At 39.0% G+C, this 57,349-nt stretch carries 58 protein-coding genes and 2 tRNA genes (2 of these 60 only partly in view); 28 read left to right on the top strand and 32 right to left on the bottom strand.

Features of this window, described 5'->3' with window-relative positions; genetic code table 11:
* Positions 1–671, bottom strand: the 5' portion of a protein-coding gene (locus tag CLW00_RS05165; protein WP_170073174.1) for a methyltransferase domain-containing protein. It extends 31 nt beyond the left edge of the window; 671 of the gene's 702 nt are visible here — the first part of the coding sequence; the start codon lies at positions 669–671; its stop codon lies beyond the left edge, outside the window.
* A complete protein-coding gene (locus CLW00_RS05170) occupies positions 671–1,747 on the bottom strand; it encodes a type III polyketide synthase (protein ID WP_106132580.1) in 1,077 nt (358 codons plus the stop codon). Before CLW00_RS05170 ends, CLW00_RS05165 begins: the two co-directional genes overlap by 1 nt.
* A gap of 90 nt (positions 1,748–1,837) precedes the next feature.
* Here CLW00_RS05170 and CLW00_RS05175 point away from each other — a divergent pair, with 90 nt between their 5' ends.
* Positions 1,838–2,728 (top strand): UbiA family prenyltransferase, encoded by an 891-nt coding sequence (locus CLW00_RS05175; RefSeq protein WP_106132581.1) that lies wholly within the window; start codon positions 1,838–1,840, stop codon positions 2,726–2,728.
* 226 nt (positions 2,729–2,954) lie between these two features.
* Here the strand turns inward: CLW00_RS05175 and CLW00_RS05180 are convergent, their stop codons facing one another.
* Positions 2,955–4,073, bottom strand: a complete 1,119-nt coding sequence (locus CLW00_RS05180) for an NAD(P)/FAD-dependent oxidoreductase (RefSeq protein WP_106132582.1) — start codon at positions 4,071–4,073, stop codon at positions 2,955–2,957.
* 120 nt (positions 4,074–4,193) lie between these two features.
* On the opposite strand from CLW00_RS05180, the gene CLW00_RS05185 reads away from it, so the two are divergent.
* Complete coding sequence (locus tag CLW00_RS05185; RefSeq protein WP_106132583.1) at positions 4,194–6,728, top strand: zinc-dependent metalloprotease; 2,535 nt, start codon at positions 4,194–4,196, stop codon at positions 6,726–6,728.
* Between the two features lie 179 nt (positions 6,729–6,907).
* Positions 6,908–7,327, top strand: coding sequence for a Fur family transcriptional regulator (locus CLW00_RS05190; protein WP_106132584.1), 420 nt, complete (start codon positions 6,908–6,910; stop codon positions 7,325–7,327).
* Here the strand turns inward: CLW00_RS05190 and CLW00_RS05195 are convergent.
* Entirely contained in the window at positions 7,324–7,554 is a 231-nt protein-coding gene (locus CLW00_RS05195) for a hypothetical protein (protein WP_106132585.1), read from the bottom strand. The two genes, CLW00_RS05190 and CLW00_RS05195, sit on opposite strands and share 4 nt — an antisense overlap.
* 167 nt (positions 7,555–7,721) lie before the next feature.
* Here CLW00_RS05195 and CLW00_RS05200 point away from each other — a divergent pair, with 167 nt between their 5' ends.
* Positions 7,722–8,195, top strand: coding sequence for a YcxB family protein (locus CLW00_RS05200; protein WP_106132586.1), 474 nt, complete (start codon positions 7,722–7,724; stop codon positions 8,193–8,195).
* A gap of 141 nt (positions 8,196–8,336) precedes the next feature.
* On the opposite strand, the gene CLW00_RS05205 is transcribed toward CLW00_RS05200, so the two are convergent.
* The 5 genes from CLW00_RS05205 to dapF form a co-directional block, all read right to left on the bottom strand.
* Complete coding sequence (locus tag CLW00_RS05205; RefSeq protein ID WP_106132587.1) at positions 8,337–9,113, bottom strand: S1/P1 nuclease; 777 nt, start codon at positions 9,111–9,113, stop codon at positions 8,337–8,339.
* A 233-nt stretch (positions 9,114–9,346) separates the two neighbouring features.
* Positions 9,347–10,546, bottom strand: coding sequence for a M20 metallopeptidase family protein (locus CLW00_RS05210; RefSeq protein ID WP_106132588.1), 1,200 nt, complete (start codon positions 10,544–10,546; stop codon positions 9,347–9,349).
* The gene (locus CLW00_RS05215; RefSeq protein ID WP_106132589.1) at positions 10,527–11,072 is read right to left on the bottom strand and encodes a hypothetical protein; all 546 of its coding nucleotides are present in this window, start codon (positions 11,070–11,072) and stop codon (positions 10,527–10,529) included. The genes CLW00_RS05210 and CLW00_RS05215 overlap by 20 nt, the downstream gene beginning before the upstream one ends.
* A gap of 18 nt (positions 11,073–11,090) precedes the next feature.
* Positions 11,091–14,468: a preprotein translocase subunit SecA gene (gene secA / locus CLW00_RS05220; protein WP_106132590.1), complete on the bottom strand. Its 3,378-nt coding sequence runs from the start codon at positions 14,466–14,468 to the stop codon at positions 11,091–11,093.
* Positions 14,469–14,568: 100 nt separating this feature from the next.
* Positions 14,569–15,363, bottom strand: coding sequence for a diaminopimelate epimerase (gene dapF, locus CLW00_RS05225; protein ID WP_106132591.1), 795 nt, complete (start codon positions 15,361–15,363; stop codon positions 14,569–14,571).
* A gap of 193 nt (positions 15,364–15,556) precedes the next feature.
* Between dapF and CLW00_RS05230 the strand changes: the two genes are divergently transcribed.
* The 3 genes from CLW00_RS05230 to CLW00_RS05240 all read left to right on the top strand — a co-directional run bounded on the left by CLW00_RS05230 (position 15,557) and on the right by CLW00_RS05240 (position 18,054).
* Complete coding sequence (locus CLW00_RS05230; protein ID WP_106132592.1) at positions 15,557–16,333, top strand: superoxide dismutase; 777 nt, start codon at positions 15,557–15,559, stop codon at positions 16,331–16,333.
* A 393-nt stretch (positions 16,334–16,726) separates the two neighbouring features.
* Positions 16,727–17,503, top strand: coding sequence for a hypothetical protein (locus tag CLW00_RS05235; protein WP_106132593.1), 777 nt, complete (start codon positions 16,727–16,729; stop codon positions 17,501–17,503).
* An 86-nt stretch (positions 17,504–17,589) separates the two neighbouring features.
* On the top strand, positions 17,590–18,054 hold the full coding sequence (locus tag CLW00_RS05240; protein WP_106132594.1) for a pyrophosphohydrolase domain-containing protein: 465 nt from the start codon (positions 17,590–17,592) through the stop codon (positions 18,052–18,054).
* A gap of 297 nt (positions 18,055–18,351) precedes the next feature.
* Here CLW00_RS05240 and CLW00_RS05245 read toward each other — a convergent pair.
* The 4 genes from CLW00_RS05245 to mutS all read right to left on the bottom strand — a co-directional run bounded on the left by CLW00_RS05245 (position 18,352) and on the right by mutS (position 22,307).
* Positions 18,352–18,435, bottom strand: a tRNA-Leu gene (locus CLW00_RS05245).
* A gap of 181 nt (positions 18,436–18,616) precedes the next feature.
* Positions 18,617–18,689: transfer RNA gene (locus CLW00_RS05250), tRNA-Gly, on the bottom strand.
* Between the two features lie 147 nt (positions 18,690–18,836).
* Positions 18,837–19,637 (bottom strand): helix-turn-helix transcriptional regulator, encoded by an 801-nt coding sequence (locus tag CLW00_RS05255; protein WP_106132595.1) that lies wholly within the window; start codon positions 19,635–19,637, stop codon positions 18,837–18,839.
* Positions 19,638–19,694: 57 nt separating this feature from the next.
* A complete protein-coding gene (gene mutS / locus CLW00_RS05260) occupies positions 19,695–22,307 on the bottom strand; it encodes a DNA mismatch repair protein MutS (protein WP_106132596.1) in 2,613 nt (870 codons plus the stop codon).
* Positions 22,308–22,393: 86 nt separating this feature from the next.
* Here mutS and CLW00_RS05265 point away from each other — a divergent pair, with 86 nt between their 5' ends.
* On the top strand, positions 22,394–22,933 hold the full coding sequence (locus CLW00_RS05265; protein ID WP_106132597.1) for an RNA methyltransferase: 540 nt from the start codon (positions 22,394–22,396) through the stop codon (positions 22,931–22,933).
* A 53-nt stretch (positions 22,934–22,986) separates the two neighbouring features.
* Here CLW00_RS05265 and CLW00_RS05270 read toward each other — a convergent pair whose 3' ends face one another.
* Positions 22,987–23,355, bottom strand: a complete 369-nt coding sequence (locus tag CLW00_RS05270) for a hypothetical protein (protein ID WP_106132598.1) — start codon at positions 23,353–23,355, stop codon at positions 22,987–22,989.
* A gap of 77 nt (positions 23,356–23,432) precedes the next feature.
* On the opposite strand from CLW00_RS05270, the gene CLW00_RS05275 reads away from it, so the two are divergent.
* Positions 23,433–23,768, top strand: coding sequence for a tRNA-binding protein (locus tag CLW00_RS05275; protein ID WP_106132599.1), 336 nt, complete (start codon positions 23,433–23,435; stop codon positions 23,766–23,768).
* Here CLW00_RS05275 and CLW00_RS05280 read toward each other — a convergent pair.
* The gene (locus CLW00_RS05280) at positions 23,765–24,085 is read right to left on the bottom strand and encodes a Rieske (2Fe-2S) protein (RefSeq protein ID WP_106132687.1); all 321 of its coding nucleotides are present in this window, start codon (positions 24,083–24,085) and stop codon (positions 23,765–23,767) included. The two genes, CLW00_RS05275 and CLW00_RS05280, sit on opposite strands and share 4 nt — an antisense overlap.
* 54 nt (positions 24,086–24,139) lie before the next feature.
* On the opposite strand from CLW00_RS05280, the gene CLW00_RS05285 reads away from it, so the two are divergent.
* The gene (locus tag CLW00_RS05285; RefSeq protein WP_106132600.1) at positions 24,140–24,883 is read left to right on the top strand and encodes a hypothetical protein; all 744 of its coding nucleotides are present in this window, start codon (positions 24,140–24,142) and stop codon (positions 24,881–24,883) included.
* A gap of 48 nt (positions 24,884–24,931) precedes the next feature.
* Here CLW00_RS05285 and CLW00_RS05290 read toward each other — a convergent pair whose 3' ends face one another.
* The gene (locus CLW00_RS05290; RefSeq protein WP_106132601.1) at positions 24,932–25,525 is read right to left on the bottom strand and encodes a DNA-3-methyladenine glycosylase I; all 594 of its coding nucleotides are present in this window, start codon (positions 25,523–25,525) and stop codon (positions 24,932–24,934) included.
* A 16-nt stretch (positions 25,526–25,541) separates the two neighbouring features.
* Positions 25,542–25,847 (bottom strand): DUF4286 family protein, encoded by a 306-nt coding sequence (locus tag CLW00_RS05295; RefSeq protein ID WP_106132602.1) that lies wholly within the window; start codon positions 25,845–25,847, stop codon positions 25,542–25,544.
* A 109-nt stretch (positions 25,848–25,956) separates the two neighbouring features.
* Between CLW00_RS05295 and CLW00_RS05300 the strand changes: the two genes are divergently transcribed.
* From CLW00_RS05300 to CLW00_RS05350, 11 genes are all read left to right on the top strand, one after another.
* A complete protein-coding gene (locus tag CLW00_RS05300; RefSeq protein WP_106132603.1) occupies positions 25,957–26,634 on the top strand; it encodes a carotenoid biosynthesis protein in 678 nt (225 codons plus the stop codon).
* Between the two features lie 47 nt (positions 26,635–26,681).
* Positions 26,682–27,128 (top strand): sterol desaturase family protein, encoded by a 447-nt coding sequence (locus tag CLW00_RS05305; protein WP_106132604.1) that lies wholly within the window; start codon positions 26,682–26,684, stop codon positions 27,126–27,128.
* Positions 27,125–28,021, top strand: coding sequence for a MerR family transcriptional regulator (locus tag CLW00_RS05310; RefSeq protein WP_106132605.1), 897 nt, complete (start codon positions 27,125–27,127; stop codon positions 28,019–28,021). The genes CLW00_RS05305 and CLW00_RS05310 overlap by 4 nt, the downstream gene beginning before the upstream one ends.
* 214 nt (positions 28,022–28,235) lie before the next feature.
* Positions 28,236–28,748: an RNA polymerase sigma factor gene (locus CLW00_RS05315; RefSeq protein WP_106132606.1), complete on the top strand. Its 513-nt coding sequence runs from the start codon at positions 28,236–28,238 to the stop codon at positions 28,746–28,748.
* Between the two features lie 3 nt (positions 28,749–28,751).
* A complete protein-coding gene (locus CLW00_RS05320; protein WP_106132607.1) occupies positions 28,752–30,233 on the top strand; it encodes a phytoene desaturase family protein in 1,482 nt (493 codons plus the stop codon).
* A gap of 21 nt (positions 30,234–30,254) precedes the next feature.
* The gene (locus CLW00_RS05325) at positions 30,255–31,097 is read left to right on the top strand and encodes a phytoene/squalene synthase family protein (RefSeq protein ID WP_106132608.1); all 843 of its coding nucleotides are present in this window, start codon (positions 30,255–30,257) and stop codon (positions 31,095–31,097) included.
* Positions 31,098–31,099: 2 nt separating this feature from the next.
* Entirely contained in the window at positions 31,100–31,810 is a 711-nt protein-coding gene (locus tag CLW00_RS05330) for a lycopene cyclase domain-containing protein (protein WP_106132609.1), read from the top strand.
* 3 nt (positions 31,811–31,813) lie between these two features.
* Positions 31,814–32,659 (top strand): 4-hydroxy-3-methylbut-2-enyl diphosphate reductase, encoded by an 846-nt coding sequence (locus CLW00_RS05335; RefSeq protein ID WP_211300151.1) that lies wholly within the window; start codon positions 31,814–31,816, stop codon positions 32,657–32,659.
* 27 nt (positions 32,660–32,686) lie between these two features.
* Positions 32,687–33,394, top strand: coding sequence for a fatty acid desaturase (locus CLW00_RS05340; RefSeq protein ID WP_211300152.1), 708 nt, complete (start codon positions 32,687–32,689; stop codon positions 33,392–33,394).
* 85 nt (positions 33,395–33,479) lie between these two features.
* Positions 33,480–35,885, top strand: a complete 2,406-nt coding sequence (locus CLW00_RS05345) for a TonB-dependent receptor (protein WP_106132611.1) — start codon at positions 33,480–33,482, stop codon at positions 35,883–35,885.
* 33 nt (positions 35,886–35,918) lie between these two features.
* Positions 35,919–37,058: a BamA/TamA family outer membrane protein gene (locus CLW00_RS05350; protein WP_106132612.1), complete on the top strand. Its 1,140-nt coding sequence runs from the start codon at positions 35,919–35,921 to the stop codon at positions 37,056–37,058.
* 35 nt (positions 37,059–37,093) lie between these two features.
* Here the strand turns inward: CLW00_RS05350 and CLW00_RS05355 are convergent, their stop codons facing one another.
* The 3 genes from CLW00_RS05355 to CLW00_RS05365 all read right to left on the bottom strand — a co-directional run bounded on the left by CLW00_RS05355 (position 37,094) and on the right by CLW00_RS05365 (position 38,395).
* Complete coding sequence (locus tag CLW00_RS05355; protein ID WP_211300153.1) at positions 37,094–37,381, bottom strand: Fic family protein; 288 nt, start codon at positions 37,379–37,381, stop codon at positions 37,094–37,096.
* A 73-nt stretch (positions 37,382–37,454) separates the two neighbouring features.
* A complete protein-coding gene (locus tag CLW00_RS05360) occupies positions 37,455–37,916 on the bottom strand; it encodes a GyrI-like domain-containing protein (RefSeq protein WP_106132613.1) in 462 nt (153 codons plus the stop codon).
* 14 nt (positions 37,917–37,930) lie between these two features.
* Positions 37,931–38,395 (bottom strand): MaoC family dehydratase, encoded by a 465-nt coding sequence (locus CLW00_RS05365; RefSeq protein ID WP_106132614.1) that lies wholly within the window; start codon positions 38,393–38,395, stop codon positions 37,931–37,933.
* Positions 38,396–38,508: 113 nt separating this feature from the next.
* Here CLW00_RS05365 and CLW00_RS05370 point away from each other — a divergent pair, with 113 nt between their 5' ends.
* Entirely contained in the window at positions 38,509–39,330 is an 822-nt protein-coding gene (locus tag CLW00_RS05370) for a class I SAM-dependent methyltransferase (protein WP_245917173.1), read from the top strand.
* A gap of 3 nt (positions 39,331–39,333) precedes the next feature.
* On the top strand, positions 39,334–40,029 hold the full coding sequence (mtgA, locus tag CLW00_RS05375) for a monofunctional biosynthetic peptidoglycan transglycosylase (protein WP_106132616.1): 696 nt from the start codon (positions 39,334–39,336) through the stop codon (positions 40,027–40,029).
* Here the strand turns inward: mtgA and CLW00_RS05380 are convergent.
* The 3 genes from CLW00_RS05380 to recJ are packed head-to-tail and all read right to left on the bottom strand — an operon-like array spanning position 40,026 to position 44,013.
* Positions 40,026–41,549 carry a GH3 auxin-responsive promoter family protein gene (locus tag CLW00_RS05380; RefSeq protein ID WP_106132617.1) on the bottom strand — a complete coding sequence of 508 codons (1,524 nt, stop codon included), beginning with the start codon at positions 41,547–41,549 and terminating at the stop codon, positions 40,026–40,028. The two genes, mtgA and CLW00_RS05380, sit on opposite strands and share 4 nt — an antisense overlap.
* Positions 41,549–42,286 carry an LPS export ABC transporter ATP-binding protein gene (lptB, locus tag CLW00_RS05385; protein ID WP_106132618.1) on the bottom strand — a complete coding sequence of 246 codons (738 nt, stop codon included), beginning with the start codon at positions 42,284–42,286 and terminating at the stop codon, positions 41,549–41,551. Before lptB ends, CLW00_RS05380 begins: the two co-directional genes overlap by 1 nt.
* 2 nt (positions 42,287–42,288) lie before the next feature.
* A complete protein-coding gene (gene recJ / locus CLW00_RS05390; protein ID WP_211300154.1) occupies positions 42,289–44,013 on the bottom strand; it encodes a single-stranded-DNA-specific exonuclease RecJ in 1,725 nt (574 codons plus the stop codon).
* Positions 44,014–44,347: 334 nt separating this feature from the next.
* Here recJ and CLW00_RS05400 point away from each other — a divergent pair, with 334 nt between their 5' ends.
* Positions 44,348–44,830 carry a cupin domain-containing protein gene (locus CLW00_RS05400; protein WP_106132690.1) on the top strand — a complete coding sequence of 161 codons (483 nt, stop codon included), beginning with the start codon at positions 44,348–44,350 and terminating at the stop codon, positions 44,828–44,830.
* Positions 44,831–44,843: 13 nt separating this feature from the next.
* Here the strand turns inward: CLW00_RS05400 and mazG are convergent, their stop codons facing one another.
* The gene (gene mazG / locus CLW00_RS05405) at positions 44,844–45,662 is read right to left on the bottom strand and encodes a nucleoside triphosphate pyrophosphohydrolase (RefSeq protein WP_106132619.1); all 819 of its coding nucleotides are present in this window, start codon (positions 45,660–45,662) and stop codon (positions 44,844–44,846) included.
* A 72-nt stretch (positions 45,663–45,734) separates the two neighbouring features.
* On the opposite strand from mazG, the gene CLW00_RS05410 reads away from it, so the two are divergent.
* The 4 genes from CLW00_RS05410 to CLW00_RS05425 all read left to right on the top strand — a co-directional run bounded on the left by CLW00_RS05410 (position 45,735) and on the right by CLW00_RS05425 (position 49,922).
* A complete protein-coding gene (locus CLW00_RS05410; protein ID WP_009034911.1) occupies positions 45,735–45,965 on the top strand; it encodes a hypothetical protein in 231 nt (76 codons plus the stop codon).
* 55 nt (positions 45,966–46,020) lie between these two features.
* Positions 46,021–47,409: a phosphoglucosamine mutase gene (gene glmM / locus CLW00_RS05415; RefSeq protein WP_106132620.1), complete on the top strand. Its 1,389-nt coding sequence runs from the start codon at positions 46,021–46,023 to the stop codon at positions 47,407–47,409.
* A 56-nt stretch (positions 47,410–47,465) separates the two neighbouring features.
* Positions 47,466–48,608, top strand: a complete 1,143-nt coding sequence (locus CLW00_RS05420; RefSeq protein ID WP_106132621.1) for a cysteine desulfurase family protein — start codon at positions 47,466–47,468, stop codon at positions 48,606–48,608.
* A 171-nt stretch (positions 48,609–48,779) separates the two neighbouring features.
* Positions 48,780–49,922, top strand: coding sequence for a DUF4221 family protein (locus tag CLW00_RS05425; protein ID WP_106132622.1), 1,143 nt, complete (start codon positions 48,780–48,782; stop codon positions 49,920–49,922).
* On the opposite strand, the gene CLW00_RS05430 is transcribed toward CLW00_RS05425, so the two are convergent.
* From CLW00_RS05430 to secDF, 8 genes are all read right to left on the bottom strand, one after another.
* On the bottom strand, positions 49,919–50,545 hold the full coding sequence (locus CLW00_RS05430) for a response regulator (RefSeq protein ID WP_106132623.1): 627 nt from the start codon (positions 50,543–50,545) through the stop codon (positions 49,919–49,921). The genes CLW00_RS05425 and CLW00_RS05430 overlap by 4 nt on opposite strands.
* A 43-nt stretch (positions 50,546–50,588) precedes the next feature.
* A complete protein-coding gene (locus tag CLW00_RS05435) occupies positions 50,589–51,344 on the bottom strand; it encodes a sensor histidine kinase (RefSeq protein ID WP_106132624.1) in 756 nt (251 codons plus the stop codon).
* 178 nt (positions 51,345–51,522) lie between these two features.
* Entirely contained in the window at positions 51,523–52,194 is a 672-nt protein-coding gene (locus tag CLW00_RS05440) for a hypothetical protein (RefSeq protein WP_106132625.1), read from the bottom strand.
* Entirely contained in the window at positions 52,191–52,580 is a 390-nt protein-coding gene (locus tag CLW00_RS05445) for a hypothetical protein (protein ID WP_106132626.1), read from the bottom strand. The genes CLW00_RS05440 and CLW00_RS05445 overlap by 4 nt, the downstream gene beginning before the upstream one ends.
* Before the next feature lie 71 nt (positions 52,581–52,651).
* Positions 52,652–53,332, bottom strand: a complete 681-nt coding sequence (locus CLW00_RS05450; RefSeq protein WP_106132627.1) for a hypothetical protein — start codon at positions 53,330–53,332, stop codon at positions 52,652–52,654.
* An 8-nt stretch (positions 53,333–53,340) separates the two neighbouring features.
* Positions 53,341–53,766, bottom strand: coding sequence for a hypothetical protein (locus CLW00_RS05455; RefSeq protein WP_106132628.1), 426 nt, complete (start codon positions 53,764–53,766; stop codon positions 53,341–53,343).
* Between the two features lie 48 nt (positions 53,767–53,814).
* The gene (locus CLW00_RS05460; RefSeq protein ID WP_106132629.1) at positions 53,815–54,501 is read right to left on the bottom strand and encodes a hypothetical protein; all 687 of its coding nucleotides are present in this window, start codon (positions 54,499–54,501) and stop codon (positions 53,815–53,817) included.
* A 142-nt stretch (positions 54,502–54,643) separates the two neighbouring features.
* Positions 54,644–57,349: the 3' portion of a protein translocase subunit SecDF gene (secDF, locus tag CLW00_RS05465; protein WP_106132630.1), read on the bottom strand. Its footprint extends 276 nt past the window's final position; 2,706 of the gene's 2,982 nt are visible here — the last part of the coding sequence; the start codon falls outside the window, past its right edge — the gene reads right to left on this strand; it ends in the stop codon at positions 54,644–54,646.

Raw genomic sequence — 57,349 nt, forward strand, 5'->3', positions numbered from 1 at the left:
CAGTTCCATGAAATTTCAACATGATCAAACCCAGCTTTGCTTAGGATTTCATGCCATTCATTTTTTTTGAAACTCCTCAATACGGAGAGAGGACCGTCGTTTTTCACCATGGCGGATTGTGAAAAAAACCTGGTCAAAAGCTTGATGCTATGATAGGCCAATGGATGTCGGTGAAGATCATTGATGACTACACCCAAATTTGACTTATTCTTAAAAGTGGAAATAAGCTGTATTAGTTCCTGATCTGTAAAATGATGTGTAAAAAGTGTACATGTAATGATGTCTACAGGCTGCAAAAGAAAACTTTCCGAAAAAACATTTGCCTGATCAAATTCGATATTTTTATAGGCTGATAGATTATTTTGGGCAAGAGTGATGATATTGGGATTGGCATCTACGCCTAAGAATTTGCAGGGGATCTTTTTTTTATTTGCCCAGTCTGCCATCACCTTGAGCATATCACCACCACCGCAGCCAATATCAGCTATGCTATATTCTTCTTTTGGGAATTTTTTGCAAAACGCCTGAATGCCGGATGTGGTAACGTGGTTGCCTCCTAAGAGTTTGTTGATAGTTCGTAGTTCTTTCAGTGTTTGGTTCAGTTCCTCACCACCCACCTCAAGGTCGTCCATGATTTCTTTTTGGGTGCTTCTATGAGTAAACCTTCCCATTATTTTTCCAACAATAGTGTTTCTAATGTAAGTCCAGGGCCAAATCCAAGGGCGAGTATCCCTCCATCAAGAACTTCTTCCTCGAGCCAATGTTGTAGCACAAACAGAATAGTCGCTGAAGACATATTCCCAAATTGATTGAGTACTTTGTGGGAAGGCTGGTTCTGTGATTCATTGATGCCAAATGCTGATTCTACTTTTTGAAGTATTTGTTTTCCCCCTGGGTGAACTGCAAAGTTTTTAATCTTTGAAATACCGTACAAGCTTTCTAAGTGATCAGTAATTTTTTCTAACCCCTTTTGTAGTAGGTCAGGCACGTATTTACTCAGTTTCATCTCAAAACCAAAATCACCAATGGTCCATGCCATATCGTTTTCACCTTCTTTGAAAACCTGCGAATCATATTTTTTGATTTTAAGCCCTTTCGCATCTTTACAGACCAAGGCTGCTGCAGCTCCGTCCCCAAAAATGGCATTGGCCAGTAGATTATCTTCGTTGTAATCTTTCTGGAAATGAAGGGTGCACAATTCCACTGAGACGATCAAGACTTTTGCCTTAGGCGATGAATCACATATCCTGTCAGCCAATTTGAGTGCGTTGAATGATGCATAACAACCCATAAAATGAATGCTGTAGCGCTCTACATTTGAGTTGAAGCCCATTTTATCCATGATCTCTAATTCCAATCCTGGAGCAAACATACCTGTACAAGAGACCAAGACTAAATGGGTGATTTCAACGGGGTAAGTCATTGCGTTTTGAAGGCATTGGGATATGGCCTTTTTGGCCAAAGGAAAAGCCTGTTTCCTAAATTCCTGCATCCTTTGCTTGGTACTTGGAAAAGGGGCGAGGTCTTTATTTTTGGGGAAAAAATCAAAACTCTTGGGATCGGCGTGATTGAAGTCCTGTAAGACGCTATGTCGGCTAGAAATACCTGAGTGTTTGTAGACAAAATTGAGCTTTCTGGAATCTATTTTATCCAATCCATGTGCAATTTTCATAAATTCGCTTATCTGCAACTGCGGGATCGCCTCCCCTGGGCTCGCAGTACCGATACTAACAATATGGTTGTTCATCAACTTAAGTTAAACTATTTTTTTTTATCAAAAATGGATATTGTTGTTTAAACATCTGCAATCTGTAAAAGTTAACAACTAAATTGAAATATGTTTAAGATATCAAGCTGGAAACACCTCAGAATTCCTTTTTCTTTCTATTTAATGCCAGTTTATTTCTTTGCATTGGCATTGACTCCAAATCACAATCCAGAGCGGATTCTCTTGGTTTTCGTGGCTCTTCACCTCTTTTTGTACCCTTCAAGTAATGGATATAATAGCTACTTTGATAAAGATGAAAAAAGTATTGGTGGGCTCCGCAATCCACCAAAAGTAAGTAAGGGATTGTATTACTTGTCAATGATCTTTCTTGGGATAGCATTAGGTCTTGGGCTACAGATTAATGTGGCGTTTGCATCAATGCTCTTGGTCTATGGGCTTGTCTCTATGGCATATAGCCATCCATTGGTAAGGCTAAAGAAATATGCATATGTAAGTTGGCTGATTGCAGGATTTTTTCAAGGTGCATTTACATTTTGTATGGCATATGCAGGATTGAGTGATTTTGGCTGGGAGGTCTTTGGGATGACACATGTGCTTGTACCGGGGCTATTGACTTCTGTGATGCTATGGGGTTCCTATCCGTTGACTCAAGTCTATCAGCACGAAGAAGACAGCAAACGTGGAGATTTTACCCTCAGCATAAAGCTGGGCGTTCAGGGAACATTCCTGTTTTCCTCAGTTTGGTTTTTGTTGACAGGAGTACTTTTTGCCTGGTATTTTCTAAGCCGAAATCAAGAAAATGCATTTTTGGGGTTTTTAATGGCAATGTTACCTGTAGTCCTGTATTTCTTGGTGTGGTTTTATTTTGTCAAAAAAGATCCTCAAAAGCATGTTACATATGATTGGGTCATGTGGATGAACAGGGTCTCGGGATTGGCTTTGAATATCTTTTTCATTTGGTATTTTCTTGAAAATACACAGATCCTACAGGTGATGTAAACTTGGTAAAAACTATCAATGACAGATTTGTAGGGTTCGTCACACTGAGTGAAGCGAAAGCCTGCCCCGTCCCGTCCCGATAAATATCGGGATATCGGGATTCGGGGGGTCTCTATCCTTTGAAAGTAGGAGATCCCCCGCAATACTGCGGGACAGGCTTTCACTACGTTCAGGATGACGTACACCAGCTGTCATTTCCTTTCTGTAAATGCTAAATTTTAAATACTCAGGGTGAAATTTTTTCACCATGTGTCCTTTTCATTATTTGGTTAGCTAGGAATTTGCTGTTTTTGATTAATGAGACGGTCATTTCAGAAAAAGCATTGGAACCAAAAAGCCACTGGACTTTTCTGCCTACCCAAAGTCTGCTTTTGAAATTTCTATTCCACTCAGAAAGGTACTGTGACTCGATTTCTTTTCTTTCAGAAAATGTCAAAATACATTCTGACAGGATTTTCCCAGAGTGAATAGCCATGGCCATACCATTACCACAGAGAGGTGTAATGAGACCTGCTGCATCACCAATCATCATAATGTGATTTTCAATCAGGGGTTTTGGTTCAAAACTGATTTCATTGATCACTTCAGGTTTTTCAAACAAAAAATCCGAGTTTTTGAAAAGTGAATTGAGTTGAGGGTTTTTACAAAGAATGTTTTCTTCCAAAGAAGATATACTTCCGTACTTTTTAAGCTGTTTGGAATTTCCCAGATAGCAAAGGTTGAATTTACCCTCTTCAATCTGATTGATCCCACAATACCCGCCTTCAAAGTTGTAGAGGGCAACCTTATCTGCATCAAATTCTGTCTTGATATGGTACTTGACTCCTATGAATGGACTTCTTTGTTGCATAAAATCCCTTTCAAGATGTTTGTCAATTTTAGACCTTTTGCCGAATGCTCCGATCAAGAATTTACAGCTTAGTTTTTTTCCATCACTTAACAACACTTCAAAGCGGTCTGCTTCTTTGTGGTACTGAACCTCTTCTACTTGAACTTGCAACATAAATTCAGCTCCTACTTTTTGACATTTGGTGTAGATGAACTCATCTAAAGTATAACGGCTGATTCCAAAACCACCCAGGTCTAAAGGCATTTTAGCCAAGTTTCCCTTGATAGAGCCCAGTTCGAATTGGGTAATTGCGGTTGGATTTAGGTGATCTGGAAACAAACCTTCTAATTTCAAAAAATCCTGAACCTCATTGGATATATATTCACCACAAACCCGATGAAAGGGATAAGCCTTTTTTTCTATCACAAGTACTTCTCTGCCCGCCTTTGCCAGTTGATGGGCTGCTGTCAAGCCTCCTAATCCACCACCAATCACGATAATTTCATAATTTTTCATAAAAATCACCCCTTTTGCTCTAATAAATCACCGTTTATAAAAATTCATCCTATTTGGAGAATTTATACCCTGAAATATGGTTTAGATTTGAAATCTAACAAAAATTCAACTGAATTAAGTATGAAGAAGTTTACCCAAATAAATTTACGGCAGGGATTAATGGTTCTGCTCATGTTTGGGGCAATATGTATCGGAGAAGATGCTTTTGCCCAAAAAAAGAAGAAAAATGATTCTAAAAACACCCCCACCCAATCGACAACTGCAGCTGAATCAAAAGCTGCCAGCCCCAAATCTGGTCCAAAGGCCTACAGTGAAGTAATTACAGACAAGGCTAAAACAACAGAAGGCCTTTTTCATGTTCACGAAATTGGAGGGAAATATTTTTATGAGATTCCCGACACCTTGATCGGAAGAGAAATGCTTATTGTCACCACAATCGCCAAAACTGCGGATGGTTTGGGATATGGCGGCGAAAGGACAAATACGCTCTTGGTCAAATGGGATAGAAACGGAGATAATATCTTACTAAAAGTAGTATCGTATAGCAATACAGCTGCAGATTCTTTGCCTATTTTTCAGGCAGTTAGAAATTCAAATCTGGAACCTATTCTCCAGAAATTTGATGTAAAAGCCAAATCAAAGGACGAAAAAGGAGTAGTCATTGAAGTCACTGATCTATTTGCAAAGGATGTACAGGCCATTGGATTGCCAAAAAACAGGCGAACTCAATTTAAGGTGACCCGACTGGATACAGATCGTTCGTATATAGAAAGGATAAGTCCATATCCCATCAATATAGAAGCAAGGTATGTGATGACTTATGCAGCTACAGAGCCTCCATCAAATAGCAGTACGGGATTGATTACAGTGGAAATGAACTCTTCCATGGTCTTACTTCCAGAGGAACCTATGATGCAAAGGCTTTCAGACCGCCGTGTAGGTTGGTTTAGCAGGTCAGTGGTAGATTATGGTCTTGATGAACAAAGGGCTACCAGAAGGACGTTTTTGGACAGGTGGAGACTGGAAGTTAAAGAAGAAGATTACGAGAAATTCAACAGAGGAGAATTGGTTGAGCCAGTGAAGCCAATTGTGTTTTATATAGACCCTGCGACACCCGAAAGGTGGAGGCCTTATCTCAAGCAAGGAGTTCTCGACTGGCAAGTAGCCTTCGAAGAGGCTGGTTTTAAAAATGCCATTTTGGTTAAAGACGCACCTACACCTGAAGAAGACCCGACTTGGAGTGCAGAAGATGCTAGGTATTCTGTCATCAGGTATTTCGCTTCTGATATACAAAACGCCTATGGTCCACACGTATCTGATCCAAGATCAGGAGAAATAATAGAATCAGATATTGGCTGGTACCACAATGTGATGAACTTGTTGAGAAACTGGTTTTTTATACAAACTGCTGCTGTCAATCCAGAAGCCAGAGGCGTCAATTTTAGGGAAGAAGTAATGGGAAGACTGATCAGGTTTGTTTCTTCTCATGAAGTAGGTCATACCTTAGGTCTGCCTCACAACTTTGCCTCTTCGCATGCATATCCTGTGGATTCACTAAGGTCAGCTACCTTCACTAAAGAATTTGGAACGGCTCCATCCATCATGGATTATGCGAGATTTAATTATATCGCGCAGCCAGAAGATAAAGGCGTAAGCCTAATGCCGGATGTAGGGCCTTATGATAAATATTCAATCATGTGGGGTTATCGCCCGATTTTGGAGGCAAAAACCCCAGAAGAGGAACAGCCAATTTTGGATGAATGGATATTGGCAAGGCAGGGTGATCCTGTTTATAGGTTTGGACGTCAAGGCAACAGCTACGATCCCAGCACTCAAAGTGAGGACTTGGGAGATGATGCCATGAAAGCTTCAGATTATGGAATCCAAAACCTGAAAAGAATATTGCCCAATCTAGGTGAATGGACAGCTCAAGAAGATAAACCTTTCAAAGATTACAGTGATTTGGCAGAAATGTATGGTCAGGTAATTGGGCAATACAATCGCTACATGGGTCATGTAAGGACCAATATCGGTGGCGTCTATGAGGTGTACAAATCCGCCGGACAAGATGAGGCAGTATACTCTCATACTGCAAAATCTACTCAAAAAAGCGCTGTCCAATTCTTGAATAATGAATTGTTTGCCACTCCTAAGTGGATAATGGACGAAGAAATAATTGCCCGAATTGGAGATTTTGGAGCTTTGGAAAGAATCCGTACAGTGCAGGTTACTTCCTTAAACGGAATATTGGAGTGGGGAAGACTGGGCAGAGTCATTGAAAATGAAGCCCTGAATGGAAGTAATGCTTATACCATGATTGAACTATTTGATGACTTGAGATCAGGTATTTGGACAGAGCTGCCTGCTGGAAAAACAATAGACGTGCACAGAAGAAGTCTGCAAAGAGCCCATATCGAGAGGTTAGCGTTATTGATGACAGGTGATGAACCAAGATCAGCCGCCCAATCCTGGAGAAATGTAGGCCCTCAGATCAATGCTTCGCAATCAGACATTAGACCTATGGCAAGAGGAGAACTGAAAACCTTACAGAGACAGATTTCCGCAGCGATTCCAAAAACATCGGACAGGTTAACTAAATTACATTTGGAAGATAGCCTAGAAAATATCAAGGCTATTTTGGATCCGAAATCATAATTAGAAAAACGGTGTATTCAATTCCTGAAAAATGAGTATTGAAGAATGCCGATTTTTCTTTGATTAAAACAATTTCAATGGGGCAGGTAAGTTCGACCTGTCCCATTTTTTGTTTTGAGATCATCTTTTAGTGAAAATAATCTCTATTTTTACTCTTGAGTAAAATAAGCAAATGCAAGATGTCTCTAAATCCGATTACCATCCTCAAAGATCATAAGCTCAGAATCACCAATTGCCGCAAAGCGGTATTACATACTTTTTCTGTTAAGCAAAGTGCCCTTTCGCATGCAGACTTGGAAGATATCCTAAAGCAAGACTTCGATCGTGTGACGATTTACAGGACCTTGAAGACTTTTTTGGAGAGTGATCTGATTCACAAAGTATTAGATGACAGTGGTGCAACCAAGTATGCTTTGTGTTCACACAATCATGAGGGAACGCACCATCATGACCATGAACATGTTCATTTTAAATGTGAAATATGTGGGAAGACGAAATGTATTGAGGAGGCTACACTTCCAAAAGTCAGCTTGCCTAAGGGTTTTGTAAATAAAGAAATGAGCCTCTTGGTGACAGGTGTTTGTGATGAATGCAATTAAACTTCCAGAGGTTCGGTAGGGTTTTTTGTTTTGGGACCGTCGGTGGGCCAAATAATTCCTGGGGGTAAGTCTATTTTTGGAGGAGTAAAATCTTCAATACCTCCATCACCATCATCATTGTTATCTCCCCTTCTTGAAATTTTAGGTTTCGTCAAGGTAGCAACAAAATAAATCAACACCACATAGGCGAATCCGCACAATACCAAATCTACTACCAAGCTACTCATATCACTAAAATTTCCTTTAAATTAATACATTTCATTGTAGAAGTCAATGTATTAACCTTTTACATCGTAGAATGATTTTAGATTTTGATAAAATTTTTGAAGCATTTGGGATTGATTTGTGAAATAGGGGAGATAATAGGATATTTGCGCTCTGAAAAAATAAGTCAATGATTGTAAAAACAAAAAAATATCAACTCGATACTGGAACCTATATTAAAATAGGCTTGAGTAATATCTTAAAAGAGCAATGGTGGGTAGTCCTGATTGCCCTAGCAATAGCATGTGGTTATTTTTGGATTGCCTCGTGGTGGTGGATTAGCATGGCAATTCTAGCCTATGCGATATACTGGCTATTTTGGGTTATCCAATTTGCAGGTGTGACTCAAATGGAACAGAATAAAGTTATTTTTGAAAAAATGGCTTATGAGATTGACAGCAGGCAGATTCTGATGAAAATAAATGCCAAACAAGGCATGCCGGTGAAGTGGGATATGGTCAAGAAAGCCGAAATTAAAAAAGATGCATTTATCCTGACGATGTCTAAAGCTCAATTCATACATCTTCCTTTCAGAATTTTCAATTCTGAAAATGAGAAAAAGTTTATGGAAACCATCCTCAAGCGCAAAGGATTCACTGCATAAATTATCTGCAAAAAGGCGATCAGTTGTTTTAAAAAATAAGACCAACCAAGTATGGAACTTGGTTGGTTTTTTGTGCCCGAAAATGATTCAAAAAGGTAAGATTGCTAATCTAAAGTACTTCGAAACAATTGTAAAATAAGTTTACCCGTAGATTTCTTCCAAAACATCAGCTAGTCTGATACCCGCTGCTGTCAGTCTCTCTTCGGTATGATGGTAATGTTTGTAAATGTAATCATATCCGATCCTGTTATTTTCAGGGATATCATACATCGCCGGTCTTATGGCTGCAGCCTCTCGTAACCAATCTGCCGGTGTTTTGCTGGTGTATTCTTCTTTGACTTTCGGGGTGATTTTTTTATTGAGTTCGTGCGCAATTTCAGAATAACTCATCTTCTTGTTTTCGATCATATCCGAATCCCAAATGGCGTGTATGTTGGTTTCTTTGTTGAAGAAGCTCACTTTGACATCATTGCCCCCCCTGTCACCAGGTTTACCTACGTGAAAAGGTTGGTGCAAATCCCCTACGATATGTATTAATAATCTCAGCTGATCTCTTTCTTCCTCAGGGCTAAGACCACCTTTTTTAAGGTTCTCCTTGATTGTTAAAAAAGCAGAATAAGCATCTCCAGCTTCTTCCTGAATGTTGGGATCATATTCGCCGTCAACCGTAGTTACCCAATGCCAAGTATTTGTGTAATCGTATTTTTTGTCCGCTCTGATATTATCCATCCAGATGCCTACACCGGAAATAGATTGATTTTGAAGAATGGATTCTACTTTTTCTACAGTTTCAGGTTTCATATGCCACTCAGCTAGTTTGCCGATGACATAATGACCGATTGCCCCCCAAGCGAATGAGTTTGTTTGTAAACCGACGACCATTAAAAAGGCCAATGCAAGGTGTTTGATAGTTTTCATTTTTTATGATAAGGTAACTTGGATATTATTTAATACTCGAAATATGGTTGGAATACATAGAAATACGATTGAAAAATTTATCCTGGATTAAGCTTTTATTCTTTGATGTTGAACGCAGTATATACCTACCATATTTCACAAAGTATATTTCAACTGTATTTCTAACCTATCTCTTGTAGCATATTTCCACAATAATTCACTAAGATTAAATCAAGTAGTAAAGTAGTATAAATCTACTTTGTATCATTGTTTTTTAATTCATTGACAGCCAGGTAGGCCATCAAGCCAGAGCCTATTTCCAAGGCATCTTCATCAATGTCAAATGTTGGTGTATGAACCCCTGAGGTGATTCCTTTTGATTCATTTCTTGTACCAAGCCTGTAGAAGCAGCCATCGATTTCTTGTGTGTAATAAGAAAAATCTTCTGCTGCCATCCATATATCCAAGTCTTCTACATTTTCTTCTCCTAGGTACTCTTTTGCTGCATTTTTTGCTTTTTCTGTAAGCTCTTCTGCATTTTTGAGAAATGGATATCCTTTTCTGACTTCAAAGTCAATCTCACCGCCCATACCTTCTACAATACCCTTGGCAATTTTGACCATTGCTATATGGGCTTTTGCTCTCCATTCTTCATTCAATGTACGGAAGGTGCCTTGAATCTTTACTTCATTAGGGATAATATTGGTGGCACCTAAGGCTTCTACTCTACCGAATGAGAGTACAGAGGGGATTTTTGGGGAGGCATTTCTACTGACCACTTGTTGTAATGCTACAATCATGTGTGATGCCATCAAAACGGGATCAGCCAAGGTTTCGGGCATTGCGCCATGACCGCCTTTACCCTTGATGGTAATGTAGAGTTCATCTGCACTTGCCATATACATGCCCGACCTGAAGCCGACTTTCCCTACAGGTATCAAAGACATCACATGTTGACCTATAATACCTGAAGGTCTAGGGTTTTCAAGCACGTTTTCTTTGATCAGGAGTGATGCACCACCGGGAATTAGTTCTTCACCAGGCTGAAAAATCAGCTTGATGGTTCCTTCAAAATGATCTTTGACTTCATTTAGGATTTTTGCAGCGCCTAATAGAGATGATGTATGCACATCATGCCCGCAGGCATGCATGACACCTGGATTAAGGGACTTATAAGAGACATCGTTTTGCTCCATGATGGGAAGTGCATCAATATCGCCTCTTAGTGCGATGGTTTTCTTACCTGGATTTTTACCTTCAATTAATGCTACTATCCCTGTGTTTGCTTTTCTTTCTTGTTTTTCAATCCCGAAAGACTTAAGTTTTTCCTCGATAAATTCGGCAGTCTTGTATTCCTGAAAAGAAAGTTCAGGATTACTATGCAGGTGCCTTCTAAGCGCAATAGTTTCTGATTTGTATGCTTTTGCTAATGTTTTAATCTGGTCTTTCAACATCCTCTACTGGTTCTGGATTTACGTATCCTTCCCTTTGAAACCTATCTTGAATGATACGAACAGTTGGGAATTTTTCTTTTAATGTATGGTAATCGGGTTGGGCCTCTACTCGATTTATGAATTTACCAACTTTTACCAAGTATCTGGGCTGTTGGTATTGCATCTCAGGCTTGATATCTGTGAACTTCTCATGCAGTTCATCTCTGGTTTTAAATGCTTGATCCCGATCTACCCCACTGTATACCAATACGGTAAACCCATTCCAGTACCTTTCACTTTTATTTTTATCTTTAAAGGTTCTCAATGCATATTCCAAATCCTCATCTACAGCACCTTCGCCAGGTTTTGGAGCTTCCTCATTTACTTTTTTAGCTTGCTCGCTGAGATCTGGGAACGTTATTCTTTCTCCGCTGATATCCTCTGAGTATCCGGCAAATTCATCGGCCTTGGCTCCTGATTTTTTAAAAAGCGCACAAGAACTCATTAAAGTTACAAGAAGTAAAATAGCAACTAGAGACCTTTTCATGATGTTTTTGTTAAATGTTTAATCAATGATGACACACTTGCCACTTTCCACGTCCTGTTCGACGCTCTTGTATTTTACATCTGACACTTTTTTTCCATCTGCATATTGAACAGTCACACGATCATTTCTACCATATGCCTTATCAGATTTTCTTGGCGCGACTACCTGTGGTGCAGCAGTCCTGTTAGCTACTGCTGCTGCAGCTTGTCTATTGGCTCCTGGATTGAGTGTACTGCCCACCTCCTCCTTGGAAGCTGTTACTTTTGTGTCATCTCTCCTAGGTGCTTGCGCAGCTTTTACCTGATTTGGATCCTGCGTAGGCAACTCTGCTTTTGCCAAGAAAGAGATGGTGTCTTCGTTAAGTTTTCCCACAAAGCGCTTGAACATCTCAAAAGCTTCAAACTTATAGATCAACAAGGGGTCTTTTTGCTCATAAACTGCATTTTGGACTGACTGCTTCAAGTCATCCATATCACGTAAGTGTTCTTTCCAGTTTTGGTCAATGATGGCAAGTGTCACATTCTTTTCAATGGCACGGATAAGTTCTCTTCCCTCATTGTTGACTGTTGATTCGAGGTTGATTACTACTCCGATTTGCTTTAACCCATCGGTAATTGGTACCATGATTTCTTTGACAGTAGCACCCCTATTCGCGTATACATCCTGAAGTATCGGCATGGCTTTCGCCAAAATCTGGTCACTTTTGCCTGTATAATGCTTGTATGCCGCATCAAAGAGTTCCTGAGTCAATACATTAACGTCCTTTGATTTGATATCGTCTCCGGAAAATTGATGGTCAATACCAAGTGAACTGTATATATTCATCCTGAGGTTTTCGACATCCTCTGTGGTTTTAGCCATTTGTATGATATCAAAAGCGACATCGTACATGATGTTCAAAATATCCAACTCTAGTCGTTCTCCCATCAAGGCATTTTTCCTCCTTTTGTAAACAACCTCCCTTTGGGAATTCATGACATCATCATATTCCAAAAGCCTTTTCCTTACACCAAAGTTATTCTCTTCTACTTTTCTCTGAGCCCTTTCTATCGATTTGGTGATCATGCTGTGTTGGATGACTTCACCTTCTTCCAATCCCATTCTGTCCATAAGTTTGGCGATCCTGTCGGAACCAAACATACGCATCAGGTTATCTTCTAAGGAAACAAAAAACTGAGAAGAACCTACATCACCCTGACGACCAGAACGGCCCCTAAGCTGCCTGTCGACCCTTCTTGATTCGTGTCTTTCTGTACCGATGATGGCAAGCCCACCTGCACCTCTTGACTCGGGAGTAAGCTTGATATCTGTACCACGACCAGCCATGTTGGTGGCAATGGTCACAGTGCCAGGTTTACCTGCCTCTGCTACTACATCAGCTTCACGGGCATGTTGCTTCGCATTTAACACCTGATGGTTGATTTTTCTAATTGTCAGCATACGAGACAGGACCTCAGAAATCTCTACTGAAGTAGTACCGACCAAAACAGGTCTTTTTGCATTGGTTAATTCTACTATTTCATCCGCTACGGCGTTGAATTTTTCTCTTACTGTTTTGTAAACTTTGTCTTCTCGATCGTCACGGATAATTGGCTTGTTGGTAGGGATTACGACCACATCCAATTTGTAAATGGTCCAAAACTCCCCTGCTTCTGTCTCAGCTGTACCTGTCATACCCGCAAGTTTGTGGTACATCCTGAAATAGTTTTGAAGCGTAATGGTTGCGTACGTTTGTGTAGCATCTTCTACCTTCACACTTTCTTTGGCTTCAATTGCCTGGTGAAGTCCGTCAGAATACCTTCTTCCTTCCATCACACGGCCTGTCTGCTCATCTACAATTTTGACTTTTCCGTCTACGATGATGTATTCAGTGTCTTTTTCAAACATGCAGTATGCTTTCAGCAACTGATTGACTGTGTGTATCCTCTGGGCTTTTATGCCATAATCTTTAATGATTTCTTCCTTACGTATAAGTTTCTCTTTATCGTCGATGTCAGGATTTTTTTCCATTTCGGCGATTTCCACACCTATATCAGGAAGAATAAAGAAAGTAGGGTCTTCATTTTTTGAAGTGATTACCTCAATTCCGTTATCTGTAAGCTCAATACCATTGGTTTTTTCTTCTATGGTAAACAAAAGAGGTTCATCCGCTTCAGGCATGTGTCTCTTGTTGTCCTGAAGGTAAAAGTTCTCAGTTTTTTGAAGGATGACCCTTATTCCTGGTTCAGAAAGGTATTTTATCAATGGTTTGTATTTTGGCATTCCTCGAAATGCCCTAAAAAGTGCCAAACCCCCGTCTTTTTCATTTTTCTCAGCTATCAATTTTTTTGCTGCGGTAAGGAAGCCCTGAACAAGTTTCCTTTGCTCATCTACCAAAGTAGATACCCGAGGCTTCATGTCAGCAAATTCATGGACATCTCCCCTAGGAACCGGGCCCGAAATGATCAAAGGTGTCCTTGCATCATCAATCAATACGGAGTCGACCTCATCAATCATTGCGAAGTGATGCTTGCCTTGTACCAAATCATCGGAATTTCTGGCCATATTGTCCCTGAGGTAGTCAAAACCGAATTCGTTGTTGGTTCCATAGACGATATCGGCGCCGTAAGCTTTTCTTCTGGCGTCGGAGTTTGGTGGATATTTGTCTATACAATCTACATTCAAGCCATGGAATTCAAAAAGAGGAGCATTCCATTCGGAGTCCCTTTTTGCCAGATAATCGTTGACAGTTACCAAATGAACACCTCTGCCAGCTAATGCATTGAGGTAGGCAGGAAGTGTGGAAACCAATGTTTTACCTTCACCTGTTGCCATCTCTGCTATTTTGCCTTTGTGTAAGACCATACCCCCCACGAGCTGTACATCATAGTGGACCATGTCCCAGACTACCTCTGTGCCGGCGGCCATCCATTTGTTGTGCCAAATTGCTTCGTCTCCTTGGATTTCAACATTCGGTTTTTTGGCAGCAATTTCTTTGTCTTTTGGGTTTGCTGTGACTACTAGTTTACCGTTTTCCTTAAATCTTCTGGCAGTCTCCTTCATTACAGCGAAGGCATCCATCATGACTTTGTCCAATACCACCTCAAGTTCTTCGTCTCTTGCAGCTTCGGTTTTTTCGATTTCGGTAAAAAGGGCATCTTTTTCATGCACTTTATCTGGCGCCAAAGCATCTATTTGAGCTTTGAATTCAGCGATTTTATCATCAAAAGATTTCAAGTCAGCATTGATGATAGACTTTATTTCTGCGGTCTTGCCCCTAAGTTGATCGTCTGACAATGATTGCAACTTTTGAAAGGCTTCATTGATGAGCGCTACTTTCGGTGTAAATTCTTTTATATCTCTATCAGACTTTGTTCCGAATACTTTTGCCAATCCTTTGGCTAGAAAATCTAACATAATTCAGTTTATATAATTGGGCCTTAAAATTACGGCGTTTTATTTAATAATAGTAATCCATTACCTGTTAATGGAAGTCGTTATTGATTTAAGATTGTGTTTAATTCAGGTTTTCTGAATTCAGTATTTCAATCTTTCCTTCAAACACCTGTTGAGCCGGGCCAATTAGGAAAATATTTTGAAAGCTTCCATCAGCATTTTCAGAAAACCTTACTTTTAGATTCCCGCCCGGAGTTTGGATTTTCACTTCTCTTAATTCATTTCTGGAGCCATACACCAGTGCACAGGCAGTGACTCCGGTGCCACAGGATAAAGTTTCATTTTCTACACCCCGCTCATAAGTACGGACATGAATCTCGTCTTCTGCAATAGCGGAAACAAAATTAACATTGGTGCCGGATGGTTTGTATGTATCAGCATACCTTACCTTGGCACCTTCTGCCACTACAGGATATTGATCAAGATTGTCCACGAATCTTACGTGATGAGGAGATCCGGTATTGACAAAATAATCTTGGCCAGCATTCGAGAGGCTTGACACATTTCCCATTTTGAGGTGTATTATGTCGTTGGTTATTTCTGCTTCATGTGGACCATCAATGGCCAAGAAGTGTGTTTCGGATTCTATTATTCCCAAGAATTTTGAAAAGGATACCGCACATCGAGCACCATTCCCACACATGCTTTGACTACCGTCAGCATTGTAATAGACCATTTCAAAATCAAAACCTGTTTTGTTCCGTATCAAAATCAACCCATCTGCTCCAACACCAAATTTTCGATCACAAAGTTTTTGAACGAGCAAAAGGTCTTTTTCGGGGAAAGCTTCTGACCTGTCATCAATCATTACAAAGTCATTGCCTGTGCCTTGATATTTATAAAAAGAAATTTCCATTATTAATATTCCCTTTATTTTAGGGTTTAAGTCTATTTTCAAAAACCAATCCAAGATTTATTGGTTTTGCAAACATAACCAACTTGTCACAAAAACAGACTTATTGTCTTACTTTCAGTTTTTAAATCAGGTCGAAATCCTTAAATTGGAAGTTGTTGTGTGTGAATATACAATTCAATAAAAACCAACCTATATGAAAAAGACGACTTTTAGCGTAACAAGAAGATCATTTCTAAGTCACAGTTCAAAGGCTACTTTAATGCTCGGAATCGGCAGTAGTGCCATAGGTTCAGCCTTTTTGACTGCATGTGGAGAAGGCGGATCGACTGAAGAAGACAGGCCTATGTTGAGTACGGGGTTCGAACAGACACCATTGGGATATGATTATACATCTTTGGAGCCGCATATTGATGCCATGACTATGGAGATTCATTATACCAAACATGCTGCTGCATACGCCAAAAATTTGGCAGAGGCGGCTTCTGAGGAAGGTGTCGATGTCGGCAAACCCCTGGAAGAAGTGATGATGAATATGTCCAAGTATTCCACCAAAATGAGAAACAACGGAGGAGGCCATTACAATCACGAATTATTTTGGAAGATTATGTCTCCCAATGGAGGCGGTGAGCCAAGTGGAGATTTGAGGCAAGCCATTGATGGTGCCTTTGGAAGTTTTGAAGAGTTCAAAACCAAGTTTGAAGACGCAGCTAAAAGCCGTTTCGGCTCTGGTTGGGGCTGGCTTGTATTGGATAAAGATAATTTGCTTCAGATTGGTTCTACTCCAAATCAAGATAATCCTTTGATGGACCTTTCAGATTTTCAAGGTATTCCATTGATGGGTATTGATGTGTGGGAGCATGCCTATTACCTCAATTATCAAAACAGAAGACCAGATTATGTATCGGCCTTTTGGAATGTAGTGGATTGGGATGCAGTAAGTAGCAGGTACAATACGGTTTCAGAAGGTTGATTCTTCTCTTATCTACCCGATGAATAAGGAGCCATACTCAGTTTATATTCTTCATTCAGATACATAAAATTACGAGTATGGAATAAACCCTGATATTATGTAGATTTCGATATTGTTGCTTATTCCTGATACTCACTAAAATTGAAAAAGCTAAGTGAACAGGCTCCGCATAATAGACAGTTTTTAACCATATTATATATTGGCTAGGTAAATAATAGCCATAATCTACTTCAAGAAAAGCGACCCTTTAGGGGCCGCTTTTTTTATTGTGGGAGTAAATGGTTGATTATTCCCATATAAATGGCTTAAACATCACGTATTCTGGTCAGGAATCAACCTCTTAGTGGCACGGGCATTGCAAATTGAACTCGCCTAAACCAACTATGATGTATTATGAATAGAACTATGAAGAGTTTTGGAAAAGGGTTTTTGATTGTATCAATCGCCTTTACGGGATGGGCATGTACCGAAGATCAAAATGACACTTTTGATGAACCAAACAGTAGCGCCACACTTTCTGCAACTGTTGTCGGCGAAAATGCCAAGTCGCCAGCGGCCAATGAAAGAATTATAATAAATGGATTGACAACTACGGATTTTCATGTAGGAATCAAGGAGGTAGAAATGAGATATGTAGCTAAGGCTGATATATTGGCAGGTATAGATTTAGGCTCGATTTCGCTAAACACTTCGGCGAATTCATCTTTGCAGACTGAAGCCTCAGGAGAACACACATTGGTGTTGATGTCTTCAGGTGATGTGCAGACAGAAACCGTGGCTCAGGGAAACACTCCAGACGGGAGTTACAGAGAAGTAGACTTCAGACTATTTAAAGATACAGAAGCGGATACTACGGACTTTATGCATGAAAGGTCATTATGGATCTCTGGTCAGATTGACGGTGAAAATGCTTCCATATGGTTAGATGAAGAAATGATGGTCACAGCAGAATCTGATGATGAAGATGGTGTGATGGTAGACGGAGAGACGGCAATGGAAATTGTTTTCGACCTGAACAAGCTTTTTGAAGGAGTTGACTTTTCGACTGCGGTAGATAGCAATAATGACGGAATGATTGAAATCGGACCTGGTAGTGATGATGAAAATTCGGCTATTCAGAGTCAGATAGAAAGCAATATTTCGTCAGCCGTAAGCTTTAGGAAAAAGTAATAAAAATTTTAAAGCAATACTCTTAAGGCCGGAATTTCCGGCCTTTTTTGTTTTATTTGGCTCAGAAAACATATTCAAAAACCATTATGCAAGATCCAAAAAGCCTAAGTTCAGTAGCGGAATTTCACAAAACATTCAAGCATCCTGTCTTATCAAGTCCTCAAGTCCCCGAAGCATCAAGATGTAATTTAAGAGTCTCTTTGATTGCAGAAGAACTGAAAGAATTGGAAGAGGGAATTGTCAACCAAGATATAGTAGAAATAGCAGATGCCTTGTGTGATATTCAATATGTACTTTCAGGTGCCATTCTGGAATTTGGCTTAGCAGATAAGTTCAAAGAACTATTTGATGAAGTACAACGCTCCAATATGAGCAAAGCCTGTAAAAGTGAAGAAGAAGCCAAAGCTACGATGGCCCATTATCAAAGCCAGGGAGTGGAGTGTTATTTCGAAAAAGAAGGAGAACTGTATCTGGTATATAGGGCTGGGGACAGAAAAACATTGAAGTCTGTCAATTATTCCCCGGCGGATTTGAAAAAGATCTTAATTTGAGGCCACTTGCAAAAGGTGTAATTCACGAAGATTTTATGGATTAAAGGAAAAAAAATTCCTGCGGTGAGAGTCAGACCGATTAGCTTTGAGTTTTCAGGGTATAATAGGTAAGGTGATTAATATTTGAAACACAAAAGCCCCACATTTCTGTGAGGCTTGGATTTACCTGCTTATGGCAGGCCAGGGGCGGGAATCGAACCTACCTGCCAGGGCATTTAGGCAGGCCCGCACGGCCGTGAATCCACAAGATTTTGTAAGTATAAAAACACAAAAGCCCCACATTTCTGTGAGGCTATGTACCAGGAGCGGGAATCGAACCCGCACGGCCGTGAAGCCACAAGATTTTAAGTCTTGCGTGTCTACCTATTCCACCATCCCGGCTTTCCCTACTTCTAGAGATTTTAAGTCTTGTGTGTCTACCTCCCGATAGCTATCGGGGCCACCATCCCGGCTTTCTCTACTTCTAGAGATTTTAATATTTGGCTTGCTTAATTGTCGTCAATTTTAAATAAGATTGACATTTCTTAAACAACAAAGCCCTTTTGAAAAGGGCCTTTGAATGAGCGAGAGACGAGATTCGAACTCGCGACCCCGACCTTGGCAAGGTCGTGCTCTACCAACTGAGCTACTCTCGCTTTTCAAGAAATTTGATGACTTTGACCTTCTGTCTCTGTCAATAACGTGTGCAAAGGTATATCAGTTTTTCAAATTTGCAAAAAGCATATCTAAAAAAAATTCAAATTCACTATGGAGTATTCTCCTTAAAATTGATAGTCAGCAACTTAATTCAGCTTTAAACTCGATAAAATTTTAACCATCTCAGCTGTATTTTTAGCTTTCAGCTTTTTGAGTATTTTTTTCCTATGGGTAAAGACTGTGTTTTTGGATATATTCAGCATTTCTGCAATTTCCAAAGACTCCATTCCTTTGGCAATCAATTTAGCAATTTCAAGCTCTTTTTTAGAGAGGTTAGATTTTTCGATTTTTAAATCGTCCTTTCTGAATACTACTTTGTCCCCATCGTCTTTAACGTAAGTGAAACTCCAATCATATTCTGTGAGATGATCATGATTGGTCACTTGAAACCCAATATGTAAATCATAGATAAAATTACCCAAGTCATCGATAAGGTAGGGTTTGGCTTTAGTGAAGAACCAAATTTCCTCCTGGGTAAATCTGTGGAGCCATCGGAGGGTGTATGATAATTCAAAAGTTTTTTTTTCGCTCAAACTCGCACCATTAAAAATTTCCAATACTTTGTTGTTGAACTCTACATGCTCCCTAGCGTCGTCAGGGTGTAAGGCTGAAATCACACCAGCTATACCATGACTTTCTAAGAATTCAGTAGAATATCCGCTGATCTCTTCGATGTTTTTAGTGAAAAATGCCAAGCTAAGGTCTCTGTAGTCGAAACAACCCATAATTAGTCCTTCCTTCATAGACAAGGTTTGGCTCAATTTCTTTAAGTCTTCTATAACCTGCTTTTCTTCGGGTATACTTACAGGTCCTCTTTTATTCCAATAGGAAAAAAATTCAGAGAGTTTATTCTGTTTTTGAAGCTCTTCGATCAAACTGACTCTCATATTCGGATAACCCTCTTTTTAATTTGTTTTGCACAAGCTAATAAATTTATCAATACGCTATACTTCTAATTTCTTTTTGATTTCGTTTAACTTGAGTAGAGCTTCGACAGGAGAAATGGTGTTGATATCTATCTGTTCCAACATTTCCTGAGCTTCTTTAAACTTAGGATCTATATCAAACAAACTCAGCTGATAGTTGTTTTTTGGGATGTCTTTGATTTTTTCGTTGGAAGAATTCATAGCCTTGTCTTTTTCCAAATGAAGCATGATTTCTGAGGCTCTCAAGACAATAGCATTTGGCATTCCGGCCATTTGAGCGACATGAATACCAAAACTATGTTCACTTCCACCTTCTTTCAGCTTTCTCATAAAAATCACCTTATTGCCCACTTCTTTTACGGAAACATTGAAGTTTTTGATTTTAGGGAAATCTTCAGTCAATTGATTCAGTTCGTGGTAGTGCGTCGCAAAAAGTGTCTTGGCTCGGAATTTTGGGTGGTTATGAAGGAATTCTACGATTGACCAAGCAATGGAAATACCATCATAAGTAGATGTTCCCCTCCCTATTTCATCCATCAATACCAGACTTCTATCAGAAAGGTTGTTGAGTATGCTTGCAGTTTCTGTCATTTCCACCATAAAGGTAGATTCACCTTTGGCTAAGTTGTCTGAGGCCCCAACTCTCGTAAATACTTTATCGATAATTCCAATCCTCGCATAAGAGGCTGGAACAAAACTCCCCATTTGTGCCATCAAGACGATTAAGGCAGTCTGCCTCAAAAGAGCGGATTTACCGGCCATATTGGGGCCGGTGATTATGATGATCTGCTGGTTCTCATTGTCCAGATATATATCGTTAGGAACGTATGGCTCGCCTATGGGTAGTTGTTTTTCGATTACAGGGTGTCTACCATCTTTGATTTCGAGAGAGTCGGTATCTGCGACCTTGGGTTTACAGTAATTGTTTGTTTTGGCTACCTGAGCAAAAGAAAGCAAGCAGTCTACAGTCGCCAAAACCCTTGCATTCTGTTGGATCTGGGTCACATATTCGGAAGCATCTTGTACCAAAGCAAGGAAGTATTTTTGTTCGATGGCGATCATCCTTTCTTCCGCATTGAGGATTTTTTCCTCATATTCTTTTAGCTCAGGTGTAATGTATCTTTCTGCATTGACCAAAGTCTGCTTTCTGATCCACTCCTGAGGAACTTTGTCTTTATGGGAATTGGTCACTTCAAGGTAATATCCAAAAACTTTATTGAATGCGACTTTCAATGAGGATATACCTGTGCGCTGCATTTCTCTTTGCTGAAGGGCCACAAGATAGTCTTTGCCCGTATTGGCAAGCCCTCTGTATTCATCCAATTCATCATCAACATTATCATTGATGATATTTCCTTGATGAATAAGCATAGGAGCATCTTCTTGCAGTTCTTTTTCAATTTTTTCAAGTAAAAATTCACAAGAATGGATTTGGTCTGAAAGTTTCTTTAATGAATCGCTCTTGGTTGCCTTCAGCTGATCTTTAATAGGAAGGGTATTTTTTAGGGCTTTTTTGAGTTGGTTCATTTCCCTTGGATTGATCCTTCCCACGGCTACTTTGGAGATTAATCTTTCCAAATCACCGATATGCTTCAGGTGGGATAGTATTTCTTCTCCAAGTTCCGGTTCATTATACAAGTATTCTACAACTTTCAGGCGCTCTTCAATTGGGTCCTTTTCCTTCAAAGGCAGGACCATCCATTTTTTCATCATCCTAGAACCCATTGGGGTGACAGACTGGTCCATGATGTTGATCAAAGGGACACCACCTTCCTGTTGCGGAAATACAAGCTCTAGGTTACGGATAGTAAATTTGTCCAGCCATACATACTTTTCTTCGGCAATTCTCGACAAGGAGACGATATGCTTTACCTCTTTATGTTCGGTTTCCTCAAGATAATAAAGGATAGCACCGGCAGCGATTGTGGCAAATTGCAAAGACTCAATACCAAAGCCTTTTAGATTGGCTGTAGAAAAGTGATTTATTAGTTTTTCATAGGTATAATCATATTGGTACACCCAGTCTTCGCAGTGAAATACAGTGTAGTTATCTTTGAGCATTTCCTGAGCACTGACTTTAGAAGCTTTAGAATAGATAACTTCTGATGGGGCAAAGCTTTGTAGCAGTTTTTCTATATAGGATTGGTTGCCTTCAGCGGCCATAAATTCACCTGTAGACAGGTCCAAAAATGAAATCCCATGAGCTTCTTTACCAAAATAAATAGAAGCCAAATAATTATTCTTTCTTTTATCCAAGACATTGTCATTGAAAGAGAGTCCTGGTGTTACGAGTTCAGTGACACCTCTTTTGACAATGCCTTTAACTTCTTTGGGGTCTTCGAGTTGGTCACAAATGGCCACTCTATTGCCAGCCCTTACCAGTTTGGGTAAATAAGTATCCAGTGAATGATGGGGGAAACCAGCCAACTCAATGTGTGAAGCTGCTCCATTTGCCCGTTTGGTAAGTACAATATCCAACACCTTACTTGCCTTGATGGCGTCTTCACCGAAGGTTTCATAAAAATCCCCGACCCTAAAAAGAAGTAATGCTCCAGGATGTTTGGCCTTGATGGCATTATATTGCTTCATCAATGGGGTTTCTTTTACTTCTTTTACCTTCACCTTGGCCATATTGTCCTCTATTATATACTTTCTGTTAATTTTACTAATTCTTAAAAGCCTGAAATTATAATATATCAAAAGGGAAACAAAACAGCATGAGAAAATTAAGCATGGAGGAATTGAATAGGTTATCTGTGGATGAATTTAAAGCCACAGAAAAAACGCCTATTACAGTGGTCTTGGATAATATTAGGAGTTTAAATAATGTGGGTTCTGCTTTCAGGACTGGTGATGCATTTTTGATAGAGAAAATAATCCTTTGCGGTATCACGGGTACACCACCCCATAGAGATATTCAAAAAACTGCTCTTGGTGCAACAGATTCAGTGACATGGGAATATGTAAAAGATACAACCACAGCTATTGATGAGTTGAAAAAAGAGGGATACCTTATCTGCGCCTTGGAGCAAGTGGAGGGCAGCGTGATGCTACATGAATTCAACCCTACACCCGGAAGCAAGTATGCTTTGATTTTTGGGAATGAAGTCTTTGGGGTTGATGAAAAAGTGATCAAATCCAGTGATTATGTATTAGAAGTCCCACAGCTAGGCACAAAGCACTCATTAAACATTTCTGTTACAATGGGAATTTCAATCTGGGATTTTGTATCTAAAATGGGGATTTTGTCCAAGTGAGAAAAAAAAAGAGACCACAAGCCTCTTTTTTTTTGGTTATTTTGGTATTTGCTTTAATCTTCTTTGAATTTGTCAACTATATATAAAAATAGATTGAACGATAAAGTTGACATATTCTCTTTTTTGAAATCTTTTTCTCCTCCGTTTTTAAACATCGGATTATCTTTTCTAATAGAATTATTTTTATTCTCTTCCTTTATCTGAGCATTAGATGAATTTCTATTATAATTTTCAACCCTAGTGTCATAATTTGATTCTGGATTCTCGTAATTATTGTAGAGATCAGAATTTTTTGGAAGATCGTTGATTTGCCTTTCCCTTTCCGATTGGGCCATGGAAGCAAAACTCAATAGAAAGCATATTACAAAAGCCCCCATGAGCTTAAATTTGCCTTCAAAAGAAATTTTGGTTTTAGTTGACATCGTGTGGTTAGCTATTAGCTTAGGTAAAACTAGGTTTTTGAGCAATTGTTTCCAAATTTACAAAAAAATAAACGCCTATGCAAACGATTGACTTTATTGAATTTCAAAGAATAGAGCTTAGAGTTGGGACTATTCTGAAAGCTGAAAATTTTGCGAAAGCAAGAAAGCCCGCTTATAAATTATGGATTGATTTGGGAGAAATAGGCATAAAGAAATCATCGGCACAAGTGACTGAATTGTACACTCCGGAGGTTTTGATTGGGAAGCAGGTATTGTGTGTCTGTAATTTTGAACCAAAGCAAATTGCAGATTTCATGTCAGAGGTCTTGGTAACTGGTTTTCAAAACGAAGAAGGTCACGTGGTTCTTTCCTCTTTGGATTTTGAGGTTCCAAACGGTGCCAGGCTTCACTAAATAAAAATTGTAAGACCTTTGTCTGAAAGCTCTGTCTTATAAACTTGTAAATCTCCACAATCACCGCTTTTGACTTGGCCTGATGCTAAATCAAAGCGGTATTCATGCAAGGGGCAGATGATTTCATTGAAGCCATTGAGCATGCCCTTATTCAACGGTGCCATTCTATGAGGACATTGAGGTTCAAAAGCGAAAAAATCGGACCCTGACTTGACAATGCAGATTTTTTTTGAGCCTAGTTGCACTGTTTTTATTTGTTTGTTTGGAAGCATGTTTTCCACTTCCTCCCTACTTTGACCAAGTGTAAATGTTTTCATTTTGGCATTATTAATGGTAAATTGCTTAGGTATAAACCTAACAATAATCATATCATGAAAAAAATATTAATACTGCCTTTATTGTTTTTGACAGCCATCATTTATGCGCAGGATATAGAAGGTGCATGGAAAATGACACATAAAAACGGGCAGCTCTTGAATGATCAAGAGTACGTAAAATTATACCAAGATGGGTATTTTGCATTTGGAGCCAAAGAAGTTGGGACCAATAAATTCTTAGGAGCAGGAGGTGGAGAATTCTCACTTGATGGGGAAGACTATACTGAGACCTTGGACTTTTATACTTTCAATCCAGAATATGTAGGCAATACCTCAAATTTTAATATCAACATGTCTGGAGGTCAAATGGTAATTACAGCGGAATTGGATGGACAAACTCTCGTGGAAATATGGGAGAAGATCGGTAGAGGATCAGATGATCTAACCAATAACTGGGTATTTACGGGAAGACAGAGGGATGGAGAAATATCAAGAAGTACACCTGGAGATCGTAGAACCATAAAAATATTGTCAGGAGGAAGGTTTCAGTGGATAGCTTTCAATTCTGCCACCAAAGAATTTATGGGTTCAGGGGGAGGTTCTTATATCGCTGATGATGGTAATTACACTGAAACAATCGAGTTTTTTTCCAGGGATGATTCTAGAGTAGGAGACAGTTTGAATTTTACCTACAGAGTAATTGACGGTGAGTGGCACCACAGTGGTCTTAGTTCTACCGGAGAACCTATGTACGAAATATGGAGCAGGTACAAAGATGCTTACAAGCCAAAAAACTGACCTAAACTTCTGATGTTGAAAAGGCCCTGAAATTTTTTTCAGGGCCTTTTACTTTAATGCATGTACTTCTTTATGTCTAAAGCAAGATGTCAGATGGTCGTTGACCAATCCTGTGGCCTGCATGTGGGCATATAAGATGGTGCTGCCTAAAAACTTAAAACCAAGCTTTTTCATATCTTTGGCTAGCTTGTCGGATACTTTAGTAGTAGCAGGGACTTCCTGCATGCTGGCAAAATTGTTTTTGATAGGGTTTCCATCCACATAATCCCAAATAAAATCACTAAAGCTTCCAAATTTGGCCTGTACTTCTAAAAACCGTCGTGCATTATTCACAGCAGCCCTGATTTTTAATCCATTTCTGATGATGTCTTTATTTTGAATCAATTCTTGGATATAAGATTCAGGAAACTCAGCTACTATGCGATAATCAAACTCAGCAAATGCTCTTCTATATCCTTCTCTTTTTTTCAAAATAGTAGCCCAACTCAAACCAGCTTGGGCGCTTTCAAGCACCAAAAACTCAAATTGTTTTCTGTCATCACGTACCGGAACGCCCCATTCCTCATCGTGGTACCTTTGATAGGCGTCAAAACCCAAGCACCAAGGGCATTTAATTTTTGGAGGTTCAACAGGAGAGCTCATGTTTTCTTAGTATTGCTTATTCTACTGTTTCCAAAAGAGTCCTGAACACTACAAATTTATCTTTGAACTTATCAATACTGTCTTGTTGCAGTTTTGGGGCAAATTCTTTTTGGTATTCCATGATGTGGTCAATGTTTTCTGCAAAATATTGAACGGAATAATTCACACTGCCATCTTCTGAATCATGCATGATTCGGAAAAATTTGTTTTCAGTAAATTTCCCTGTAGCAAGTACATCTGGGATATGAACATCTTTCATCCATGACACCCATTCTTGCTCTACTCCTTTTTCAACATTTACTGTTACATTATATAAAATCATATGAAATCAATTTAATGGTTAATTTTGTCATCTTCAAACGACAACAAATATAGGTTGATACAGTTAAAAAGTCTGTTAAATCCCACTTTGATTATTTTCACGTACAAAAATGCATCAACAATTATCTAAAGATACCGGACTTTCTCCAAAGCCCTTGCTTCAAGACAAACTTAAAATATTTCAGGGAGTCATTAGTATTTTCTACCTGGTTGGTTTGGTTGGAATGTCTTTACCTATGTTCAGAGATTATTTTCAAATACTGACTCCCATGCATTTATTGTTGAATTTTGGGATATTGCTGTATTTTCATAGAGGCTGGAATATTCAATTTTTATTGTTTCTAGTTATTGGGTTTTTGCTGGGATATGGCTCTGAGGTGCTTGGGGTACATACTGGTTTTCCTTTTGGGGATTATTGGTATGGACCTGTTTTGGGATGGCAATTATTTGAAGTTCCGCTGATGATTGGCATCAACTGGCTTATTTTGGTTTACTGTACGGGAAACCTTCTTGCAGTGAAAATCGAAAATGACTGGCTGGCAGCTATATTAGGAGCTTTCATGATGATGTTGATTGATGTGATCATTGAGCCGGTAGCGGTAGCATTGGATTTTTGGCAATGGGAGTCAGATATTATACCTATATCTAACTTTATCGGCTGGATTGCGGTAGCTTTTATTATTCAACTTTTTTATAGAAAATTAAAATTTCATAAAGAAAATGCGATTTCTTGGTATCTATTGTTCAATTTAATAACATTCTTTGCAGTATTGAATTTTATACTTTAGTTCCCCAATCTTAAATAAAACATTCTGAAGATTTAAAAGTTACCCATATGATGTATGCTATTTTCTTTATAATTGTAGGATTTGTAGCCATGGAACTCTCAGGTTGGTTTATCCATAAATACATCATGCATGGGCCTTTGTGGAACATTCACAAGACCCATCACCAACCAAATAAGGGTTTCTTTGAATTGAATGATCTGTTTTCATTGCTTTTTGGAAGCATTGCAGTTCTACTTATATTTCTTGGAGTAGGAGAATTGGATTACAGATTTTGGATGGGTGTGGGAATCAGTCTTTATGGAATGCTATATTTTGTAATCCATGATGTCTTGGTTCATAGAAGAGTCAAAATGTTTGAAAGACCTAGAAATAGATTTTTGTTAAGCATATTTAGAGCACATCAAGCGCATCATGCCACCAATAAAAAAGATGATGCAGTATCGTTTGGATTGTTTGTCGTACCAAGGAAATACTTTAAAATTAAATCGAAGTGAGCACTTATTCAATTAAAGATCTTGAGCAACTTTCCGGCATCAAAGCCCATACTTTGAGGATTTGGGAGCAGCGGTACAATTTACTTGCCCCAAAGCGTACCGATACCAATATAAGATTTTATGATGATGAAGATCTGAAGTTAATCTTGAATGTGGCTCTCTTGAATGATAATGGATTCAAGATTAGCAAAATTGCTGGGATGACCTATCTCGAGATGAAGGAAGAGGTAGTGAAGCTTACTGAGAAAAACCTCACCTATGATGATCAAATTCACGCTTTGACAATCTGTATGATTGAGATGGATGAAGATCGGTTCGAAAAAGTATTGTCTACCAATATTTTGAAAATTGGTTTCGAACAGACCATGTTGAACATTATCTATCCTTTCCTTTCTAAAATTGGAGTTCTTTGGCAGACAGGGGCGATAAATCCTGCACAAGAGCATTTTATCAGTAATCTTGTACGACAAAAATTAATAGTAGCCATAGATGGTCAGTTGTATAAAGGTGGAGGCAAAAAATTCTTATTGTATTTGCCAGAGGCTGAATTGCATGAAATTTCTTTATTATTTGCCGCCTTTATCATTAAATCAAAAGGACACAAAGTAATTTATTTGGGCCAAAATACACCTAGGGAGGACTTGAAGTTAGTTCATAGACTTCATAAACCGGACTACCTGATGACTGTAATTACTACATCTCCCAACTCCCAAGAAGTCCAAGGCTACATTGATAACCTTTCTGAGCTATTTAATGAATCAGAAATCATCATTTCAGGTTATCAAATAGTTGGGCAGGATTTGAAGATGCCTAAAAATGTCAAAGCCCTTCATTATATAAGACAGATAAAAGAATACTTGGAAGAGCTCGAAGCCGAGTTTCAAGAGAAATAATTAAGAAAATTTCAATTTTATTAAACAAAGTGGTTTAGAGATAAACCGCTTTTTTTTTGCTCAAAATGAGCGTATCTGTTCATTTTAGGGTTATTTTAGCGAATAACTGTTGTGAGATTTTAATTTTGTTTAAGAAATATAAAAAATAATTAGACAAAATATTTGGATTATGTTTAATCATTGCTACATTTGATTAAACAAAAAACAAAAAGCCATGACAACTCTAGAATTTAGTTACTCACTTCACAAGCTTTCCAGTTCTTTGAAGCCCTTTGCACTAAAGTTAACAAGGGACATGGATGACGCCAATGATCTTTTACAAGACACAATGGTGAAGGCTTTTACGAACAAAGACAAGTTTACTGAAGGCACAAATCTGAAAGCATGGCTTTATACAATAATGAAAAACACCTTTATCACCAATTATCAAAGAATGGTGAGAAGAGGAACTTTTGTAGATACTACTGATAATCTTCATTATATCAATTCAGGTGATATTCTAATTGAGAATGGAGCCTACGGAGATTTCACAATGGATGATATCCAAAGTGCTATTGAAAAACTAGATGATGTTTATAAAACCCCCTTTATGATGCATTACAAGGGTTTTAAATATCATGAGATAGCTGACAAACTAGAGATTCCTATTGGAACTGTTAAGAATAGAATACATATTGCACGTAAACTGTTGAAGGAAGATCTTCACGTTTATAGACACAAAAATTAAATTATGGCACAAATGAATGTGTTGGTGATAGGGTCTGGCTTTGCTGGATTATCAGCAGCTACACATCTTGCGCACCTTGGATACCAAGTTACCCTACTAGAGAAAAATTCAACCCCCGGCGGGAGAGCGAGAAAGTTCGACGCCGAGGGTTTTGTTTTTGACATGGGGCCTAGTTGGTATTGGATGCCGGATGTCTTCGACACTTATTTTTCACACTTTGGTAAGAAAACCTCAGACTATTATGACTTGGTTAGACTTGATCCATCATATACAGTTGTTTTCGGAGAAAATGACTTTGTAGACATACCGGCGGATTTGGGTCAATTCCGAGACTTGATGGAAAGCTTTGAACCTGGGGTAGGGCCAAAGTTGGATGAATTTCTCAAGCAGGCAGCTTACAAATATAAAGTCGGTATTCAGGACTTGGTTTACAGGCCAAGCCGTTCTTTGATGGAGTTTACTAGTCCTAAATTGCTGCTGGATATGGTTAGAATGGATATTTTTCAGTCCATGTCGAAACACGTCAGAAAATTTTTCACTTCAGAAAAGATCATTCGGTTGATGGAATTCCCAGTTCTATTTCTTGGAGAAACTGCCGCCAATATCCCTGCGCTTTACAGCTTGATGAACTATGCTGATATTGCCTTAGGTACTTGGTATCCTCCTGGTGGAATGCACAAAATCATAGAAGGTATGGTAACTTTGGCAGAAGAAAAGGGGGTAAAATTCAAGTATGATGCTGAGGTTTCCCATATCAATGTCAAAAATGGAAAAGCAGAATCAGTTGTACTGGTTTCGGGTGAAAAATTTGAGGCCGATATTGTAGTAGCTGGAGCGGATTATCATCATGTCGAAACCAAATTGTTGGCTCCTGAATATAGAAATTACAGTGATGAATATTGGGATAAAAGGGTAATGGCTCCTTCCAGTTTACTATTTTATCTTGGAGTGGATAAAAAACTCAATAACCTACAACATCACAATTTATTCTTCGATGAGCCTCTTGGTCCACATGCGGATGCGATTTATACCAATCCCCGATGGCCTGAAAAGCCCCTGTTTTATGCTTCTGTTCCCTCGATTACAGATCCTACTGTAGCACCGGAAGGAAAAGAAAACCTGTTTCTGTTGGTTCCTCTTGCTCCTGATCTTGAAGACACCGAAGAGTTGAGAGAAAAGTACTACAATATCATAATGGACAGGTTGGAAAAGTTGACTGGTCAGGATGTTAGAAACCACATTATATACAAGAGGTCTTATGCGCACAATGATTTCAAATCTGATTATAATGCCTTCAAAGGCAATGCATATGGTTTGGCAAACACTTTATTGCAGACTGCAATTCTCAAGCCTTCCTTGAAAAACAAAAAAGTGGCCAACCTCTATTATACAGGTCAACTTACAGTGCCAGGTCCGGGTGTTCCTCCTTCTTTAATTTCGGGACATGTGGTAGCAAAAGAAGTGATCAAAGAAAACAATTTGTAGATAAATTTGTATATTATCCGTATGGATGCAGTTCAGCTCTTTAATCAAACGACCCTTGAGTGTAGTAAGCTTATTACCCAAAGGTACAGTACCAGTTTTACTTTAGGAATCAAAACTCTTGACGGAAAGATGCACCTGCCTATTTATGCTATTTATGGTTTTGTAAGATACGCAGACGAAATAGTTGATACATTTCATGACAAGGACAAAAAATCTCTTTTGGAACTCTTCAAAGCAGACACTTACAAAGCAATCCAAGATAAGATAAGTTTGAATCCAGTGCTTCATGCTTTTCAGTTGGTGGTAAATCAATACCATATTGACCTTGATTTGATAGAAGCATTTCTGACAAGCATGGAAATGGATCTTGATTTCAAAACTTATAATGATTCAAGGTATCATGAATACATCTACGGGTCTGCCGAGGTGGTTGGCTTGATGTGTTTGAAGGTGTTTTGTGAAGGGGACAATGAAATGTACCAAAGTCTTAAAGCGCCAGCGTGTAAATTGGGTGCTGCCTTTCAAAAAGTAAATTTTTTGAGAGACATCAGAAGTGATTACGAAGAAAGAGGAAGAGTATATTTTCCAGGGGTAGATTTCAATAATTTCAATATGTCTGCCAAAAATCTTATTGAAGAAGATATACAAAAGGACTTTGATGAGGCGCTGGAAGGAATAAATAAACTTCCTAAAAGTGCGAAATTGGGTGTAAAGGTGGCTTATCTTTATTATCTGAAATTATTCAAAAAAATTAAGGGATTGGCTCCTGAAGTGATCACTCATGAGAGAATCAGAATACCCAATGCAAGAAAAATTTCTCTTCTGTTGGCAACTTATTGCGGTGCTAAATTGGGCTTCAGTTAATTATGGAAAAGTTCTTATACCTTTTACTGAATATTTTGACCATTTCCTTTCCACTGGCAAGGTCTTTTGAACATAGAATTCAATTTGCAAAAAAGTGGCATGCATTATTTCCAGCTATTGCCATTACTGGCGTGCTCTTTATTGTTTGGGATGCTTGGTTTACGTCTATTGGAGTCTGGGAATTTAATCCTAGATACCTGACAGGCATATTTATACTCAACCTTCCGCTTGAAGAGTGGCTGTTTTTTCTTACAGTACCTTTCGCCTGTGTCTTTATATATGAAGTCTTAAAGTATTTTGTAGAAAAAGACATCTTTGCAAAGATTACCAAGCCACTTACCTATACCCTGATACCGATTTTCCTTTTCGTTGGTTTTTCCAACTTGGATAAGTGGTATACTTCCGTCAATTTCATATTTGCTTCAGTGGTTTTAATTGTCCATTATGTAATCTTTGGAAAAAATATATTAGGAAGGTTTTATTTGGCGTATTTCGTGTCATTGATTCCTTTCTTTTTGGTAAACGGAATACTGACGGGGTCATTTATAGAAGAACCCATCGTTATATATAATAATGCTGAAAACCTGTCCATCAGACTTTTCACCATTCCAATAGAAGATACGGTTTATTCTTTTGCCCTTTTATTGATGAATGTTTCCATCTATGAAAGAATCAAAGCTTCAAAAACAATTCCACGAGTCAAAAGTTTATAGTCTATGTTGAATCTTCAAGTACAAATCGACAATCATTCAGGCTTTTGCTTTGGAGTAGTCTATGCCATAGAAATGGCAGAAGAAATCCTGGAAGAGCAAGGATATCTTTATTGCTTGGGGGACATCGTTCACAACGATGAGGAAGTCAATAGACTCACCAAGAAGGGTTTGAAAATTATTGATCATTCAGAACTTAAAAATCTATTCAACGAAAAGGTTCTGATCAGAGCGCATGGTGAACCGCCTTCAACTTACGAACTTTCAATCAATAATAACCTAACGCTGATTGATGCGAGTTGTCCGGTTGTGTTGAAGCTTCAAAATAGAATCAAAAATTCTTTCGATAAAGAGGAGTCAATCTATATTTATGGAAAGCATGGACACGCTGAAGTGATCGGATTATTGGGTCAAACAAATAACAAAGCTGTTGTGTTTCAGGATATCAATGAATTGGATATTCCTAATCTGCCCAAAAACATAACCTTATACAGTCAGACCACTAAAAGTACTGATAAGTTTTATGAAATTAACAGTGTATTTAGAGATAATGGCATTACCGTAAATACCAACGATACCATTTGTCGTCAGGTATCTAACAGAGACAAAGAATTAAGGGATTTTTCAGAGAAATTTGACCACATTGTTTTTGTCAGTGGCACCAAGTCGTCAAATGGAAAGGTGTTGTACAACGTTTGTAAAGAGAAAAATAGCAATACTTATTTTATTTCGAATCCTGATCAAGTAGAAAGTACCTGGTTCAAATATGGGGAGACAATAGGCATATGCGGAGCTACTTCGACACCAATGTGGCTGATGGAACAGGTAAAAGCTAGACTTGAAACTTTTTAGGTCAAGTATTCTGCCTACATTTGCATTGTGTCAGACACTAAAATCCATATTGATAAAGTAATTGATCCCAAAGGTACTATCATTGCGCTTACAGTGATTTTTTCATGGGCTATATCTTTGTTTTTTTTGCTTAATTGGGAGATCAATTGGGCAAATCCTTTAACATATATAGCAATCCTTGTCCAGACTCATTTGTACACTGGTTTGTTTATAACTGCCCATGATGCCATGCATGGTATAGTATCATCAAATAAAAAGTTGAATCACCTCATAGGCTGGGTGTCAGCCACCCTCTTTTCCTATAATTTTTATTGGAAACTCTATCCTAAGCACCATGAGCACCATAGGTTTGTCGCAACCGATCAGGACCCTGACTACCACAGTTCAGGTAATTTCTTTCTTTGGTACTTCAGTTTTATCAAACAGTACGTTACCATTTGGCAGATATTGTTGATGGCTATTTCATTCAATATTTTAAAATTATTTCTCCCCACCGAAAACCTAATTTTGTTTTGGATGCTTCCTGCTATACTGTCTACCTTACAGTTGTTTTATTTTGGGACTTATCTTCCTCATAAAGGAGAGTCAGACAACAAGCACCATTCCAAAAGTCAATCCAAAAACCATCTTTGGGCATTTATTTCCTGTTACTTTTTTGGCTATCACTTTGAACACCACGATTCACCCGGAACCCCTTGGTGGAGACTGTGGCGTGTAAAAGAAAGCCAGTCTTGATTTTAAATTAACTAAAAAATAATCTTATAAATTTTGAACAAAGAGCGGTCTTTTTTGATTTAAAAACTATTGTTACTACCCGTTTATGAGACTTTCATTACTTTTCTTTTGCCTCTTGTTTCCAATTCTCAATCTTACAGCTCAAGATGGGGTTATTAGGGGAAGGGTTTTTAACCCTGTGAACAACGAATCTGTTCCTTTTGCAAACGTTATCTTACTCAATACTGACTATGGTACAGTGACTGATGAAGATGGTAATTATGAAATTACCGGTATTCAACCAGGACTATACAACGTCCGGGCGAGTTTTGTAGGGTTCAGGTCGAAGACTGAATTTGAAATCCAAATCACACGTGCAAGTGCAGTTCGGTTAGACTTTGAACTGAGAGAAGAAGCATCTGATCTTGGAGAAATTACTGTGGATGCAAAATTTTCACGTTCTGATGAGACGCCAATTTCAGTAAGAAGTCTTAATACAAATGAAATAGAAAGGTATCCTGGCGGTAATAGAGATATCAGTCGTGTGATACAGTCTTTGCCTGGAGTAGCGAGTACTGCTAGCTTTAGAAATGATATCATTATCAGAGGCGGTGCCCCCAATGAAAATAAATTTTTTATTGAAGGCATAGAAGTGCCGGTCATCAACCACTTTGCTACCCAAGGTTCATCTGGTGGTCCTGTAGGCATCCTCAATGTCAACCTGATAAAAAATGTAGATGTAATCACAGGGGGTTTTCCTGCGGATAGGATGAATTCCTTGAGTTCTTTTTTCGAATTTGACCTAAAAGATGGTCGAAAAGACAAAATGTTCTCTCAGGTTACTGTGGGTGCAAGTGAATTTACGATATCCAATGAAGGACCATTAGGAGATAAAACCACTTATTTGGTTTCTGCTCGTCAGTCTTACCTACAATTTCTGTTTAGGGGACTGGGCTTGCCGTTCTTGCCTACTTTCAATGATTTTACCATAAAAACCAAAACCAAAATCAATGATAAGACTGAGCTGACATTTTTGGGAGTCGGAGCGATCGATGTGTTTTCATTGAACTTTGATACTCCAAGAAATGAAACCGAAGATGAGAGGGAAAACCGTCTTTACCTTTTGGAGAATCTGCCTATTTCCAGTCAGTGGAACTACACTACTGGTCTTAAACTGAAGAGGTTTCGTGAAAATGGCTTTTGGACCTTTGTGCTCAGTAGAAACATGCTGAACAATAGGTCTTTTAAATATTTTCAAAACGATGATACCAATCCCGAAAATTTGCTTTTTGACTATACCTCACAAGAGAGTGAGAACAAATTCAGGGCAGAAAACAGTATTTTCAAAGGGCGGACTACATTGAAGTATGGTATAAACTATGAGTTTGCCCGGTACTTTATCAGTAATTTTGACAGGTCTACTCTCGCAGGTGAAGGAGGCGTGATAAATGTCAATGACAGGAGTTTGTTTAATAGTTACGGTGCATTTATATCAGCCAGTCAAACATCCAAAGACGAGCGCTTGCTACTTACTGGAGGCGTGAGGGTGGATGGTTCGGACTTTGGTCAAACTGCCCAAAACCCCCTAAATCAGATCAGTCCAAGGTTTTCACTTTCTTATCAGATTATCCCTCAGCTCTTTTGGACAGGTAATGTGGGCATCTATTATCAAAAACCGCCTTATACTGCTCTTGGCTTCAGGAATAATGAAGGGGAACTTGTCAATCAACTCAATGATATCCGCTTCATAAGGTCTACACATTTTGTAACAGGATTGGAAAAGGTCATTCCTGAAAAGAGCAGAAGATTCAGCCTTGAAGGTTTTTATAAACTTTATAGCAATTACCCATCTTCATTGCGAAATGGTATTGCCTTGGCAAACCTAGGTGCGGATTTTGGAGTGATTGGAAATGAGGCTTTGAATTCAGATTCTGAAGGGAGGGCTTATGGTTTGGAGTTTTTGGCCCAACAGCGTTTGTTCAATGACTTTTACGGTATAGCAGCTGTCACCCTTGTCCGCTCTGAATTTACCAATCCCAATACAGTGGGCTTCGTTCCTTCTTCTTGGGATAGTAGGTGGATAGTGAGCATGACTGCGGGGAAAAGATTTGGCAGAAATTGGGAGGCGGGAGCACGTTGGAGGTATTTGGGTGGTTTGCCCTACACCCCTGTGGATGTAGAGACCTCTTCATTGATAGAAGTCTGGAATTTGAGAGGTCAGCCTGTTTTTGATTTTGATAGGATCAATGCTGAGCGCTTGGCTGCTTTTCATCAGTTGGATTTTAGGATTGATAAAAGATACTTCTTTGATAGGTGGAACTTCAACTGGTACGTAGATATTCAAAATGCTTACAATTTCAGGGCAGAACAGCCACCAATATTGGTTCCCGAGAGGTCAGCGGAGGGTAATTTGGTAGTCAATCCAAATGACCCCAGCAGATATCAAATGAGATTGGTTTCAAATCCTGCAGGTACGGTATTGCCTACTATTGGGATCATCGTGGAGTTTTAGGCGATATGTCGGCTAATTTATTACTTTTGTTCCATGAAAAAAACGGTGCTTTTTTTGGCCATATTCATGCTATTAGGTCAAAATTCTTTTGCACAGGAAGTACTGGAACCCGAACGTAAAGTTGGTGTTTTTGAAAGTCTTTTTGATTTTGGGGACACTGTTATTGATTTTATCTCAGGGGAAAAATGGGCTATTATCCCAGCTGTAGTTTATTCACCTGAAACAAGCCTTGGCATTGGTGCGAGGGCTATTCGGGTTTTTAGGTATCAGAATGACACTTCTGCCATACTTAGACCCTCTACTTTACCTATTACTTTTTTGTACACACTCAATAATCAAACGATTTTTACCACAGAGTTAGACCTTTGGGCCAATGAAAACAGTGATTATTTGAATGCTAGAATTGAGTTATCGAATTTCCCATTCAGATATTATGGAATTGGAAATGTACCGGTGCTGGATGAAGGTGAATTTTACACCACTAGGTTTTTTTATTTTCATCTCAATTATGAGCGTAAAATTGCTAGGGGGATTTACCTAGGTCCCAGATACGAATTCAGGGCTGACCAGATAAGGGATAGAGTCCCGGGGGGAGTTTTGGAGACCACACAACCTTTGGGGTTTGATGGTCAACGACTCAGCGGTCTTGGTTTGGTATTGAATCATGATACCAGAGACAACATTTTCCAGCCCACCAGAGGTTGGAACAATAGTTTTTCATGGATGGAATTTTCTTCCATCATAGGGAGTAATTTTGATTTTGGGCAGTATGTATTGGACTTCAGAAAATACCTGAATATCCACGGGCAACAGGTCGTGGCCTTGCAAAGTTGGTGGAGTTTTACTTCTGGGAATGCTCCTTTTCAGCACCTCTCCTTGATCGGAGGAAGTGAAAGAATGCGTGGTTATTTTGAAGGAAGGTATCGGGATAGAAGCGCTATGGTGCATCAAGCAGAGTATCGGGTTCCTATTTACCGGAATTTTGGAATGGTATTTTTTGGCCACGGAGGGCAGGTAGCACAAGAATCCAAGGAGTTCAATTGGGGTCGATTCAGGTATGGAGGAGGGTTTGGCTTTCGATACAAGCTCAATCAAGAAGGTTTGAATATCAGATTGGATATTGCATTTGGAGATCAGAGGGCCTTTTATTTTGGATTGAATGAAGTGATTTGAAAGGGGGGTTTTGGAAAGTGAACAGAGGAAAGTCTTCATTTTAAAATCCAGTTTAATGCTTCTTTATGATTTAAGAGCATAGTTGCATCATCTTTCGGTTTACCCGCAGCGGTCTCTTTGTCCTTTAGCAACCTCTCCGTTTCCAACAAAGAATAGGTATTTCCTTCAATCTGTGATGATTTCCAACTCAGATCTATGGCGAGTCTTTCCATTTCTTTATGATACACATCTGGACTCATTTGTGATATGTTGTGTCGGAATTTTTCCTGCAATTGCTTTAGCTTTTTAACTTCTTCCTCAGTAAAAATATCGACTTTGGCCAAGACCTCACCGAACAGCTGAAAATTAAACCCTTCCTGGATAACACGTTCATCAATCTCTTTTTCAAATTACAGATTAATCAGTAACCGAAACAAAAATATCCACTTCTGCATTACTCCAGTCCTGACATCTTTCACCATATACTTCAAAGTCAAATCCAAATTCCCTTTTACTATCAGAAATCCAAATTTTTCTCCAAGCATCAGTGATACAAGCTGGCATGGCTCCTTTTGCCAGGTGTTTCTGGTACTTTTGGTGAGGAATGGTCAGCGATTCGAGGCCTTTTGGTGGAATGGAGTCTTTGGCTACTTTACACCCGATAAAATAGGAAAAAGTTCCGGTTTCGTCTTTTTCGTAATCAAAGTAAACCGCGTAAACCTCATTGGATAATTTATCGGGTATCTGGTCAAAAATCTTATCCGCCTCAAACTTCTGCCATAAATCTCCGCAATCCTTACTGGATTGGTTGTCCTGATTTGTGGTTTGACCTTTTAGACGTAATCCCACTAGTTTAAAATCGTTTCTTGCTTCTGACATATATACCCAAAGGATTAACCAAAATGGTATAAAAAGACCAACACACCCGTAAAAGCCGGTTTTCTCTGGTCTTTTATCTCAAGTTTGACATTCACTTCTGCTTTGATGGTGCCCCTTAAGTTGACCACATTTTTCAAATTGGCACTCAAGCGAACTTCATTATTGACAAGTACAGCTTGGGCAAATCGGAGATTTTCAATCCCATAATTCACCATCATTTTCAGATTTTCCACCCTGACAATTTGGTCCCAAAGGTAAGGAACCAGGGATAAGGTGAGGTAGCCATGCGCGATAGTGTCTCCGAAAGATCCCTCTGCTTTTGCCCTTTCTGGATCTGTATGAATCCATTGATGGTCAATAGTGGCATCGGCAAATTTATTGATTTGGCTTTGGGTAATCTGATGATAATCAGAGGTGCCCAACTCCTGTCCTATGAATTTTTCAAAGTCTTCAAAGCTTCCTATAGTAATCTGGCTCATGGTTTTCAATTTTTTTAGAAAATAAAGTTATCAAAAAAATGCTTATTAGGGCATACGGAGATACTTTTATAAAAGCAATTGAGAATTTTGTACCTGTTTGAAGTTTAATGTATATGAGTTCCAACAACCCTTCTTATAAATATATCCACGGTTATCAGGAAGTAGAACAAGAAAGACTTCGTGAACAAGCTTCTGTCATAGAAAATCCAATCTATGATTATATTGATTTTTCAGGAATTGAAAACCTACTTGAAATAGGAAGTGGGGTTGGTGCTCAGACTGAAATACTGCTGAGAAGGTGGCCTCAGCTCTCCATTACTGGTGTGGAATATGAAGAAAAGCAGATTAAAAAAGCCTTTGATAACATGTCCAAACTAGGCTATGAAAGTGATAAAGTGAATTTTATTCATCAAGATGCCAAAGCTTTATCCCTGTCTCAGCAATACGACGGAGCATTTATCTGTTGGGTCCTCGAGCATGTGTCTGAGCCAGTAAAAGTCTTGAAAAGCATGAAGCCTTTCCTTAAAAATGGTGCAGTAGTGTCAATTACAGAGGTTTTCAACAGTACATTTTACACCTATCCCATCATGCCTGAGATCATGGATTATTGGAAATTATACAATGATTTTCAGGTCAGTATTGGCGGGGATCCTCAGGTAGGAGCGCGCTTAGGGGATTTACTGGAAGAGGCGGGATACAGAGACATTCAGTTAAGAAGTGGTGGTTTTCATCTTGATAGCCGACAGCCGGAAGAAAAGCAAAAAGTGTTTTCTTATTGGAAAAACCTCATGAGTTCTGGAGCTCCGCTACTGATAGAAGAGGGTGTTGTGACAGAACAACAGGTTTTGGGCATGCAATTGGCTATGGATAAACTTAGGGAATTGCCAGCATCTGTTTTTTATTATCGTTTTATACAAGCCACAGCTTACGTTTGATCTATGAAATATGTAAGGAAATTTTTCAGGTTGATCCTAAAGTTGGTTCTATGGTTTTTTGTCATCACCATTGGACTTACTGTGGTATATAAGTTTGTTCCTGTTCCACTTACCCCGCTGATGCTGATCCGATTAGCGGAGCAAGCCACTGACAGTGAAAAATCCCTCAAACTGTATAAGGACTGGGTATCTATTGACAAAATTTCCAAACATGCTCCCCAAGCAGTGTTCGCGTCAGAGGATCAGAAATTTATGGATCACAATGGCTTTGACATAGAGGAGATGAAAAAAGTCTGGGAGTCCAACAAGACAGGTAAAAAAATCAGGGGAGCCAGCACTATATCCCAGCAAACAGCCAAGAACGTTTTTCTATGGCCTGGTAGGAATCTGGTAAGAAAAGGCTTGGAGGCTTATTTTACAGTACTGATTGAATTTATCTGGGGAAAAGAAAGGATCATGACCGTCTACCTGAATGTGATAGAAATGGGTGAAGGTATTTACGGTATTGAAGCTGCTGCCCAACATAATTTTAATAAACCGGCAGAAAAATTAAGTAGAAACGAGGCCGCATTGATTGCTGCAGTATTGCCCAATCCTAGGAGATGGTCACCAGCTAGGCCTACCCCTTATATTCTGGGAAGGCAAGTTTGGATCCTTAGACAAATGAATAACCTAAAACAGCTTGAAATGGGCGTTTAATTCTCGATGAAAGTAAGTACTTCATCTAGGTATTCTCTGGTATTGGAGAGTCTAGGTACTTTATTTTGACCTCCCAGTTTGTCCTTTGATTTTAGCCACTTTTGAAAGACGCCTGAGTTTACCAAGTGAATTTTTGGCGGAGAAAGGGCGAGATCTTTATACCTTTTGGCATCGTAATCTGAATTGATTTCTCTTAGTGTATTATCCAAAACTTCGCAAAACACCTTTTCATCATCAGGAAAGGTTTGAAATTCCACTACCCATTCATGTGCTCCTTTACTTTTGGAGTCACCAAAATAGACAGGGGCGGCAGTGAAATTAGTGATAGTTGCCTTGGTGGCGTCTGCAGCAGTTTGAACAGCACGCTCTGCATTTTCTACAATGACTTCTTCTCCAAATGCATTGATAAAATGCTTGGTTCTGCCAGAAATCCTAAACCTGTATGGATCTGTGTCAGTGAACTTGATGGTATCTCCGATTTTGTATCTCCAAAGCCCTGCATTTGTGGTAATGATGAGTGCGTAATTTTTATTTAATTCTACCTCCCAAAGAGGAATTACTTTTGGGTTTTCTTTATCCCACTCATCCATGGGTATAAATTCATAAAAAATTCCATAATCCAACATCAAAAGCAATTCATCTGAATTTGGTTGATCTTGTATTCCAAAAAATCCCTCGGATGCGTTATATGTTTCCATATACCTCATTTTTTCCGAAGGAATGAGCTCCTTGAATAGGTTTTTGTAAGGGCCGAAAGCCACTGCACCATGGAAGAATACCTCAAGATTTGGCCAAACTTCCAAAATGTTTTTTGCACCGGTAATTTCCAGGATCTTTTGGAGCAATACTATGGTCCAAGTAGGCACTCCGGAAATGCTGATAACATTTTCATCTTTCACCTCATATGCCATTCTTTCAATTTTGGACTCCCACTCCCCCATAAGTGCTACTTCAAGACTAGGAGTTCTGGCGAATTGGGCCCAAAGGGGCATGTTATGCATGATTACCGCAGAAATATCACCTACATGACTGTCACTTGTTTCTGAAAGCGGATTTTTGGCAAGACTTCCTCCTATAGTCAGGTTTTTTCCTGTGAACAGTTTGCTGTCGGGATAATTGTTGACATAGATGGAGAGCATATCTTTACCACCTTTGAAGTGGCAATCTTCAAGTGATTCCAAAGACACAGGAATGTATTTGCTTCGACTGGAGGTAGTGCCTGAAGATTTTGAAAACCACTCAATATCCGTCGACCATATGACATTTTGGGTACCCATCATCGTTTTTTCGATGTAGGGTTTCAATTGTTCATAATCATGGATAGGGACCTGCTTGGCAAATTCTTCATAAGAGTTAATGTGTTCAAAGCCGTACTTTTCTCCGAATTCCGTGCTTTTTCCATTTTCGATCAATTCATCAAAAATATTTTTTTGGATCCTAAAAGGTTGCTTTCTAAAATTTTCAATTTGCCCGATTCTGTTTTTCAAAATCCAGGTCATAAAAGAATTGACCACTTCCATCAGTTGAATATTTTACGTTTCAGTTCAAAATGTTGCCCCAGATATACACGTCTTACCTGTTCGTCTGCAGCTAGTTCTTCGGCGGTACCAGCTTTCAAAAGTTTACCTTCAAACATCAAATAAGCCCTGTCCGTGATCGAAAGGGTTTCATTCACGTTGTGGTCAGTGATCAAGATTCCAATGTTTTTATTTTTGAGTTTGGCGACAATTGTCTGGATTTCTTCTACAGCAATAGGGTCAACTCCGGCAAAGGGTTCATCCAACAATACAAATTTCGGGTCTACAGCCAATGCACGTGCGATTTCTGTCCTTCTTCTTTCGCCACCTGACAGCACCATTCCCAAGTTTTTTCGAACATGGGTAAGACTGAATTCCTCCAATAGACTTTCTACTTTTTCCTTTCTTTCAATTTTGGATTTATTGGTCATTTCCAAGACTGCCATGATATTTTCTTCTACTGAAAGTTTTCTGAAAACCGAAGCCTCCTGTGCCAGATAGCCAATCCCCAATTTTGCCCTTTTGTACATGGGCAATTTGGTGATGTTTTGGTTTTCTAAAAATATTTCACCCTGATTGGGTTGGATCAGGCCTACTATCATATAAAAAGAGGTGGTTTTTCCTGCCCCATTGGGACCGAGTAGTCCTACAATTTCACCTTGCTCTACCTCCACAGAGATATCGTTGACTACTTTTCTACCTTTGTATATTTTTACAAGATTATCTGCCCTAAGCTTCATCCTCAATCAAATTTTATGTCTTTCACGTAAAGTTGAAGGGTACTGTTATTCCTAAAAGTATTCTCCCTGATCTCAAAAGCCAAATCAAAACGCATTTTTCGAATCAGCATTTTATAAATTATCTCATCTGGATAAATGTTTTTATCAGCCATTCCAAAGGCAATACATACTGGCTTGGTTACCTGTCCATCTTGTACCACATTGAATTTAAGGTGTTTATCTTTTAGTATCCGTACATCCTCTGCATGGACTTGATTTAGGCAAAAGATAGGTTCAGGATTTCCGGGCCCGAAAGGTGACATCTGTTTGAGAATATTGTAAAACTTGTAATTTAATTGGTCCAATAAAATTTCGTCGTCAATTTCTAAAACAGGTTTGAGGTGTATGTCTTTGATTCTAGAGCTCACCACCTCCTCGAATTTTTCCTGAAAAGCAGGAACCTTATCAACAGCCATGGTAAGACCCGCGGCATATTTGTGACCGCCAAACTGTTCGAGTAAGTCACTGCATTCTGCAATCGCTTCATATATATTGAAATCAAAAACAGAACGTGCAGAACCTGTGGCCTTATTGTTGGATTCAGTCAGAATTATAGTCGGCCGATAGAATTTTTCTATACATCTGCTGGCTACTATTCCAATGACACCTTTATGCCAATCTTCTTTAAACAAGACCGTTGATTTCATTTGCTTCACTTCCTCCATACCCTGAATCATAGACAAGGCCTCTCTTGTGATGTTCTCATCGAAGTTTTTTCTGGCAGAATTGACTGTATCCACCAAGTCTGCACGAGTCAGAGCATCTTCCAAATCTGCGGCAATCATGAGTTCTACAGAGGCTTTTGCATGTTCCAGCCTTCCTGAAGCATTGATCCTCGGGCCGATTTTGAAGACGATATCTGATATATCCAAGTCCTTTTCGATTCTGCTTTTCACCAAGAGGGCCTTGATCCCAGGACGGGGATTGTTATTGATTCTTTCTATACCATAAAAAGCAAATATCCTGTTTTCTCCAGTTATCGGTACAATGTCAGCTGCTATGCTGATCGCGAGAAGGTCCAGAAATGCCATGACTTTTGTTTCTTCAAATCCCTGATGCTTTGCAAAAGCCTGAATAAGTTTGAAGCCCACACCGCAACCGCTGAGTTCTTTGTATGGGTATAAGCAGTCTGTTCTTTTTGGGTCTAAAATGGCCACAGCGGGCGGAAGACTTTCTCCAGGAGTATGGTGGTCACAGATGATGAAGTCTACCCCGAGTTCTTTAGCAAGTTTGACTTTTTCTATGGCTTTGATTCCACAGTCCAGCGATATGATCAAGCCAAAATTATTCTCAGCGGCGAATCGTACTCCTTTCTCAGAAATCCCATAGCCCTCTTTGTATCTGTCGGGAATATAAAAATCTACATGATCATAAAACTGACTTAAATATCCGTACATCATGGCTACCGATGTGGTACCATCTACATCATAATCCCCGTAAACCAGAATTTTTTCTTTGTGCTGTATTGCTGAAATCAAGCGATCCACTGCCTTATCCATATCTTTCATCAGAAATGGGTCATGGAGTTTATCCAAATCAGGCCTGAAAAAATCCTTTGCTTTCTGAAAAGTATCGATGTCTCTATTGACCAGCATATTGGCCAAGATGGAATTGACGTTGATTTCCTTGCTCAATGCTTCTACGTTGTCAGTATCAGCTTTTTCTCTTATCATCCATTTGTATTCCATTAGGCTAAATTACTAAAGTCAGCCGCTAAATGTAGAATCAGCAAATCATTTATTTTGAGTGGGCAAAAACATGATACATTGAAAAAGAAAAAGTCCAGAGGAAAAGATCCTATGGGCTTTATTTAAGTTTTGAAAACGGTCAAGCCTTAAATCTCAGCTACCAGCCTGACATTCAGAGACACATCATCGTAGATTAACTTGTCAGCCAGATTTTCAAAGTAATTTCCTGACCTATATTTGACGGTCAGACCAAAAATTTTGTAAAAAGTTTAAACTTTGTTGTAATGCATCACAAAAATTAATTTTGCTACTTTTGAACATGGATAAATCAGTCATGACAAATTTTGATAAAGCCCTTAGGATGATGAATCATCTTGGTTTTGAAGTGATCAAAGAGGATAGAAAGCGGCCTTGGGGTGGATTTTTGGTGATCAATGAAGATCAGGCAGCGGCTTTTGCAAAGCAATTTTTCCCTGATGAGGATTTTGAAGCATTGAAAATTTCTGATAAGCTAAGTCCAAAGATTCTCTTGGTAGCACCTGAAAAAAGGCTCTCCTGGCAATACCATCATAGAAGGGCTGAGATATGGAGATGTATATCAGGAAGGGTGGCCGTGGCGACCTCATTGACAGATGAAGAAAAGTCGCAGCATGTTCTCAAAGAAGGAGACAAAATCAAATTGCAACAAGGCGAAAGACATCGCCTGATTGGGATGGATGAATGGGGAATAGTCGCTGAAATTTGGCAGCATACCGACGCGTCGCATCCTTCTGATGAAGAAGATATCGTCAGGTTACAGGATGATTTTGGTAGATAAAAAAAGGTTTGTCTTATTTGCTTGTCTGAATGCTTAGTTTTTTGGCTTCCTCCCAAAAAACATCCATTTCGGCAAGACTCATGTCTTCTAGTTTTTTGCCGGAAGACTTTGCAGATTGCTCTAAGTATTGAAAACGTTTGATGAATTTCAGGTTAGTCTTTTCCAAAGCTTCCTCGGGATTGATGTCTATAAATCGGGCGTAATTGATAAGGGAAAACAATAAGTCACCAAATTCTCCGGTAGCCTTTTCCTTATCAATTTCCTGGCCATCGACCACATTGAATTCGGTCTTGAACTCCTCAAGTTCTTCCTCTACTTTTTCCCAGACTTGGTGTTTTTCTTCCCAATCAAAACCAACACCACGTGCTTTTTCTTGAATCCGCATGGATTTTATCAAGGCCGGTAATGACCTTGGCACACCCCCGAGAACTGAAGTATTCCCTTTTTCCTTTAACTTTATTTTTTCCCAATTTTCCTTTACCGTTTTTTCATCTTTGGCTTCGGTGTCTCCATAAATGTGGGGATGTCTACGAATGAGTTTGTCGCACAGGCTGTCAATGACTATAGAGATATCAAAAGCTCCTTTTTCAGAGCCGATTTTTGCATAAAAAACAATGTGTAGGAGGATATCCCCCAATTCTTTTTTGACCTCATCAAGGTTACTTTCCAAAATGGCGTCAGACAGCTCAAAAGTTTCTTCTATGGTCAAATGGCGTAGGCTTTCAATAGTCTGTTTTTGATCCCATGGGCATTGCTCCCTCAATTCATCCATTATGGTCAATAACCTATCAAATGCTGCTAGTTGTTCTTTTCTCTGTGACAAATTGGACATATAGGGGGGAAACTATTCGTAAAGTGAGGACGTTTTGAAAGTATTACGTAAATTTGAACAAATTTAATTGATATGGCAACCTTATATTTGACTTTAGGCTTCTTGGCATTATTCTTTATCTTGATGTCTGTAAGGCTAATTTTATTAAAAAATGGAGAGTTCAAGGGAACTTGTGCATCCCAGAATCCTTATCTGAATAAAGATGGCGGTACTTGTAGCTATTGTGGAAAAACGGTGGATGCTGACAGCAGCTGCGGCAATCCTGACAATGAAGTGGACAAGGTACTCGCCAAATTCAAATAACCTCTTTTATATTCTTGGCTTGTCCAAGATTTTTCTATTTCACCTATAATATTTTATGGCTTTAATTAAATCAATCTCTGGCATCAGGGGCACCATTGGTGGTAAACCCGGAGAAGGGCTCACTCCTTTAGATGTTGTCAAGTTTACAGCTGCATATGGCAGCTGGATTATCAGTCACACCAACAATCCCAAAGTAATTATTGGCAGAGATGCAAGGATTTCAGGTGAGATCGTTTCAAAATTAGTCAGCGCTACACTTCAGGGTCTTGGAATTCATGTCATTGACCTTGGCTTGAGCACGACTCCTACTGTAGAATTAGCCGTACCATTGGAAAAAGCCGGTGGAGGAATTATCCTTACCGCCAGTCACAATCCTATTCAATGGAATGCATTGAAGCTTTTGAATGATAAAGGTGAGTTTATTTCAGACTCCGAAGGCAAAGCAATCTTGGAATCTGCCGAAAAGGAAGATTTTTCGTTTGCAGAAGTCAGAAAATTAGGAGCTTACACTAAGATAGATGATTATATAGATCGTCATGTCCAACATGTCTTGGGTTTGAACCTGGTAGATGTAGAGGCTATCAAGGCCAGGAATTTCAAAGTTGTCATTGACTGTGTCAATTCTACAGGAGGCATTGCATTGCCCAAGCTCCTTAGAGCTCTGGGTGTAGAGGAAATCGAAGAAATGTATTGTACTCCCGATGGGCAATTTCCACATAATCCCGAGCCACTTCCAGAGAACCTTAGAGATATTTCAGACAAACTCGCCAAGGGAAAATTTGACCTTGGAATAGTAGTGGATCCGGATGTAGACAGGTTATGCTTTATGAATGAAGATGGTAGCCCATTTGGAGAAGAATATACACTGGTAGCGGTAGCGGATTATATACTTTCACAAACTCCTGGCAACACTGTTTCCAACTTGAGCTCTACTAGAGCCCTAAGAGATGTTACCGAAAAAAGAGGCGGTCAGTATCAAGCTGCTGCTGTAGGTGAGGTCAACGTGGTGAACAAGATGAAGGAGACCAATGCGATCATTGGAGGAGAAGGCAATGGGGGAGTGATATATCCAGAATCCCATTATGGAAGAGATGCTTTGGTAGGTATAGGATTATTTTTGACCCATTTGGCAAAATTTGGGAAAAGCATATCCAGGCTTAGGGCTACTTATCCTGGATACTATATATCTAAGAACAAAATAGAACTTACACCTGATATCGATGTCGATGCTGTCTTAGAAGCAATCAAAAATAAATACAGCAAACAGCCAATCAATACTATAGATGGGGTCAAAATTGAGTTTGATAAGGAGTGGGTTCACTTGAGAAAATCCAATACAGAGCCTATTATCAGGATTTATTCTGAATCTGAATCTCAGGCTACGGCAGAACATTTGGCCAATAAAATCATCATGGATATTAAAGAAGTGATTACTGGATCATAATTAGCCGGTAAAAAAACCAAAAAAATTCTGAAGATTTCAACCCAATTACTTGAAGAATGAGAGTTTACTTTGACAATGCTGCCACTACAGCTATGGATGATCGGGTGATCGAAGCCATGATTCCATATATGAAAGAACATTATGGTAACCCTTCTTCGGTCCACAGTCACGGAAGGGAAGTCCGCACAGCTATAGAAAGGGCAAGAAAAAAAGTAGCAGAACTGCTAAATGCTAGCCCTTCTGAGATTTTTTTTACTTCGGGAGGGACAGAAGCTGACAATACGGCTATTGTGTGTGGCATTGATACCCACGGCATTCAGCATGCCATCACATCTCCAATTGAGCACCATGCAGTGCTTCACACTTTAGAGCATTGTGCCAAAAAAGGGAAAATCAAACTCAGCATGGTCAATGTCAATGAAATGGGTGAAATTGACCAACAGCACTTGGAGTCACTTTTAAAAGAGAATCCCAATTCATTGGTGTCGCTGATGCATGCCAACAATGAAATAGGCAATATCAATGACCTCAAAGCCATAGGTTCTCTGGCAAAGGAGTATGGGGCGTTTTTTCATTCTGACACAGTACAGACCATGGGCCATTATACTCATGATCTCAAAACTCTCCCTGTAGATTCAATAGTAGCTGGAGGCCACAAATTTCATGGACCAAAGGGTTCTGGGTTTTTATATGTAAAAAAAGACAAAAAAATCCACCCTTTCATTTTTGGAGGAGCTCAGGAAAGAAACATGCGTGGAGGGACTGAAAATGTGATTGGTATTGTAGGTATTACCAAAGCTTTGGAACTTGCATATGAGGATATGCATGGTCACAGAACACATATTGAAGCACTCAAAAAACACTTTATATCCAGTCTTAAGCAGCAATTTCCGGAAGTAAGATTCAATGGTCATTCGGCGGATATGGAAAAGAGCCTCTACACAGTCCTAAATGTAAGCTTACCTCATTCTGAAGATAATTCAGGGATGTTGCTTTTCAATTTGGATTTGAATGGAATTTCGGCTTCGGGCGGTTCGGCGTGCAGTAGTGGAGCCACGGTGGGTTCCCATGTGTTGAGAACACTTAAGGCTGATCCAAATCGAGAGTCTGTACGTTTTTCATTCAGCAGGTTCAATACTATCGAAGATGTGGACTATACAGTAGAAAAACTCAAAGAACTGTACGGAGTAACAGTCTAGTAAAATAAATAAGAAGCCGGTCAATGACCGGTTTTTTTGTGGCATCGACATCGGGACGCCTAAAATATTAATTGAAAATGAACTATTAAAAAACTTCCCCTTACCCAGAAAAACAAACTAAATATTTGATTTTAAAAGATTAATCAGGTAGTTTTCATAAACTAAAAAATTATGAGAAATACTGTTTTAATCCTTTCCTTACTTTTTTTCTTTGCTTGTAAGCCTTCTGATAAATCTAAGCAGCGGAACGGGGAATTGACTTTTGAAGTGCAGATAGATACGGTGATGGTCGATGCCAAGGATGAAATACTGATGGCCGGCACCAACTTGTATATGTCCGATCTTAGTGCGGATAAGCAATACCTTTACAAGTTTGATGACAAGCAGTATTTATTGGAAATGATAGACTTGGATAACTTGGAGTTAGTTCGAAAAATCCAATTTGAAAAAGATGGTCCAACTGGTTTGGGCACCTACCTAAACTTCTTTACCTACATATCCGAGGATGAATATGCTTTTTCAAGTTTCATGAACAGTTTGATAGTTAACGAAAGAGGCGAAAGAAGCTGGGAGTTCAACTTAAGAAATCAAAAATTTGAAGGAGAGCAATTGGAGGAAGGTGAGAATTTATCTCCCGGATATACCTTTACAAAGGGGAAAGACGAATTTTACACCCGTATTTCTAAGCACCCAAATCATAGCAACTTCATTGCCAAGGTAAATACAATTGATAATACCGTAAAGAGGATTGAAATCCCACAATTTGAAAAACTTAAAGACTTCCAAATTCATATGGAAATGGAAGGCCGTGGTATGATGACCTTACATTCTTCCATCCACCTTCAGCCTTGGAATGATGACTTGATCATCACCAATAATATTTTCAATGAGGTCATCATTTACAAGTCCAAGGAGGATACTGTGATTGCGAGAAAATTTGAAAGTAAACTCACACCAAATAGCAAAACTGCCAATTTTAAAACATTGGTTACCTCTCAGGAAGAAATGGGTGCTGAATACAGCAAAATGAAAAGCCAAATAGAGTTTGGCCCCTTTTTGTTTGATGAGTCTAGTAATCGATATTACAGACTGTCCGATATATCCAAATTGAATCCTGAAGGTGAATTTGAAAAGTCGGATGTATTCTTGACGGTATTTGATCAAGACCTACAAATGATAGGAGAGACCAAAATCAAGGAGTATGTAAAATCACCTTCCAACTCTTGTTTTGCCAAAGATGGTGCTATCTGGCTGCATGAAAATGTAGATGATGAGTTGGGTTTTATCAGGATTAAGGTTATGGAAGCTTCCTAGATATTCATCTCTATAGCCTTTTTTACCAATTCAACTGCCGTGCTTACGCCAAGTTTGGCATGAATCTTTTTCCGGTGTGCTTCTACCGTGTGCTGACTGAGACTTAGGTCGTCGGCAATCTCTTTGTTCATTTTGCCATCTTTGATCAGTTTGATTATTTCCAATTCTCTTCGGGAGAGCTTAAACTTTTCTTTGAAATGGTCAGGGTATCCATCAGGTTCATTCTGGAAAAGTACCTTCTTGTAATCCAGCACATATGCACCTTCAAAAACCTCCCTTATTGTATAAATCAATTCATCTGGGTCTGAACCTTTTAGGACATATGCATTTGCTCCGCTCTTGACGGCCTTATCGTAAATAACCTGATCGTCATACATGGAGAGAACAATAATTTTGGCATGCGGAGCAAAATCTTTGATGCTGGAAATTACATTCATTCCATCCATTTTGGGCATGTTCATATCCGTAATGATAATGTCAACGGATTTTTTCTTGACAAACTCCACTAAGTCTTTTCCATTATGAAATAGCGCGATGACTTTAAAGTCTTCTTCTTCTTCCAAAAGGCCTTTAATACCTCTTGCAAACATTTTATGGTCGTCAGCTAGCGCTATTTTTATCATGGGTTAAACGGGGTGAATTCTCTATGAAGGTAAAGATATGACCTCATTTAGGCAAATAAAGTGTGATGAGCGTACCTTTTTCAAGTTCCGATGCAATTTCGATCTCCCCTCCAATGGTTTCCATTCTCTTTTTCAGGTTAGTCATCCCCAAACCGGTACTTTCGATACTGGTATCGAATCCGGCTCCATCATCCTGAATTGTAACCACACTTTTTTCACCGGAATTATCGATTTCAATACTTATCATATCTGGTGCAGCATGCTTCAAGGCATTGTTTAAAGTTTCCTGCAGAATCCGGATGAGGATGAGTTTGTGGTCCTTTTCTAATTCAAGAGCATCGCCTTTATGCGAAAAGTTAACCTTGCAATACCCTGAATTTTCGACTTTCTGCAGTTCCCTTTTGATGAATTCTTCTATGCTGATGGCTTCGACCCAGTCTAAATTTAATGATTTAGAAAGTCCTCTAACTTCTTTGATAACCTCATTTATGATTGACTTTCCTTCCGAAATCGACGTAGGCTTGGAGCTGCTGAGGTTGATTTTAGCCAAGGATAACATCTGCCCGATATTGTCATGAAGTTCACGACCTACATTGGCCAAAGTTTCTTCACGTATTTCCTTTTCTGCATTGAGAAGGGTGTTTTCATAACTGGCCTCAAGTGCAAGGACTTTTTGCCGATTTTCCAGCTGCCTTTGTCTATGAAAGATGACCATGATGATAATGAAAGATACCATCAACAGCATCAGGAAAAATCCCAGCAGTATGATCACAAATAAATCTGAACCGGTATTGTCCATTTAATTTATTTTGAGGATATGGTTGAGTGAGTATAAATTTTGTGTTTAACAGCAAACAATATACCTCAATACACCGAAAAACGCATATTAAAACTTTATCAAATGCATTTCATTTTATTTAAATAGACAGATACCTGTGTCCGATCAAAAAGATTTAGGGAAAAAGAAAAACTTTAGGTTAATCGGGAATGCTTCGAGTTTTGAAAAATATTGGAGCATAAAATGCAAGTCCCATGATCAGGTACATCAGGATACTGAGGCCTCGTATCAAATTATAAATCTTGTACACAAGCTCATAATTTTCAGGATTTACTAGTGGAATGGATGCAAAAAACATCAAGGAGCATGAATAAAAAAACATGACTACCGTGACAATCCAAAATGATGGGACTGCCACTATTTTTACGTCTTGGAATTTGTCTTCTTTGATTATGGAGTAGAAGTAACCTATACAGTATATAATTAATATGATAGCGGAAGGTATAAAAGAATAGGTCTGGAAAGAAGAATTGATCGGTTGAAAGAAAAGCGAATTGATCAAAGCCCAAACCATCAATACCAATCCCGAAACAAGTATGCTTTGCCTTACTTTTTTAAGACTGAAGTTGAGATAAAAAAAATAGAGCAAAAGCAAACTTTCAGCATGAACAAACAAAAGATTATGGAAGATTGAACTGTTCTGGGAGTTTAGAATAGAGTAGGCACCATAAGTTTCTAGAACGGCCACCATCACAATGATTCCAAAAATCAGCCTATGGTATTTTTTACTTTGTGTATTTACCACAAAAAAAGCCGGAATACTTAGCAATACAGCCAGCCAAATCAATCCGGGATAGATATATAAAATCAAATCTCAGTAGGTGGTGGTTGGCAAAAAGGAGGGCAAAGCGTGCCTCCGTTTTCATAGATTTCTTCCTCTTGGACATCCACAATTCCCTGTCTGGTTCGATTGGCAGGAGTCAGGGCTAAAGAAAGCATACCAATGTAATTTTCTCGGTCTTCTCTGTCCTTTGGCAAGATGTCCAGGTTTTCTTTGGTGTACACACCCAAGTACATTTTGATTCCTCCCGTTTTTGGATCAGTCATTTTGAGCAATTTCTCTAGGGTCTCCCTATCAAAGTAGATCCAGTCCGTTTCACTTTCGATAGGTTTACCATCTGGTCCTTTGGCTTTTTCACCTTTTTGTAGTGAATCCCTATAGGCTGACACAAAACTTTTAAATTGTCTGTTGTCCATTTTAGTTTAAATTGTAAGATTTTTTTCAAATTACCAATTTATCATAATGATGGATGTAAATTTTAAAGTAATTAATTAGAAATAAGTATCGGATCACTTTTGAATACCAGTGGCGCATAAAATGCTAAACCCATGATAAGGTACATAATGCACCCAAGGACTCTGATTAGAAAGTTCAATTGGATAACAAGTGCGAGATCCATTCCATCTAAGAAAAAACTGAACGATATAAAGTAAAAAAAGGAGCAGGCATAAAAAAACATAAAAAATGAAATGATCCAAAATTCAGGAACAGCAAGCAAGTTTTGGTTTTCGTATTTGTTTTTGAAGAATATTCCGAAAAAAAAATAGAAACAAAGCGCTATCAAAAGAAAACTCCCAAAGGCCAAAGAATAGTGATGAAATTCACCTAAAGCTTGGAAAAAGAGAAAATTACTGAAACTCCAAACCATGAACGCTGTCCACAGTAGCAATACCAGCATTTTCTCTTTTTTATCTTGAAACGCCTGAGAAAAGAAATAAAATTTAAGTGATAAGCCAATTAATACATAACCTATATTATAAACAATGGTGTTGTTTTGACCTGAAAGTCTCAAGTATTGGCCATACCATTCTACTAAGGCTGTTAGCGCCAAAATAAGGAAAATGACAACATGTTTTTTTTTGTTTTGATCATCACTACCAAAAAATTTTGGAATGCTAAGCAGCACAGCAAGAATGATCAAGACATTGTACCAAGAAAACAGTTCCATGGGAGCGTTTATGGTTTACAAATTGGAGGACAAACATTTCCTGCATTTAAAGGACTGATTCCTCCATCACTTCTCTGGGATTTTAGGTCTTTTTCTGAATCAACAAGAGTATCTGAATAAATATCTTCAAATTCTTCCTTCGTTTTATTACAGGCTACCAATGCCAGAGAAACTTTACCAACATAGTCATGTTTTTCTCTCATTTCTTTGGGTAGCATGTTGATGTTTTTTTTGTCATACTGACCCAGATAGATTTTGATACCACCTTCTTTGGGGTCAGTCATATCCAATATTTGCTGTATGGATTCCCTGTCAAACCAGACCCAATCAGATTGTTCATCTATTGCTCTACCTTTGCCATTTTTGGCTTTGACACTTTTTTTGGCGGCCTTTTGGTATGCCTTTCTGAATGCTTCAAGTTCTTCTCTAGTCATGTTAGTGGAATTTGGACATAAATTAATAAAGTAAATGAATTTATACTATCAGGAAAATGTGTGGCTGTTTTTTTTTGGATTAAGCAAATTGGGAAGATCTGGGAAAATAAAGGCAAAGCCAAAGATAAAATACATCAAACCTGCCATCATTTTGTTAAGCATAGACACAATAATTACATTTTCCATTATTACTGACGGGAAGAAATTGTATGTTCCAAATAGAACAAGGGCTTCTAGGTAAAAGAATAGGATGGTACAGGCGATCCAAAAATGAGGAATTACTAAGAGACTTCTTTGGGAATAGATTTCCAAATTCAGGAGTTGGTACAATAGACGAATGGATAATATCATCAAAAATAAACCAAATGGCAAAAGGGAGAAAAACTGAATGGCTCCGAACAAGGGTTCAAAAAACAGTGAGTTTATGACACCCCAAATCAAAAGAAGCACACTTATTTTAACGACTCTTTTGCGCCAAATCAAATTCCTTTCCAGGGAATAGAAATAGGCAATCAATAAATATGATTCCAAATAGATCCATCCCAAGTTGTAAATGAGAGTATTGTTGATGCCTTTTCTGGCAGTGTATAAACCCGCAAGTTCCATAATCAATACCACAACCAAAGTAAAGGTGATGATATTGATTTGCTTCCTGTAAGCAGACTTGTTACGAGACCTAAGCACCAAAATCAGTAAAAGACTGAGGCCAATTATAAAATGATAAAAACTAGGCAAAGTGTTGATTAATTTAGATTTCGAAAAGTAGAAGAAAAATCTAAATCAAAAAATACCCTGTACAGGGTATTTTTGAAGCAAAATGACACAAAAAAAGGAGTTGAATCGCTTCAACTCCCCTTTTTATGTATGATTTTTGAATTTATGCTGTTTTTTTGCTCGGTGAAACTGGCGAAGCATTTTCAGCCTCTAGCTCTTTTTTCATCAAATCTACTACAATTGGTGTAGCGATATAAATAGATGAATAAGTACCTACCAATACACCAATAAGCAATGCGAATGAGAATCCTCTCAAGACTTCACCACCGAATATCAATAGCACCAATACCACAATCAAAGTAGTGGCAGAAGTGATCAGTGTTCTTGCCATAGTTTGGTTGATGGCATCATTGAACATTTTCACCAACTTGGATGTACCTCTATTACTGATATTTTCCCTGATTCTATCAAATACAATCACGGTATCGTTGATGGAGTAACCTACTACTGTTAAGACCGCAGCGATAAATACCTGGTCAATTTCGAAAGTGGCTCCCAACGCAGTGGCGATGGCAAATGCAGCAATCACAAAGAATACGTCATGCACCAAAGCGATTATAGAACCTAAGGAGAACTGCCATTTACGGAATCTCAACAAGATGTAAAGGAAGATTGCAACAATCGCAAAGAACATAGCATTAAGAGATGAACTTTTGATATCATCCGCTACAGTAGCACCTACTTTTGAAGAGCCTGTGATCGCAAATTGATTCTCAGAAAGGTTTTCTGCATCTGTGGTATATGTCAAACTAAATAGGGAAGCGATTCCTTCTCTTACTTTTGTCTCCACCTCAGTGTTTGATGCATCATCGTCTTCATTGATGAGGTAAGAAGTTGTTACTTTCATGATGTTATTGGCACCATAAGTTTTTACTTCCACCGATCCGTCAAATTCCCCATCCAATCCAGTCTTAAGTTCAGAGGCGGATACAGGTTCTGCAAATTCAACAATATAAGACCTACCTCCGGTGAAATCTACACCAAACTTGAGTCCACTTATTGCCGCTATGGCAAGTCCTACAACAATAATTGAAGTAGAAATCAAGTAAGCAACTTTTCTTTTGCTCAGGAAGTCAATGTTAAGTTCACTAAGTACATTTCTTGCGATTGGAGTTTCGAAAGACACATTGCTCTTTTCTCCTTTAGCAGTCATCCAGCTTACAATCACTCTGGTAATAAATACCGCAGAGAAGAAAGACGAAGCAATACCGATCATCAATACAATCGCGAATCCTTTTACAGGTCCCTGACCCAGTGCGTAAAGGATGGCACCTGTAAGGAAAGTCGTAACGTTGGAGTCAAGGATGGCAGAGAAGGCTTTGTTGTAACCTTGATTGATGGCTACAAGCAAACCAGCGCCATTTCTGAGTTCTTCTTTGATCCTTTCAAATATCAGGACATTCGCATCAATCGACATACCAATTGTCAATACAATACCGGCAATACCAGGTAGCGTAAGTGCAGCTCCAAGCTGGGCTAGGATACCCAAGATAAAGAAGATGTTGAACACCAATGCCGCAATAGCAACCAAACCGCCTTTTGCATAGTAGGCAACTATAAACAATACTACCAAAGTAAGACCTGCAATCATTGAGATCAGACCTTGATTCAAGGCTTCTTTACCTAAGGTTGGGCCGATAATGGCTTCTTCTACGATTTTGGTTGGTGCAGGAAGGGAACCGGACTTCAGGATATTGGCCAAATCTTTGGCTTCCTCGATAGAGAAATTACCAGTGATTTCAGATTGTCCTGATGGAATCTCACTCTGTACCACAGGTGCTGTATATACATAGTCATCTAGGACTACAGCGATTCTTTTACCGATACTCTCGGAGGTTAATTTTCTCCATCTTCTCGCGCCTTCTGCATTCATCTGCATGCTGACAGCTGGTCTGGAAGTCTGATCCAAGGTCTGTCTGGCATCTGTAATCACATCACCTTCTAGAGGTGCTTGATCACTTGCTCTGTTGTACCTGATTCCAAATAGCTCCAACAACTCCATGTTGCCTTCGGTAATTGGCTTAACTGACCAAAGGAATTTCACATTTCTTGGAAGAAGGGATTTGACATCTTCTCTGGCCAAGATACGGTTGATGGTAACGGTATCTCTCACTTCATAGACTAGTCCCTGATTGGATCTTGTCAATGAGAATATTGGAGAAACTTCAGAAGAAAAATCATCAGAACCGGATTCTTCGGCCAATTGTCTTTCCAATTCGGAGGCCAATTCCTCTTCTTCGGTCATTTCTTCTTCATCCTGATCATCAGTGGCAGGGCTTTCTTGACTGGCAGATTTTTGCTCTGCTACCAAAAGACTGTTGACAGACTCAAGTTCGCTTAAGTAGTCCTGAATTTCAGCTACTTCCCAGAATTGAAGTTTTGCAACACCTTGTAACAAGTTTCTTACCCTTTCAGGATTGTCTACACCCGGAAGTTCGATCTGAATTCTTCCTGAACCTTGTATCCTTTGGATGTTCGGTTGTGATGTTCCAAATCTATCAACCCTTGTTCTTAGGATATTGAAAGAACGCTCAATTGCATTTTCAATCTCTCCGTCAATAATGTCAAGGATTTCAGAATCTGAAGATTCCAAAGAGATACGCCCACGGTTAGCGGCAGTAGCGAAAACCTCACTCAATTTTCTGTTGGAAGCAGCTTGTTGCCACTGTGAATAGAAAATATTCACAAATTTATCATTTGTGGTTTTGGCAGCTTCTGTAGCACGATCCAAGGCTGTATTGAAAGCCGGGTCTTTAGAGTTTCCTGATAGACCTTTCAAAATCTCAACAGGAGAAACCTCCAAGGTCAC

Source organism: Mongoliibacter ruber (assembly GCF_003003005.1).
In the GTDB taxonomy this organism is placed as follows: Bacteria; Bacteroidota; Bacteroidia; order Cytophagales; family Cyclobacteriaceae; genus Mongoliibacter; species Mongoliibacter ruber.

What these genes read in the sequence shown, in the direction of transcription:
- recJ (WP_211300154.1), bottom strand. Translation starts at nt 44,013, where the DNA reads ATGGAATACAAATGGATGATAAGAGAAAAAGCTGATACTGACAACGTA.
- CLW00_RS05190 (WP_106132584.1), top strand. Translation starts at nt 6,908, where the DNA reads ATGTCTCTAAATCCGATTACCATCCTCAAAGATCATAAGCTCAGAATC.
- CLW00_RS05195 (WP_106132585.1), bottom strand. Translation starts at nt 7,554, where the DNA reads ATGAGTAGCTTGGTAGTAGATTTGGTATTGTGCGGATTCGCCTATGTG.
- CLW00_RS05430 (WP_106132623.1), bottom strand. Translation starts at nt 50,545, where the DNA reads ATGATAAAAATAGCGCTAGCTGACGACCATAAAATGTTTGCAAGAGGT.
- CLW00_RS05180 (WP_106132582.1), bottom strand. Translation starts at nt 4,073, where the DNA reads ATGAAAAATTATGAAATTATCGTGATTGGTGGTGGATTAGGAGGCTTG.
- secA (WP_106132590.1), bottom strand. Translation starts at nt 14,468, where the DNA reads ATGTTAGATTTTCTAGCCAAAGGATTGGCAAAAGTATTCGGAACAAAG.
- CLW00_RS05170 (WP_106132580.1), bottom strand. Translation starts at nt 1,747, where the DNA reads ATGAACAACCATATTGTTAGTATCGGTACTGCGAGCCCAGGGGAGGCG.
- CLW00_RS05175 (WP_106132581.1), top strand. Translation starts at nt 1,838, where the DNA reads ATGTTTAAGATATCAAGCTGGAAACACCTCAGAATTCCTTTTTCTTTC.
- CLW00_RS05290 (WP_106132601.1), bottom strand. Translation starts at nt 25,525, where the DNA reads ATGAGCTCTCCTGTTGAACCTCCAAAAATTAAATGCCCTTGGTGCTTG.
- CLW00_RS05280 (WP_106132687.1), bottom strand. Translation starts at nt 24,085, where the DNA reads ATGAAAACATTTACACTTGGTCAAAGTAGGGAGGAAGTGGAAAACATG.
- CLW00_RS05215 (WP_106132589.1), bottom strand. Translation starts at nt 11,072, where the DNA reads ATGAAAAGGTCTCTAGTTGCTATTTTACTTCTTGTAACTTTAATGAGT.
- CLW00_RS05210 (WP_106132588.1), bottom strand. Translation starts at nt 10,546, where the DNA reads ATGTTGAAAGACCAGATTAAAACATTAGCAAAAGCATACAAATCAGAA.
- CLW00_RS05205 (WP_106132587.1), bottom strand. Translation starts at nt 9,113, where the DNA reads ATGAAAACTATCAAACACCTTGCATTGGCCTTTTTAATGGTCGTCGGT.
- mazG (WP_106132619.1), bottom strand. Translation starts at nt 45,662, where the DNA reads ATGTCCAATTTGTCACAGAGAAAAGAACAACTAGCAGCATTTGATAGG.
- CLW00_RS05335 (WP_211300151.1), top strand. Translation starts at nt 31,814, where the DNA reads ATGTTGAATCTTCAAGTACAAATCGACAATCATTCAGGCTTTTGCTTT.
- CLW00_RS05185 (WP_106132583.1), top strand. Translation starts at nt 4,194, where the DNA reads ATGAAGAAGTTTACCCAAATAAATTTACGGCAGGGATTAATGGTTCTG.
- CLW00_RS05315 (WP_106132606.1), top strand. Translation starts at nt 28,236, where the DNA reads ATGACAACTCTAGAATTTAGTTACTCACTTCACAAGCTTTCCAGTTCT.
- CLW00_RS05350 (WP_106132612.1), top strand. Translation starts at nt 35,919, where the DNA reads ATGAAAAAAACGGTGCTTTTTTTGGCCATATTCATGCTATTAGGTCAA.
- CLW00_RS05275 (WP_106132599.1), top strand. Translation starts at nt 23,433, where the DNA reads ATGCAAACGATTGACTTTATTGAATTTCAAAGAATAGAGCTTAGAGTT.
- CLW00_RS05330 (WP_106132609.1), top strand. Translation starts at nt 31,100, where the DNA reads ATGGAAAAGTTCTTATACCTTTTACTGAATATTTTGACCATTTCCTTT.
- CLW00_RS05300 (WP_106132603.1), top strand. Translation starts at nt 25,957, where the DNA reads ATGCATCAACAATTATCTAAAGATACCGGACTTTCTCCAAAGCCCTTG.
- CLW00_RS05270 (WP_106132598.1), bottom strand. Translation starts at nt 23,355, where the DNA reads ATGTCAACTAAAACCAAAATTTCTTTTGAAGGCAAATTTAAGCTCATG.
- mtgA (WP_106132616.1), top strand. Translation starts at nt 39,334, where the DNA reads ATGAAATATGTAAGGAAATTTTTCAGGTTGATCCTAAAGTTGGTTCTA.
- lptB (WP_106132618.1), bottom strand. Translation starts at nt 42,286, where the DNA reads ATGAAGCTTAGGGCAGATAATCTTGTAAAAATATACAAAGGTAGAAAA.
- dapF (WP_106132591.1), bottom strand. Translation starts at nt 15,363, where the DNA reads ATGGAAATTTCTTTTTATAAATATCAAGGCACAGGCAATGACTTTGTA.
- CLW00_RS05320 (WP_106132607.1), top strand. Translation starts at nt 28,752, where the DNA reads ATGGCACAAATGAATGTGTTGGTGATAGGGTCTGGCTTTGCTGGATTA.
- CLW00_RS05240 (WP_106132594.1), top strand. Translation starts at nt 17,590, where the DNA reads ATGCAAGATCCAAAAAGCCTAAGTTCAGTAGCGGAATTTCACAAAACA.
- mutS (WP_106132596.1), bottom strand. Translation starts at nt 22,307, where the DNA reads ATGGCCAAGGTGAAGGTAAAAGAAGTAAAAGAAACCCCATTGATGAAG.
- CLW00_RS05285 (WP_106132600.1), top strand. Translation starts at nt 24,140, where the DNA reads ATGAAAAAAATATTAATACTGCCTTTATTGTTTTTGACAGCCATCATT.
- CLW00_RS05400 (WP_106132690.1), top strand. Translation starts at nt 44,348, where the DNA reads ATGACAAATTTTGATAAAGCCCTTAGGATGATGAATCATCTTGGTTTT.
- CLW00_RS05295 (WP_106132602.1), bottom strand. Translation starts at nt 25,847, where the DNA reads ATGATTTTATATAATGTAACAGTAAATGTTGAAAAAGGAGTAGAGCAA.
- CLW00_RS05265 (WP_106132597.1), top strand. Translation starts at nt 22,394, where the DNA reads ATGAGAAAATTAAGCATGGAGGAATTGAATAGGTTATCTGTGGATGAA.
- CLW00_RS05450 (WP_106132627.1), bottom strand. Translation starts at nt 53,332, where the DNA reads ATGGAACTGTTTTCTTGGTACAATGTCTTGATCATTCTTGCTGTGCTG.
- CLW00_RS05370 (WP_245917173.1), top strand. Translation starts at nt 38,509, where the DNA reads ATGAGTTCCAACAACCCTTCTTATAAATATATCCACGGTTATCAGGAA.
- CLW00_RS05200 (WP_106132586.1), top strand. Translation starts at nt 7,722, where the DNA reads ATGATTGTAAAAACAAAAAAATATCAACTCGATACTGGAACCTATATT.
- CLW00_RS05380 (WP_106132617.1), bottom strand. Translation starts at nt 41,549, where the DNA reads ATGGAAGTGGTCAATTCTTTTATGACCTGGATTTTGAAAAACAGAATC.
- CLW00_RS05365 (WP_106132614.1), bottom strand. Translation starts at nt 38,395, where the DNA reads ATGAGCCAGATTACTATAGGAAGCTTTGAAGACTTTGAAAAATTCATA.
- CLW00_RS05425 (WP_106132622.1), top strand. Translation starts at nt 48,780, where the DNA reads ATGAGAAATACTGTTTTAATCCTTTCCTTACTTTTTTTCTTTGCTTGT.
- glmM (WP_106132620.1), top strand. Translation starts at nt 46,021, where the DNA reads ATGGCTTTAATTAAATCAATCTCTGGCATCAGGGGCACCATTGGTGGT.
- CLW00_RS05455 (WP_106132628.1), bottom strand. Translation starts at nt 53,766, where the DNA reads ATGACTAGAGAAGAACTTGAAGCATTCAGAAAGGCATACCAAAAGGCC.
- CLW00_RS05360 (WP_106132613.1), bottom strand. Translation starts at nt 37,916, where the DNA reads ATGTCAGAAGCAAGAAACGATTTTAAACTAGTGGGATTACGTCTAAAA.
- CLW00_RS05420 (WP_106132621.1), top strand. Translation starts at nt 47,466, where the DNA reads ATGAGAGTTTACTTTGACAATGCTGCCACTACAGCTATGGATGATCGG.
- CLW00_RS05445 (WP_106132626.1), bottom strand. Translation starts at nt 52,580, where the DNA reads ATGGACAACAGACAATTTAAAAGTTTTGTGTCAGCCTATAGGGATTCA.
- CLW00_RS05230 (WP_106132592.1), top strand. Translation starts at nt 15,557, where the DNA reads ATGAAAAAGACGACTTTTAGCGTAACAAGAAGATCATTTCTAAGTCAC.
- CLW00_RS05435 (WP_106132624.1), bottom strand. Translation starts at nt 51,344, where the DNA reads ATGGACAATACCGGTTCAGATTTATTTGTGATCATACTGCTGGGATTT.
- CLW00_RS05345 (WP_106132611.1), top strand. Translation starts at nt 33,480, where the DNA reads ATGAGACTTTCATTACTTTTCTTTTGCCTCTTGTTTCCAATTCTCAAT.
- CLW00_RS05235 (WP_106132593.1), top strand. Translation starts at nt 16,727, where the DNA reads ATGAATAGAACTATGAAGAGTTTTGGAAAAGGGTTTTTGATTGTATCA.
- CLW00_RS05255 (WP_106132595.1), bottom strand. Translation starts at nt 19,637, where the DNA reads ATGAGAGTCAGTTTGATCGAAGAGCTTCAAAAACAGAATAAACTCTCT.
- CLW00_RS05305 (WP_106132604.1), top strand. Translation starts at nt 26,682, where the DNA reads ATGATGTATGCTATTTTCTTTATAATTGTAGGATTTGTAGCCATGGAA.
- CLW00_RS05410 (WP_009034911.1), top strand. Translation starts at nt 45,735, where the DNA reads ATGGCAACCTTATATTTGACTTTAGGCTTCTTGGCATTATTCTTTATC.
- CLW00_RS05325 (WP_106132608.1), top strand. Translation starts at nt 30,255, where the DNA reads ATGGATGCAGTTCAGCTCTTTAATCAAACGACCCTTGAGTGTAGTAAG.